This is a genomic window from Novosphingobium aerophilum (assembly GCF_014230305.1).
GTDB classification, from domain to species: domain Bacteria; phylum Pseudomonadota; class Alphaproteobacteria; order Sphingomonadales; family Sphingomonadaceae; genus Novosphingobium; species Novosphingobium aerophilum.
Genome location: NZ_JACLAU010000002.1, coordinates 171,018 through 225,767 on the forward strand (window position 1 = coordinate 171,018; position 54,750 = coordinate 225,767).

Genomic DNA, 54,750 nt, shown 5'->3' on the forward strand with positions numbered 1-54,750 from the left:
TGTCGGTTCGGCCTTCATCGCCACGCACGAGGCCGTGGCCGATGAGGCCTACAAGCAGATGCTGGTCGATTGCTCGGCGGCCGACATCCTCTATTCGAACCTCTTCACCGGGGTTCACGGCAATTACCTGCGCCCCTCGATCGAGCGCGCCGGGCTTGATCCGGCCAACCTGCCGGAATCCGATCCGTCCAAGATGAACTTCGCCGAGTTTTCCGACGGCAAGAAGGCCTGGAAGGACATCTGGGGCTGCGGCCAGGGCATCGGCGCGGTTGAATCCGTGGTGAGCGCGGGCGAGCTCGTTGCCCGTCTCCAGCGCGAATATACCGAGGCGCGCGCCGCGCTTTGCGGCAGCTGAGCCGGGCGCGGCACCCGTGGAGTTCACCATGGCCGAGCTCGCCCCGCGCGAGCGCTACAAGCTGGTGGTGTCAACCGTGGTGCCGCGCCCGATCGCCTGGGTCACCACGGTCGACCGGGCGGGTGTGGTCAATGCCGCGCCCTACAGCTTCTTCAACGCGATGGGGGACGATCCGCCGCTGCTGGTCCTCGGGCTGATGAAGGACGGCGCGACCGGCGGCGACAAGGACACGGCGACCAACATTTTCGCCACCGGCGAATTCGTGGTGAACCTGGTCTGCGAGGCCGATGCCGGGCGCATGGTCGAGACCAGCGCGCCGGTCCCGCGGGGACAGAGCGAGGTGGACTATGCCGGCCTGACCACCGCCCCATCCAGCCGGGTCAAGCCGCCCCGCATCGCCACCGCGCCGGTCAGCTTCGAGTGTGTGCGCCGCGAGATGCTGGAGATCGGCCCCGGTCAGGTGATCGCCGTGGGCGAGATCGTGGTGGCGCACGTGGCCGATGCCTTCGTCACCGATCCGCAGCGGCTGCACCTCGACACCGCCGCCATGGGCCTGATCGCGCGGATGCACGGCGCCGATACCTATCTGCGCAGCACCGACCGGTTCCACCTGGCCCGCCCAGCGTTCGATCCCGCGCGGCTCGGGCCAGGGGATCAGTCGCGATAGCGCGGCGCGCGGCCCTCGGCCGCGGCGCGCAGGGCCTCGCGGTGATTGTCCGAACGCATCAGGGTCTGCTGTTCACGCGCTTCCGCCAGCAGGACGGCGGCATCTGCGGTTTCCCAGGGCAGGTTGCAGAGCCGCTTGGCCGCGCGGACCGCGTCCGGGCTGGAGGCCGCGATCCGCGTCGCCAGTTCCATCGCCTGCCCCAGGGGATCGGCCGACAGATGGGTGGCGAGGCCGATTGCCAGCGCCTCATCGGCTTTCACCCGACGCCCGGTGAAGATCAGTTCGCGCAGGAGATCGTCCCGAACGAGCCCGCGGGCGAGGGCGAACCCGGCCATGTCGGGCACGATGCCCCAGCGGATCTCCATCATCGAAACCTCGGCATCCGGAGCCAGGATACGGATGTCGGCCCCCAGCATGATCTGGCACCCCGCCCCGAAAGCGTAACCGTGCACCACCGCGATCACCGGCATCGGCAGTTGCCGCCAGCCCCAGCAGACATGCTGGAACAGGTTGGCCTCGCCATGGGTCCGCTCGGCCAGGTCGTTCAGCCCGGGCAGTCCGGCCAGGCTCTGCAGGTCAACCCCGCCGCAGAACGCCCTGCCCTCGCCCGAGAGGACCACGCAGCGGACATCGGTGCGCCCGGCCAGATCGTCGATGGTTGCCGCGATCGCATGAAACTGCGCCTCGTCCACGGCGTTGAGCTTGTCCGGGCGGTTGAGTCTGACCTCCGCGATCCCGTCGCGCACGGTCATCACCACCCTGTCGTCGCTCATTCCTGCTCTCCCTGATTGCCGGCCGGTCCAGCCTAAGCGAATGCCCGGCCAATGCAACGCGGGGCTTGCGGGTGGGCCATGCTTGCCGGACAGAGCCCGCCAAACACCGAAGCCTTGCGAGTCCCGCCATGTCCGACCGGCCAACCGCCCCAAGCTCTCCCTCGTCCCTCGCCGCGCCCTTGAGCCTGGCGCGGGGTCCGGCCCTGGCCAACCGGATCGTGCTGGCCCCGCTGACCAACAAGCAGAGCCATGCGGACGGGACGCTGAGCCCGGTGGAGCAGGACTGGCTGGTCCGCCGGGCGCAGGGAGGCTTCGCGCTGACCATGACCTGTGCCACCTATGTCAGCCCGGCCGGCAAGGCCTGGCATGGCCAGATCGGGCTGTGTTCCGATGCGCAGGTCCCGGGCCTTGCCGGACTGGCCCGCAGCATCCGCGCCGCCGGCAGCGTCAGCGCGGTCCAGTTGCACCACGGCGGACGCCGCGCCAGCGAAAGCGGGCGGGAGCCGGTCTGCGCCTGGGACGATGCGGAAACCGGTGCCCGCGCCATGACCACCGCCGAGGTCGAACAGGTGATCGAGGACTTCGCGGTTGCGGCGCTGCGAGCCGAGCGGGCCGGCTTCGACGGGGTCGAGCTGCACGGCGCCCACGGCTATCTGATCGGCCAGTTCCTGGATGCGGATCACAACCACCGCCAGGACGGCTATGGCGGGTCCTTCGCCAACCGCTCGCGCCTGCTGTTCACGATCATCGATCAGGTCCGCCAGCGGTGCCGGGCCGATTTCCAGATCGGCCTACGGCTTTCGCCCGAGCGTTACGGCATCCCCCTGGACGAGGCCCTGGCCACCGCCGAGCGGGCCATGACCGGCGGACAGATCGACTATCTCGACATGTCGCTATGGGACTGCTTCAAGCACCCCGATACGCCCGGATACGGTTCGGCGCGCCTGATCGACCTGTTCGCCCGCCTGCCGCGCGGAGCGTGCCGACTGGGGGTGGCGGGCAAGATCCAGGATGCCGTCACGGCGCAGGCCTGCCTCGATGCCGGGGCCGATTTCGCGATGGTCGGCCGCGGCGCGATCCTCCACCACGATTTCGCGCGCCGGGCGATCGCTGATCCCGGTTTCGCGATGATGGAACGCCCCGTCTCCCGGGCGCACTTGCGGGCGGAAGGTCTGGGCGAGGCCTTCATCGCCTATCTCGCCGGCTGGGGGGATTTCGTGGCGGACTGAGGATCGCCGGAGGGGTCATTTTCCTACCCAGCCCGATCGCGCTAGATGGGCGGGTCTTCCCAGCACAGGAGGACTCCATGGCCATCTTCGACACGCTGCTCAGCCCGATCAGCGCCATTCTCGACAAGGTGATTCCCGATCCCCGGGCGCGCGACGCCGCCAAGCTCGAACTGCTGCGACTGCAGGGCACGCAGGAGCTTGACCTGCTGCGGACCCAGCTTTCGGCGATTGTGGCCGAGGCGGGCGCGGCCGATCCCTGGACCAGCCGGGCGCGCCCCAGCTTTCTTTACGTGATGTACGTGCTGATCCTGCTGTCGGTGCCGATGGGAGTGGTCGCGGCCTTCCGACCGGAGATGGCCGATGCCATCGGCCGGGGCATGACCGCTTATCTCAACGGATTGCCTGAACCGCTCTACGCGCTCTTCGGCACGGGTTATCTGGGCTACACCGCCGCGCGGCAGTGGGGCAAGGTGCGCGGCACCGACCGCTGAGCCCGGCCACCGGCTTGGCTATCAGCCGGGCCGTCAGCCGGGCCGCCGGCCACCCTTGCACTGGCGTCCCGGCCGGCTAAGACGGGGCGCCAGTGCCATTCCGGGGGGAAGCCATGTCCGATCTCGTCTACGTGCTCAACGGGCCCAACCTCAACCTGCTGGGAACCCGCGAGCCGACGATCTACGGATCGACCACGCTCGGCGCGATCAATGGCATGCTGGCCAGCCGTGCGGGCGAACTGGGGCTGCGGGTCCAGTGCCACCAGTCCAACCATGAAGGCGTGCTGGTCGACTGGATCCATGAGGCGCATGGCAAGGCCGCCCGGGCGATCCTGCTCAATGCCGGCGCCTATACCCACACCAGCGTCGCCCTGCTCGATGCGATCAAGGCCGTGACCGTGCCGGTGATCGAGGTCCACCTGTCGAACCCTCACACGCGCGAACCCTTCCGCCACACCAGCTACATCGGACAGGCCGCGCGGGGCACCATCGCCGGCTTCGGGGCCCGCAGCTATCTGCTCGCGCTCGAGGCCGCGGCCGGTCTTTGAGCCCGGAGCGGCGACCCGTTCCTGCCCCCGGCGGAGGATAAACCGTCGCTTTGGCCTTGCCAGCCCCCTTGCGGCGGGCCTACGGGGGCGCCAACAGCAGAAAACGGAAGGTTCGAATGGGCGATACCCCGGGCGCAGGCCGTAACGGCAAGATGAACATCGACAGCACGCTCGTCCGCGAGCTGGCCGAACTTTTGGCCGACACCGGGCTGTCCGAGATCGAGGTGGAGGATGGCGAGCGCAAGATCCGCGTCGCCCGCCAGTTCGTCGCAGCAGCGCCGACCGCCGTCGCCATGCCCGCGGCCCCTGCCGCCGCACCGGCTGCCGCTCCTGCGGCGGCTCCGGCCGCGCCGGCCCCGGCGCCGGTCGATGCGGTGAAGTCCCCGATGGTCGGCACCGCCTACCTCGCTCCCGAACCGGGCGCGGCGAACTTCATCGCGGTCGGCGCCACGGTGAAGGCAGGCCAGACGCTGCTGATCGTCGAGGCGATGAAGGTGATGAACCCGATCACCGCCCCGAAGGCCGGCACGGTCAGCGCGATCCTGATCGAAAACGGGCAGCCGGTCGAATTCGACCAGCCGCTGGTGGTGATCGGCTGACGCCATGGCCATCCGCCGGCTGCTGATCGCCAACCGGGGCGAAATCGCCCTGCGTATCCACCGCGCCGCTCACGAGATGGGCATCGAAACGGTGGCGGTCCATTCCACCGCAGACGCCGATGCCATGCACGTGCGGCTGGCCGACCACGCGGTCTGCATCGGGCCGCCGACGGCCCGCGATTCCTACCTGAACATCGCGGCGATCATTTCCGCAGCGGAAATCACCCACGCCGACGCGATCCACCCGGGCTATGGCTTCCTTTCGGAGAATGCCCAGTTCGCCGAGATCGTCGAAGCGCACGGCATCACCTGGATCGGCCCCAAGCCGGAACACATCCGGACGATGGGCGACAAGATCGAGGCCAAGCGCACGGCCGGTGCCCTGGGCCTGCCGCTGGTTCCCGGTTCGGACGGCGCGGTGTCGGACATCACCGAAGCCCGCGCGATTGCCGAGGCGGCCGGCTATCCGGTGATCATCAAGGCTGCCTCGGGCGGCGGCGGGCGCGGCATGAAGGTGTGCACCGGCCCCGACGAGCTCGAGAGCCTGATCCAGCAGGCCGGTAGCGAGGCCAAGGCCGCGTTCGGCGATGCCACGGTCTATATCGAGAAGTACCTCGGCAATCCCCGCCACATCGAATTCCAGATCTTCGGTGACGGCAAGGGCAATGCGATCCACCTTGGCGAACGCGATTGCTCGCTGCAACGCCGCCACCAGAAGGTGCTTGAGGAAGCGCCGTCTCCGGTGATCTCCGCGACCGAGCGCGAGCGGATGGGTGGAATCGTCGCCAAGGCCATGGCCGACATGGGCTATCGCGGTGCCGGCACGATCGAGTTCCTGTGGGAAAACGGCAAGTTCTACTTCATCGAGATGAACACCCGCCTGCAGGTCGAGCATCCGGTGACCGAGGCGATCACCGGGCTGGACCTGGTGCGTGAGCAGATCCGCATCGCCGATGGCCTGCCGCTGTCGGTCAAGCAGGAGGACATCGAGTTCAAGGGGCACGCCATCGAGTGCCGGATCAATGCCGAGGACCCGTGGACCTTTGCCCCGTCGCCCGGCGAGGTGAAGAGCTACCATGCCGCCGGCGGCATGCATGTCCGGGTCGATTCCGGGCTCTATGCCGGATACCGGATCCCGCCCTACTACGATTCGATGATCGCCAAGGTGATCGTCTACGGGCGCACCCGCGAAGGCTGCATCATGCGCCTGCGCCGCGCGCTGGAGGAAATGGTGATCGACGGTCCCAAGACCTCGATCCCGCTGCACCAAGCCCTGCTCCGCGAACCCGATGTGCTGAGCGGGGACTACACGATCAAGTGGCTGGAAAACTGGCTCGCCAAGCGCGCCGGATAAGCGTTGCCCGGCTAAGCGCCGCCCGGATAAACGCCGCATGGTCCAGGGCCGGGCCCGGGACCATGCCCAGCGCGCCGCAGGGCAGCGGCCTCAAACGTCCATCGGAACGCCCGGCACCTGCTTGGCCGTGCGGATCGTCAGCGAGGTCTTGACGCTGGCCACGTTGGGCGCCGGGGTCAGCTTGCTGGTCAGGAACTCCTGGAAGCTCTGCAGGTCCTTGCTGACGATTTTGAGGATGAAGTCGATCTCGCCGTTGAGCATGTGGCATTCGCGCACTTCGGGCAGGCCCTTCATGTGCTCCTCGAACTGCCGCAGCGATTCCTCGGCCTGGCTCTTGAGTGAAACCAGCGCGAACACGGTGATCGTGTAACCCAGCTTGGCGGCGTCCAGCTCCGCATGATAGCCGCGGATCACCCCGGACTCCTCGAGCGCGCGGACCCGGCGCAGGCAGGGCGGCGCGGTCAATCCGACCCGCTGGGCCAGATCGACATTGGTCATCCTGCCATCGTCCTGCAATTCGGCCAGCAAGCGCCGGTCGATCTGGTCCAGGTTCGCCATTCCCACCCCACGTCTCTGCAATCAAATGTGCCCCAGGCACCCGTGCTGGCAACCTCTTGGCAGCTTGGCGGCAGCATGCAACAATTTTGTTGTGTGGGCGCGCAACGATGGTCCCCCCGGCGGAAACTTTAGCGCGGCGTTTAGTTTTCCACCGAAACCGCGCCGGTTTGGAACAGGTGGTCGCGTCGGGCCTTCCGGTTTGGTTTCAGAATGCTAAGTCCCCCATTGCGGGGAAATGGCGTGAGGGCGCCGCCCTGCCGGTCGGGAGTAACCATGCACATCGATGATCGCCTGGCTACGGTGCTTGCCGTCAGCGCCACGGGCGACAACCAGATTCGTGTGCAGTTCCGGCAACTGGTCGACCTGCTGGGAACCATGCCAACGACCGCGCTGGGCGCCGCCGCCGATCCCGCCGTGGACCGCGCGATGCTGCGTCTGGGCGAACTGTCGCGGCGGATTCCGCCGGCCGAACGGGCCGCCGCGCTCGATCGGTCGGGCGTGCGCCTGCGCAACGCCCGGCTCGTCGCCGAACTCGCCTGCGATCATCCCACGGTCGCCGAAACCGCGATCCGCATGGCCCGGCTGAGCGAAGAGCAATGGCTCGACATTCTCCCCACTCTGCCGCCGCGCGTCCGGGGCCTGCTGCGGCAGCGCCGCGATCTGGGCACGGCGGTGATCCAGCGGCTGGACCAGCTTGGCGCCTCCGGTCCCGGTCTGCCTGCTCCGCCCCTGACCGAGACCGCTGCTGCGCCCCAGAGCGAGGAGCCGCCTGCGGTGCCAGTGACCGTGGACGACCAGGGGGGCAAGGTGCTCCCTCTGCGCGCGCGCACCGAACCGCAGTCCCCAGCGCCCCCTGCCGCGCCCCCGGCCGCCCCTCTGCCCGCCCCCCTGCCCGCTGCCGCGACGCTGGGCTCTGCGGAAGCGGAGACCGCGCGCCCTACGCCATCCGAAGGCGCGGCCCGGGACGGGATCGGCGCCATCGTGCGACGGATCGAGGCCTTCCGGCGCACCCGCGAGGCCACCCGTCCTGCCGCCAACGACGCCCCGTTCCTGCCACTGGTCGAGGAGGGCGATCCGGCCCGGTTGCAGGCCTTTGCCTTCGCCTGCGATTCCTCGGGGCGGATCGTCTGGACGGATGCGTCGCTGGCCGGGATGATCGTGGGCCTGCTGCTCCCCCTGGCGGAACGGTCCTCCAGCCAGCTCGCCAGTGCCTTCCGCCGCCGCCTGCCGGTTCGCGCCACGCCGGTCGAGCTGGACGGTCCTGCCGCGATCGCCGGGCCCTGGCTGCTCGATGCCGCGCCAGAGTTCGATGGCGAGGGACGCTGCACCGGCTACACCGGCAAGTTCCGCCGCCCCTCGCCGGTCGTCGCCGCCCAGCCGGCCAATCCCGAAGCGGTCCGCGTGCGCCAGGTCCTGCATGAACTGCGGACTCCGGTGAATGCGATCCAGGGTTTTGCCGAGCTGATCCATCAGCAACTGGTCGGCCCGGTGCCGCACGGTTACCGCGCGCTGGCGGCCGGGATTGCCGCGGACGCCGCGCAGATGCTCGCCGGCTTCGAGGAGCTGGAGCGGCTGGCGCGGCTGGACAGTGGGGCCATGGCGCCGGAGCCCGGCGAAGCCGATCTGGGCGGGCTGGTCGAGGCCCTGATTGCCCAGCTCGCTCCCTTCACCGGTCCGCGGCAGAGCGGCTTCACGCTGGCCACCACCCCGGCCGATTGCCGCGTCGGCCTCGGCCACGCCGATGCGGAGCGGCTCGGTTGGCGTCTGCTCGCCACCCTGGCCGGAGCGGCCCGTCCGGGAGAGCGGCTGTCGGCGCTGCTGCAGAGCCGGGACGGGACGGTCACCCTCACCCTTGGCCTGCCCGAGGCCCTCGCCGCCCTGCCCGATCCGTTCGAAGGCCATGCGCCCCTGTCCGGGCAGAGCCTGTCCGGCGGCCTGTTCGGTGGAGGCTTCGCCCTGCGCCTCGCCGCCGCCGAGGCGCGGTCCGCCGGCGGCAGCCTGACCCTGCGCGACCGGCACGTGATCCTGGCCCTGCCTGCCCCCCGCGCGGAACGGTTGACCGCGCCTGATCCCCTTCCTAACCCTGTCCAGGGGGTCTCCGGCATCGGCTAGGCTCGTCCAGGGGGGTAACGTTTGTCGACTGGCCGCATCACCGATCCACCCTCGTCCGAGGCCTTCGTGGCTTTCCCGGACGGGTTCGGCTCGCGGTTCATCGTGACGGTCGACACCGAGGAGGAGTTCGACTGGACCGCGCCGTTCTCGGCCGAAGGGTTCACCCTTGATGCCGTGCCAGAACTCGGCACCTTCCAGCGGTTCTGCGAGGAATACGGGGTCTGCCCGCTGTACCTGATCGACTACCCGATCGCCACCTCGCCGGTCGCGGCCGAGGTGCTGGGCGAGGCCGTCCGCGCCGGTCGGGCCGATGTCGGCATCCAGTTGCACCCCTGGGTCAACCCGCCGCACGACGAGGCGATCAGCACGCACAACAGCTTTGCCGGGAACCTGCCCGAACCGCTCGAACGATCCAAGCTGGCGGTCCTGCGCGACGTGATCGAGCGGAACTTCGGCCGGGCGCCGCGCGTGTACCGGGCCGGTCGCTATGGCGTGGGACCTGCCACCGCGCCGATCCTGCTCGACCACGGCATCGCGATCGACACCTCGGTCCGGGCCCGTTTCGATTACAGCTCGGGCGGCGGACAGAACTTCCGCGACCTGCCGGTCCGCCCGTGGTGGGTCGGCGCGCCCGGCCGGCTGATGGAACTGCCCCTGACCACGGTGTTCTGGGGCCTGCTGCGCCGGTATGGGCCGATCCTCTATCCCAAGCTGTGGCGCGCCCCGCGGCTGCGCGGCCTGCTGTCGCGCCTGGGCCTGCTCGAACGCATTCCGCTCACCCCGGAAGGCGCCAGCGCGGTCGAGGCGATCCGCGGCATCGACATGGCCCTGCGCGAAGGGGTGCCGGTGCTGGTCTTTTCCTTCCACAGCCCGTCGCTGCAGGCCGGCCACACGCCCTATGTCCGCAACGCAGCCGATCTGGCTGCCCTCTACGACTGGTGGCGCACGGTCTTCGCCGAGCTGGCGCGGCGCGGGGTCCGCCCGACCTCCGTGGCCGAGATCATGGCCGCGGCCCGGCTTGCCTAACGCGCCCAGTCCGGCTACCGCTCGCCCCGTCGGTCGATGGCTGGATCGGGGGCTCGTAGCTCAGCGGTTAGAGCTAGCCGCTCATAACGGCTTGGTCGCGGGTTCGAATCCTGCCGGGCCTACCACCGTCCGCCTGCCGACGGACACCCCGGTCGGGGAGTAGCGCAGCCTGGTAGCGCATCTGCTTTGGGAGCAGAGGGTCGCAGGTTCGAATCCTGTCTCCCCGACCAATTGTCCGCCCCTTGGACTTCGTCCAGGCGCGGTATCTCCCGGTTCTTGCCTTGGTTATCAGCGGCGGGCGGGGAGCCAGCCGCGGGCCTTGACGCTGGCGAGGTGGCTCTCGCTGACCGGCAGGGTCGTACCGTCCGCCAGGCAGAGCAGCCAACGGCGGCCTTCGCGCCGCGCGCCGATCACCGCGTCCGCTGCGATCCAGGCACTGCGGTGAACCTGGCAGCCGTCATGCTGGGCGAGCTCGGCCAGCGCGTCGCCAAAGCGGAACAGCACCAGCAGTCGCCGGCCATCGCGCAGATGCAGCCGCAGGTAATGGTCCTCGGCGGTAACCGCCTGCAGATCGGCCAGATCGGGAAAACCGGCCTTGCTCGCAAGCAGGCCCGGCCCGGCTGGGGGAGCCTTGGCCACGGGAGCGATCGGCGGGGGTGACAAGGCCGCCACGAGCAGCGCGATCCCGGCGGAAATCGTCAGCGCGGAGAGATAGAGCCCCGCCCAGGGCAAGGCCTTCGCCTGACCGATCGCGCGGTACATCAGGTCGATTTCCAGCGGCAGGGTGGCGTTGAGCAACAGCGCGCCCGACGCCGCGACCAGCAAGGCGCCCCTTCGGCTCTGGACCCGAGACCCGGTCCAGCCATACCACAACCACCACTTCAGGCTGTTCCACCCGACCAGCACCAGCCAGAAGACCAAGCGGCTGGGCAGGGCCAGGTCGAGCGTCCCGAACGGCCCGGTCAACACTGCGGCCAGAATCGCGAAAAGGGTGCAGGCGATCTGCGGCCGCAACGGCGGCGCGGCGGCGGGGTCAAGGCGCAGGGGCGAATTCACGAAGCGTCAATCCGGCAGGAACGGGGTTGGCGAATGGAGTGGAAGCTTAGGCGAAATGGGCCTTGAGGCAAGGCATCACAGCTCGGCACGGAGCGGGTCCCGACAAACGAAAGGACCCAAGATGTTTGCCGACATGCCGCCGCTGCTGCTTGCCCATCTGGCCGCCGCCCTGCTGGCCCTGCCCCTGGGGCTGTACCAGGTCGTTGCCCCGCAAGGCACGCCGGGCCATGCCCTGACCGGGCGGATCTATGTTCCGGCCATGCTGGTGTGCAACCTTTCGGCACTGGCAACGTTCGTGCCTGGCAGTGCCCGCACCATGGCCATGCTTCCCTTCCACATTCTCGCGCTGGTCAGCCTCTATTCGCTGGCCTCCGGAATGCTGGCACTGCGGCGCTGGCTGCGCGACCGGCGGCCGGACGACCTGAAGACCCACAAGATCCAGATGGCTTACAGCTGGCTGGGGCTGCTGATGGCGGGGGTCAGCCAGTTCCTGGTCAACGACCGTTACGGGATCGCGCCCGACTTTGAACCGATCCGTTTCTGGAGCAGCTTCGCCGCGATCAACCTGGCGCTGTATATCACTGGGAGCTGGTGGATCTTCAGCCGGTTGCTCAAGCGTCAGGACCCGGTGCGTTGACTGCTGCCGGGACCGCTGAGGACCCGGCGTTCAGCCGGCACCCGAGGCCAGGTCGCCGCGCCGGAACACCACCGACAGGTTGTTCGCCGGCATCTCGACGATCCGGTCCAGCGTGAAGCCGGCGTGCCCGGCCGCGGCGACCACCTCGTCCAGCTCGCGCAGGCCCCAGCGGGGGTCACGCTCGCGCAGATCGGCGTCGAAGGCGGCGTTGCCGGGCGCCAGGGGCACGCCGGTCTGGCGGTAGGGGCCGTAGAGATAGAGCACGCCCCCCGGCGGCAGGATCCGGGCCGCGCCGCGCAGCAGCCCCAGCGTGGCGGCCCATGGACTGATGTGGACCATGTTGATGCAGACCACGGCCGCAGCCGACACTTCGGGCCAGGTGGCGGCTGCAGCGTCGAGGGCCAGGGGCGCCCACACGTTGCCGAGCCCCTCGGCCCGGCGCCAGGCCTCGATCGAAGCACAGGCCTCGGGCGAAGGGTCGGACGGCTGCCAGGTCAGTGCGGGGAGGTGCCGGGCGAAATGGACCGCGTGCTCGCCGGTCCCGCTGGCCACCTCCAGCACCGTGCCGTGATCGGGCAGGACCTGGCGGAGCACGACCAGGATCGGGTCGCGGTTGCGCGCGACGGCGGGGGCGGAGCGGCGATCGTCGCAAGGGCTGGCCATGGCCTGCCCCTAGCAGCGCCGCCCGGCGCCGGCCACAGCCACCTTGACGCTCTGGCCAATCAGCCATAGGCGCGGGGCTCGGGCCACACCGGTCCGGGCGCTTAGCTCAGTTGGTAGAGCATCTCGTTTACACCGAGAGGGTCGGCGGTTCGAGCCCGTCAGCGCCCACCAGTTCCGGAACAGCCCCGCCCCGCCTCGGCCGTGCCCCCCACCACTCGCCCCTTCGCCGCGCTTGCGGGCGACTGGCCTGCCCTGTAGAGGCACGGCCAACCTTCCTCCCATCTTCCCCAGAGGACCCCCGATGGCCGCCCAGTACGCCTATGTCATGAAGGGCATGACCAAGACCTTCCCCGGTGCGCAGAAGCCGGTGCTGAACAACATCAACCTGCAGTTCTACCAAGGCGCCAAGATCGGCATCGTCGGCCCCAACGGCGCGGGCAAGTCGACGCTGATGAAGATCATGGGCGGGATCGACACCGATTTCACCGGCGAGGCCTGGCCGGGCGAGAACATCACGGTCGGCTACCTCCCGCAGGAACCCGAGCTCGACAAGAGCAAGACCGTGCTGGAGAACGTGAAGGACGGCGCCCGCGCCACGGCCGATCTGGTCGACCGCTTCAACGAGATCTCGAACATCATGGCCGATCCGCCGGAGGACGTCGATTTCGACGCGCTGATGGAAGAGATGGGCGACCTCCAGGGCAAGATCGACGCGGTCGACGGCTGGACGCTCGACAACCAGCTCGAGATCGCGATGGAGGCCCTGCGCTGCCCCCCGGGCGACTGGTCGGTCGAGAACCTGTCCGGCGGTGAGAAGCGCCGCATCGCGCTGACCCGCCTGCTGATCCAGAAGCCCGACATCCTGCTGCTGGACGAACCGACCAACCACCTCGACGCGGAAAGCGTGCTGTGGCTGGAAAACCACCTCAAGGAATATGCCGGCGCGGTGCTGATGATCACCCACGACCGCTACTTCCTGGACAACGTGGTGGGCTGGATCCTCGAGCTCGATCGCGGGAAGTACTTCCCCTACGAGGGCAACTATTCGACTTACCTGGAAAAGAAGGCCAAGCGGCTGGAGCAGGAGGACCGCGAGGAAAGCGGCAAGCAGAAGGCCCTGCAGCGCGAGCTGGAGTGGATCCGCCAGACCCCGGCCGCCCGCCAGACCAAGTCCAAGGCGCGTATCCGCAAGTTCGAGGAGCTGCAGAACGCCCAGGACAGCCGTCCCGTCGGCAAGGCCCAGATCGTCATCCAGGTGCCCGAGCGCCTGGGCGGCAAGGTGATCGAGGTGAAGAACGTCTCGAAGGCCTATGGCGACAAGCTGCTGTTCGAGGACCTGTCGTTCACCCTGCCGCCGGGCGGGATCGTCGGCGTGATCGGGCCCAACGGCGCGGGCAAGTCGACCCTGTTCAAGATCATCACCGGCAAGGAGACCCCGGACACCGGTTCGATCGAGATCGGTTCGACCGTGCACCTGGGTTACGTCGACCAGAGCCGTGACCACCTCGATCCCAAGAAGAACGTCTGGGAAGAGATTTCCGACGGGCTCGACTACATGAAGGTCAACGGGCAGGACATGTCGACCCGGGCCTATGCCGGTGCCTTCAACTTCAAGGGTCCGGACCAGCAGAAGAACGTCGGCAAGCTGTCGGGCGGTGAGCGCAACCGCGTGCACATGGCCAAGATGCTGAAGCTGGGCGGCAACGTCCTGCTGCTCGACGAACCGACCAACGACCTCGACGTCGAGACCCTGGCCGCGCTGGAAGACGCGATCGAGAACTTCGCTGGCTGCGCCGTGGTGATCAGCCACGACCGCTTCTTCCTCGACCGTCTGGCCACGCACATCCTGGCGTTCGAGGGCAACAGCCACGTCGAATGGTTCGAAGGCAACTTCGCCGCCTATGAGGAAGACAAGCGCCGCCGCCTGGGCGATGCCGCCGACCGGCCGACCGCGCTGGCCTACAAGAAGCTGACCCGTTGAGCTGGCGGCGGGGCTGTCCCGGACGGCCCCGCTGACAGCAAGACGCCGGCGAACCTGAACGGCAGGCCATCAGGCCAGTTCAGATTGGCGACAGCGGAGGCCTGCTAGCCCCGGACCGTGGACGCTGTCGCTGGTGTGGCGTCCCGGAATGGAGAACGGCCATGGCCGCAGGTGTCTGGACGAATACCCGCAATCTGTCGGCGCTGCTGGGCGGGGCTGCGGCCCTGATCTCGGGCGCGCCGGCCCTGGCTTTGCAGTCGGTCGATCCCGACATCGCGCAGATCGAAGGTCCGGACCGGGCCGGGCCGCGCCCCGCCATGGAACGCGGCTGGCGCGACCGGGATGGCGATGGGGCACCCATGCGCCGCGCCGCGCCGCCCCCCGCCGCGCCCCGAGCACCGTCGGCCGAGATGCGCCCGCCGGTCATGGCCGTGCCCCCGCCCATGCCGGCCTCCGGGCCCGGCGGTGGGGGCGATCGGCCGAGCTGGCGCGGTCCCTCGCAGAGCTGGGGCCAGACGGCGAGCCCGCCGCCCCCGCCCCCGCCCCCTGCGGCTCCGGGCGGGTTCGACCGCGGACGCAATGGTCCGCGCGGCGATAACCGCGGCTCCTGGTCCACACCCCGGGAGCAGGGTTGGAATGGGCAGGGCTGGAACGGACGGAACGGCCCGGACCGGCGTGACGGCGATGGCCGCCCCGGCGGAAACTGGAACGGCGGCAACCCCGGGCGCCCCGACAGCCCCGCCCCGGGCTGGAACGGCAATGCCGACCGCAACCGCGACAATGACCGGCGCTGGGACAATGACCGTCGCCGTGACAACGACCGCCGTTGGGATGACAACCGGCGCTGGGACAACAGCCCGAACTGGAACCGGGGCCCGAACGGGAACCGCGGGCCGAGCTGGAACGGCAACCGGGCACCCGACTGGAGTTCGCGCCGCGACACCTGGTCAAGCCGTGGCGACCGCGCCTGGGATCGGCGCTGGCGCGAGGATCGCCGCTACGACTGGCGCGGGTGGCGCAGCAGCCACCGCGAGATCTATCGGCTGAACCGCTACTTCCCGCCCTATCGCAATTATGTCTATCGCCGGCTGGGGATCGGGTTCTTCCTCGACAACGGGTTCTTCGGCGCCAGCTACTGGATCGGCGACCCCTGGATGTACCGCCTTCCGCCGGTCTGGGGCCCCTATCGGTGGGTGCGCTACTATGACGATGCGCTGATGGTGAACATCTACACGGGCGAAGTGGTCGACGTGCTCTACGACGTCTTCTGGTGAGCGGGACCGGGGCCGGTGCAGCATCGGCCCCGGTCTTTTTGCATCCCGCCTGCCCGTCCCCCTTGCCCCCTGCGTCGGCTGGGCTAGCGTGGTCCACACGATGAGCTATGCCCCGGGCGTACAAGACGATGGCACCCAGGCCCCCGGCCCCCTCGCGGATCGGGCCGCCCTGGAGCGCTGCGGCGAGGCGGTCCGCGCCCGCCTGACCGCCGATCCCACGGCGTACCGGCTGCCGACCGACCAGGCCGAGATTTTCGCCTTCGGGGAGTTCCTGTCCCCGGCCGAATGCGAGCGGATGATCGGGCTGGTCGATGCCACCGCCCAGCCCTCGATCGTCTATGACGAGCCCCGCCAGTCGGATTTCCGCACCAGCTATTCCGGCGATGTCGATCGTGACGATCCCTTCGTCCGGATGATCGAGCGGCGCATCGATGACCTGCTGGGGCTGGAGGCGAGCTGGGGCGAGGCGATCCAGGGGCAGCGCTATCACCCCGGGCAGCAGTTCATGGCCCATTACGACTGGTTCTGGACCCGCGCCGCCTACTGGCCGGCCGAAGCCGCGCGGGGCGGACAGCGGGCCTGGACCGCCATGGCCTATCTCAACGATGTCGAGGAAGGCGGTCAAACCCAGTTCACCCGGCTGGGCCTGTCGGTCGCGCCGCAGCGCGGGGCGCTGCTGGTGTGGAACAATGCCACGCCGGACGGGGCCCCCAATTTCGCGACCATGCATGCCGCCCTGCCGGTGGTGCGCGGGGTCAAGTACGTCATCACCAAATGGTATCGGACACGCAAATGGGGTTGAAGCGCAGCACGGCGATCACGACGGCGGGCGCAGTCTGGCTGGCGGCCGCGATCTGCGTTCCGCCGGTTCTGGCGGCTCCGGCGCACGAACGCCCGGCAGCAGCGCGACCCCAGGCCAGTGCCGATCAGCGGCTGATGGCGCTGTTCGCCGACGACGCCCGGCGCAGCGAGGCACTGCAGCCGTTCGAGCAGATCATGCGCGGCGAGCCGGTCGATCCGCAACTGCTCGCGCTGGTCTTCACCGACACGCTCAGCCGCCGCCAGCTCGCCTCGGTCCGGCAGAGCCTCGCCGCGCTCGCCCGGATCGACCGGGCCGCGCTCTCGCCCGAGCGGCAGATTTCCTACGATGCCTTCGCGCTGGCCCGACGCACCGATCTGGAATGGCTGCTGCCCGACGTGCGCCCGCTGGTGGCGGTCCGGCCGATGAACCACTTCGACGGGCTCCAGACCGGCTTCCCCGCGCTGATGGCCGCGGGCGCCGCACTGCGCTACCAGACCCGGGCCGATTACCGGTCCAACCTGGCGCTGCAGGGATCGATCGCGCCGGTGTTCGACCAGGCCATCCTGCGCTTCCGCGAGGGCATGGCGACCGGGGTGGTCGAATCCAAGCTGACCGTCCGCAACATGATCGGCCAGATCGATGCGCTGCTCGCCCAGCCGATCGAGCAATCGCCCTTCACCTCGCCGGTCGCCGCCTTCCCCGCGACCGTTCCGGAGGCCGATCGCCCCGCGCTGCGCCAGGCCTATCTGGCGATGGCGCGCGACACGGTCTATCCCGCCTACCGCCGCCTGCGCGCGTTCCTTGCCGACGAATACCTGCCCGTCGCCCGCGACAGCGTCGGGCTCGGCCAGATGAAGGGCGGCGCCGATCTCTATCGGCGGCTCATCAAGGCGCAGACCACTCTGGCGCTCGATCCCGAGGCGGTCCACCAACTGGGCCTCGGCGAGGTGGCGCGCATCCAGCGGGACATGGCCGAGGTGCAGCGGCGCCTGGGCTTCTCCGGACCGCTGCGCGGGTTCTTCGACACGATCCGCACCGATCCGCGCTTCCATCCCAAGACCCGCGAGGAGCTGGCCCAGGGCTTTGCCGAAGTGGCCAGGCAGGTCGACGCCCTGGTGCCCCAGTACTTCAGCCGCGTGCCGAAGACCCGGCTCGAGATCCAGCCTTATCCGGCCTACCGCGAGAAGTACGAGGCCGGGGGCAGCTACAACCAGGGCAGCGCCGATGCCAGCCGGCCGGGCGTGTTCTTCTACAACGCCTATGACCTGCCGAGCCGGTTCCTGACCGGGATCACCACGCTGTACCTGCACGAAGGCGCGCCCGGGCACCATTTCCAGATCAGCCTGGCGCAGGAGGATACGTCCCTGCCCGACTTCCAGCGCTTCGGCGGCAACAATGCCTATGTCGAAGGCTGGGCGCTTTATGCCGAGACGCTGGGCTATCCCATGGGCTTCTACCAGGACCCGATGCAGCATTGGGGCACGCTTGACGACGAGATGCTGCGGGCCATGCGTCTGGTCGTCGATACCGGGCTCCATGCCAAGGGCTGGAGCCGCGAACAGGCGATCGACTACATGCTCAGCAATTCGGGCATGGGGCGGACCGACGCCACCGCCGAGGTCGAGCGCTACATCGCCATCCCCGGGCAGGCGCTGAGCTACAAGATCGGCGCCCTCACCATCCTGCGCCTGCGCGACAAGGCCCGGACGGCCCTGGGAGAGCGCTTCGACATCCGCGCCTTCCACGAACAGGTGCTGGGATCGGGAGCCTTGCCGCTGCCGGTGCTGGAAGCCAAGATCGATCGCTGGATCGCGGCGCAGGGTCCGGCGAGGTAAGCCCACGGCGATGGTATCGCATCATCGGGTCGGGTAGGACAGCCCGGCCGAGCAGTTCCTCCGCGAGGGCTGCGGGCGAGGTGTCAAGCTGCACCCCCGGTCAACGCCCGGAAGCGCCAGTGCTTCCTCAGCCGGTGTTTCCTCAGCCGGTGGGCCGGCGCGGTGGTTCGGGCAGCCTGCGCACCGGCAACCCGCCCGGCGGTGGCGGCAGCCCCAGCGCCGAGGCCGCGGCCTGCTGCAGCCGCACGACCACGGCCGGGTTCATCCCCAGTTCCTCGGCGGCCCGCTCGCCTGCACCCAGGGTGCGCGGATCGATCCCGGTCAGGGTTCCGAACAGGACCAGCGCCTCCAGGTAGCAGCCTTCGGTGCTGGCGTGATAGCTGTCCCAGGTCCACAGATTGACCTGGCCATAGGCGACCCCGTCGTAGGGGTTGGGATCGGCCAGTCCCTGCTCGATCGCCTGCAGCCAGGCGCGGCCGACCGGCACCGGCGGACCCATCCCCACCCGTCCCGCCACGATCTGACGGTTGGCGGCATCGACCACCTCGGGCAGGGCGGCCAGCGGCTTGCCCGACCAAGGGCTGCCCGGCTGCCAGGCGAGATCGGCGCGCGGCCAGGTGGTGACGAGGAGCACGCGAACCTTGGGGTTGGCCCGGGTGACCAGATCGGCCAGCCCCCGCGCCGCCGCGATGTGCCGCGCCGGATCGCCGGGCCGCGCCGGATCGAGCACCGAATGCCCTTGCAGCACGACCACGTCCCACGGCCGGTCGATCAGGCTGGCGCGCTTTTCCAGATGGAACGCCAGATCCTGCCCGCCCGCGGTCTCGAGGCTGACCTCCCAGCCGCCACCCGCCTGATCGGCAAAGGTGCGGAACAGCGCCGGAACCCCGCCCACCCCTTCGCGGTTCAGATCGGTCACCCGTTCGGGGTGGAACCGCCGGATCGGCGAGCCGAACCCGTAGGTGAAGCTGTTGCCGACAAACAGGACGCTGCGCGCCTCCGCCGCGGTCCCGCCCGCCAGCATGGCGCATGCGACCAGGGCGGCGAGCGCGCGCCTCATCCCTGAGACCCGGCGAGGGCCTCGGCGATCAGCTTGCGGGTGTTGGCCACCCCGTACAGCGCGATGAAGCTGCCCATGCGCGGGCCCTGGCTGGAACCCAGCAGCGTTTCGTACAGGGCCTTGAACCAGTCGCGTAGCTGCTCGAAGCCGAAATGCGGGTCCTTGCCGATCTCGTAGACCAGGTTCTGCAGCTCTTCGGCGCTGGCGCCTTCGTCCATCGCCGCCAGTTCCTCGTCGAGCGCGGCCAGCGCCGCTGCCTCGCCGGCATCGGGCTTGCGCCGCTGCAGGGTGGGGGCGATGAAATCGCGGTTGTAGGCGAGCGCCTTACCGACCAGCGCGTCCAGCGCCGGATGGGCCGCCGGATCGGCGTTCTCGACATAGTTACCCAGGTAGGACCAGACCTGCTCGCGCGTCGCCCCGGCGCCGAGCACGCCCACCAGATTGAGCAGCAGGCCATAAGTGACCGGCAAGGCCTCGCCCTCGCCGGACGCGGGGCCGTTGGCCCGCAGCAGATGCCATACGGGATTGCCGAGCTGCTGCTCGATCGGCTGGGCCGGGATCTTCTCGCGGAACTGCCAGTATTCATCCACCGCGCGGGGAATGATCCCGACGTGGAGCTGCTTGGCGCTCTTGGGTTCGCGGAACAGGTAGAAGCCCAGGCTTTCCTCGCTGCCATAGGTCAGCCACTGTTCGATGGTCAGGCCGTTGCCCTTGGACTTGGAGATCTTTTCGCCCTTGTCGTCCAGGAACAGCTCGTAGATCAGCCCTTCGGGTCGCTGCCCGCCCAGCACCCGGGCGATCTTGCCCGACTGGGTGACGCTGTCGGTCAGGTCCTTGCCGCACATCTCGTAATCGACGCCCAGCGCGACCCAGCGCATCGCCCAGTCGACCTTCCACTGCAGCTTGGCCCGGCCGCCCAGGATCGACTGTTCGACATCCTCGCCGCAATCGTGGAACCGCACGACGCCGGCCTCGGCATCGACCACGGTGACCGGCACCTGCAGCACCTGCCCCGTCTTGGCCGAGATCGGCAGGACCGGCGAATAGGTCTGCCGCCGCTCCTCGCGCAGGGTGGGCAGCATGATGTCCATGATCGCCTGCCAGTTGCGCAGGACCCCGCGCAACGCCTCGTCGAACCCGCCCGAGTTGTACCCGTCCGAGGCCGAGACGAATTCGTAATCGAAGCCGAACCGGTCGAGGAATTCGCGCAGCATCGCGTTGTTGTGGTGCGCGAAGCTTTCGTACTTGCCGAAAGGATCGGGAATGCGGCTGAGCGGATGGCCCAGGTGCGCGGCCAGCAGGCCGGGATTGGGCACGTTGTCGGGCACCTTGCGCAGCCCGTCCATGTCGTCCGAGAAGGCGACGAGGCGCGTCGGGGCGCCACCGGTGAGGACTTCGTAAGCGCGGCGGACCAGGGTGGTGCGCAGCACCTCCTGGAAGGTGCCGATATGCGGCAGGCCGGACGGGCCATAGCCGGTTTCGAACAGCACCGGGCTTTCCGCCTTGCCCTGCGGATAGCGCTTGAGCAGCTTGCGCGCCTCTTCGAACGGCCAGGCCTTGGACACCTGGGCGGCGGCCAGCAGATCGGTGGGCAGATCGGGCGAGTTCAGCACGGCGTCAGTCATGCCCGCGCCTTTCGCGGATGCAGCGCGCGGGTGCAAGCGGGGAGTTGGCTCCGTTCAGGAAACCGGGGCGAAAGCTTTCCAGGTTGACACGGTTGACAGGGTCCGGGGCTGATTGTCACCCCCCGGGCTGAAACAACGCGGCGCCGGCCGGGGGACATGTCGGAAAGGGCCGTCAAACAGGTCATCGGGCGAACATAGCGGGGAGGCACGGAGTAGGACATCGGGGCGGCCGAGTCCGAGGCCATGACCGCATGGCGGCGTGCGGTGATGATCGGAACGACCGACGGGTTGACGAGCGGACGTGGGTCGCTTGCGCGGATGCCGCCCCGGGTCCGTTCCCTGATCACCGGCTGACCGGTCGCTGTCCCCGGCTTGCCTGCCCTGACGGAGATCAGGGACCCGGGACGGGGCTGTTCTTCCCCGGCCGGTGCCACGCCAGCCCTGCCCCGGCTCGAGGCCGGGGCGACGATGAACGGGGGATGGCGGGATGTCCGGGCAGGGTGGGAAGCGGACGTTCTTCGATCCTCCCCCAGCGGGGGAGGGGGACCATCCGCAGGATGGTGGAGGGGCACCCCGCCTTGACCAGCTGCCGTGCCCCAAGGAGAGTGCCCCTCCACCACCTTCGGTGGTCCCCCTCCCCTTACCGGGGAGGAAACAAAGGTCCGACTTCGGGCGAAACCGGATGCCGGGCCTTCTCCACCCGGCCTAGGCACTTTCCCTTTCCGGCATCGCCCTTAGCATCGCGTTAACCTTCTTTCGCTACCCCGGCAGCGTGCACCGCAGCAGGGCCCTTCAGCCTGGCTCCGGTGAGGACAACGACAACGGAACGGAATCCATGCGCAACTCTCTCTGGTTCGGCATCGCTCTGGCAGCCCTGACGGCGAGCCCGGCCCTTGCCGCGGGCGGGAACACCGCGACGGCGACGGGTACTGCCACGGCCACTGTGGTGGCACCGCTGCAGATCACCCACACCTCGGGCGCGGCGCTCAGCTTCGGGATGTTCACCGCGGGCAGCGGCGGCACGGTCTCGGTCAGCCAGGCCGGCGCGGCCTCGGTCACGGGGGATATCGGGCTGGTCACCGGCGGCACGGTCTCGGCCGACAGCTTCACCATTTCGGGCGGCCCGTCGCGGACCTTCACGATCTCGACCTCGACCGGCAACACCGTGGCGATGGGCGGCGCCTCGCGCGCCAACATGCCGCTCGCCGTCTCGGCCCCGACCAGCGGCACGCTGAGCAGCGCGGGGACCTTCGCGCTCAACGTCGGCGGCACCCTGACCGTCGCCGCCAGCCAGCCCGCCGGATCCTACACCGGGACCTACACGGTCACCGTCACCTACCAGTAAGGGCCTTCACCCGCCCAGCACGACATCGGGATCCGGCTTGTGGAGCCGGATCTCGTCCTCGCTGAGCCCGCACAGCTCGTGCGGGAAGACCAGCCAATCGTCGGTCTCGTGCACGAAGTAATCGGGCTTCAGCGCGGTGCGGTTGCGCGCCGGCTTCCAGTAGACCGTGGCCGTGCGGATATCGCGCGGCAGGTTGCAGCGGCACCGCGCCGCCAGCTCGCGCAGCACGGCCGCGATCGATCGGCCCGAATCGAACACGTCGTCCACGATCAGCAGGCGATCGTCCGGCCCCAGCGTGTCGACCAGATAGCCCAGCGAATAGACCCGCACCTCGGCATCCTGCCGGTCGATCCCCGAATAGGACGCGGTGCGGATCGCGATGTGATCGCAGGCCACCCCGCGATACTCGAGCAGCTCCTGCACCGCGATCCCGACCGGCGCCCCGCCCCGCCAGATCCCGACGATGTGCGTCGGCGCAAAGCCCGAGGCGAGCACCTGCCGGGCCAGGCGGAACGAATCGACGAGAAGCTGGTCGGCGGTGAGCCAGACCTTGGGGATGTCGGTCATGGGTGGCAGGCTATTGCGGGAACGCTGTCGTCGCAACCGGGGGCATGGCGTTCTATTCGCCCAATGCCCGGTGGTCTTGGGGACGGCGATAAAGCCATGCGCAAAAGCCTGAAACACCTCCGGTCATAAGCAGGATCGAACCCAGCGAGAACAAAGGTCCAAACCGGCCTCCCCCGCTTTCCATCGCAAAGCCCAGCTCCGCCGTTGGCCAGGCGAACAGGACACCGGCTGCGATCCAGACCAGCACATGGTCAAAGGGCCGCCAACGCCGGACCAAGGCAGCGAGGACCAGAACCATAATCGCTGCACTCGGCATGGCAAACAACAGGCCGATCAACAGAAAAGCGGGGAGGAAGACCGCTATGGTGGCAAGCCCTTCAACCCCCACCATTGGCCGGAGGGGCGTTTGTGCATTCGTGGCGGCAAGATAGAGACAGAGGCCCAAGGTGCCAAACCCCACACCGGCCAGCCCGCCGGCAACCGCTGCGCTGTATCGACTGATCCGCTTTCCGCCGGGCATCCTGACAGCTCCTGCTGCTGGCGGGACCTAGCCTAGACCCTTGTCACCACCATGGCCATGCCTGACCATGCCTCACTGTTTACTTTTCGTTCCCCTCTCGCCATGTCCCGATCATGGCCGCGCTTGACCTCCCTGCCCTGCACGCCAGCCACGGCGGCTGCTGGCTGCGCGATGGGGGGAGGACCAGGGGCGTCGGCAAGGGTGAGGCGATCACCGCCGCCGCCGATACGCTGCTGCTGCTGCTCAACGCGCCGCTGGTGGCGAGCCGGCTGGGCTATCCCGACCTGTCCGGGCTCGACCTGCTCGAGCTGTTTGCCTTCGTCCATCCGGCGCGGTTCGTCGTGCCGACGCCCAAAGGCCTGGCCCATGCCCTGGGGCTGGACGAGCCGGCCGGCGACGATGCCGTGCCGGCTCTGCTGCAGCAGGCGGCGGGTGCGCTGCTGGAGAGGTGCGAACGCGACGACTGGGCCGAGCGCGAGGGCGCCTGGACCCAGCTCCAGTCGCTGCAGAAGATGCGCTGGCCCTGGGCCGGACTACTGCTGCAGCGGGTGCGCAAGCCGCAGCGCGCCGAACGCTGGCTGTTCGCCCGCCTGCCCGAATGGGACGAGGCGCCCGAGCGGCCGCAGCCGATGCAGGTGACGCTCGATCCCGCCGAGGTCACGGCCCGGCTCGCCGCGCTGACCGGCGCCGCGGCCGAGGCGCGCCCGGCCCAGCGCGCCTATGCGGTGGAAGCCGCCCAGGCCTTCGCCCCGCGCCAGCGCGAGGGGCTGCCCCACCTGCTGCTGGCCCAGGCGGGCACGGGCACCGGCAAGACCCTGGGCTATCTCGCCCCGGCCTCGCTCTGGGCCGAGCGCAGCGGCGGGACGGTCTGGGTCTCGACCTATACCAAGGCCTTGCAGCGCCAGTTGCGCCGCGAGAGCCGCCGCGCCTGGCCCGGCGCGCGTCCCGATGGCAGCCAGCCGGTGGTGGTGCGCAAGGGGCGCGAGAATTACCTGTGCCTGCTCAACCTGGAGGACGCGCTGCAAGGCGGCTTCGGCGGGCGCGCGGCGATCCTGGCGCAATTGGTGGCGCGCTGGGCGGCCTATTCGCAGGACGGCGACATGATCGGCGGCGACCTGCCCGGCTGGCTGGGCACGCTGTTCCGCCAGCGCGCGATCACCTCGCTGACCGACCGGCGCGGCGAATGCGTCTATGCCGGCTGCCCGCATTACCGGAAGTGCTTCATCGAGCGCGCCGCGCGGGCCAGCGCCCAGGCCGATCTGGTCATCGCCAACCATGCCCTGGTGATGGTCAACGCGGCGCGCGGGCGCGACCATGCCCAGCGCCCGACGCGGATCGTGTTCGACGAAGGCCACCACGTGTTCGAGGCCGCCGATTCGACCTTCGCCGCGGCCCTGACCGGGACCGAGGCGATCGAGCTGCGGCGCTGGGTGATCGGGCCCGAACGGGGCGCCAAGGGTCGCCGCCGCGGCCTCTCCGCGCGGCTGGCCGATGTCGCCTCCTATGACGAGGCGGGCGCGCTGGCGGTCCAGGCGGCGCGCGAGGCGGCCGAGGCGCTGCCCGGCGATGGCTGGCTGCAGCGGCTGGCCGAGGGCGAACCCTCCGGTCCGATCGAGGCCCTGCTCGCCGGGGTCCGCGCGGTGGTCCACGCCCGCGACGAAAGCGGCGGGCAGGACGCCGGCTATGGCCTGGAGACCGAGGCGGCGCAGCTTCCCGGCGAACTGATCGAGCTGGCGGCCGAGGCCCAGGCGGCGCTGGCCGCGCTGCGCACTCCGCTGATCCGGCTGGGGGTCCGGCTGGAGGCCCTGCTGACCGAACCGCCCGACTGGCTCGACGGCCCGGGCCGCGCGCGGATCGAAGGGGCGCGGCATTCGCTGGCCTGGCGGGTCGATCTGCTCGGAGCGTGGGAGGCCATGCTCGAACGGCTGGGCGGGCCGACCGATCCGGAATTCGTCGACTGGCTGGCGGTCGAGCGGGCCGGGGCGCGCGAGTTCGATGTGGGCCTGCACCGCCGCTATCTCGATCCGATGAAGCCCTTCGCCCGGCTGGTGCTGGAACCCGCGCACGGCGTGATGCTGACCAGCGCGACCTTGCAGGACGGCGGCGACTGGGCTGGGGCGATCGCCCGCTCGGGCGCGGCGCACCTCGATTCGGCGCCGCACCTGTCGACCGCCGAAAGCCCGTTCGACTATGCCGCCCAGGCCGAGGTGCTGATCGTCACCGATGTCGCCAAGGGCGATCTGTCCGCCCTCGCCGGGGCCTATGGGCGGCTGATCGAGGCGTCTGGCGGCGGGGCGCTGGGCCTGTTCACCGCGATCAAGCGCCTGCGCGCGGTCTATGGCCGCATCGCCGACCGGCTCGCCCGGGGCGGACTGCCGCTCTATGCCCAGCACGTCGATCCGATCGACACCGGGACCCTGGTGGACATCTTCCGCGACGATCCCCGGGCCAGCCTGCTCGGCACCGATGCGCTGCGCGACGGGGTGGACGTGCCGGGCCATTCGCTGCGGCTGGTGGTGATGGAGCAGGTGCCCTGGCCCAAGCCCTCGATCCTCCACCGCGCCCGCCGCGCGGCCGGAGGCGGATCGGCCCACGATGACCGGATCATCCGCGCCCGGCTGGCCCAGGCCTTCGGCCGGCTGATCCGCAGCCGCGAGGATCATGGCCACTTCGTCGTGCTCTCCGCCGCCTTCCCCAGCCGGCTGCTCAGCGCCTTTCCCGCCGGGACCCCGATCCGGCGGGTCACGCTGGCCGAGGCTTTACAACGCGTCGCCGGGCGTGTTCCTGCGGCCGGGGCCGAATCCCCGGCCCTTCCCGACGGGACCCAACGCGCGCGATGAAACTCCTCGGCCTGTTCCGCCACGCCAAGTCCGACTGGCACGATGCCCGCGCCCGCGATTTCGACCGGCCGCTGAACGAACGGGGCCGCAAGGGCGCCGCGGTGATGGGGCGGCATATCGCGGCGCATGGCATCCGCTGGCAGCGGGTGTTCTCATCGCCCGCGGTGCGCGCCGCCGAAACGATCGAGCTGGCTGCCGAGGCTGCCGGACAAAGCGTGCCGGTGGAATGGGACCGGCGGCTCTACCTGGCCAGTTCGCACAACCTGGGCGACGTGCTGCGCGAACTCCCCGACGCCACCGCCAGCGTGCTGATGGTCGGGCACAATCCCGGGCTGGAGGACCTGATCTTCGACCTGGTGCCCGATGACGGCACCTGTCCGCTGCGGGCCCTGGTCGAGGAGAAGTTCCCGACCGCGACCTACGCCGTGCTCGAACTGGCCATCGATCGCTGGAGCGATCTGGACGACGGCTGCGGCAAGCTCGTCCACCTGGTCCGCCCGCGCGACCTGGACCCGACGCTGGGGCCGCAGCACGACGAGGACTAGGCTCGCGCCTCTGGCGATATCAGGATAACCAGAACAGGCGGCTGGCTGGCCCTGCTGGCGTGGCGTTCGTCGACTGGCGGGATCGTCACTGCCCTGATCGAGCCGCGCGATCCGCGCGAATTCGTTTCAGCAAGGCCATGAAGTTCGGCTTTGCCTGTTCGTCCCATTGCCGGAAGGCAGCGTCCGCCTGGGCCGGAGGGACATCGCGGCGAACAATGGCCCTCAATTCCGTTTCGATCGGTTTGCAGCCTTCGACGGCCGACGCATATATGGATTCGTCGGCCGCGTCCGTTCTGGTCAGACGGACGGCATAGGTAGCCATGCAGCGATCGAGCGCTTGCGCCAGCGTGGGCGCATCGGCTTGTGGCGATTGCGCGCTCGCCATCCCTGCAACCAGGCCTAAGATGGCAACAGCCACCGGTCTCAGTCCACCCATCTCAAGTTCCCCTCAACCAACCTTGGCTCGCATCTGAACGGCAGATGGGCGTAACCTGACGGACCATGCCAATGGCCACAACCAGGCAATGCCATGGCTGGAACGGCCCGTGCCCCCGGGCCGGCCTACCGAGTCTCAGCCCTCCAGCGCATCGATCAGCCGGGCGCGCATGCGGAGCAGGCGCAGCGCGCGTTCGCTGGCCGGGGGGCGCTCGGTTGCGATCGCGGCCGGTGTGGGCGCCGGGTCGGGTGCCGGGAGGATCGCCGGCTGCGCCGCCTTGCCATTCCTGCCTTCACTTTCCAGCACCGAGCGCGCCCCGCGCAGGGTGTAGCCCTCGCGATGGACCAACTGGTCGATCCGGCGGACCAGGGCGATATCCTCGGGCCGGTAATAGCGTCGTCCGCCGCTGCGCTTGAGCGGCTTGAGCATGGGAAACTGGTCTTCCCAGTACCTCAGGACGTGCTGGCGAAGGCCCAGCGCCTCGCCCACCTCACCGATCGTGCGCAAGGCATCGGCGGCCTTGCCGTCCGGCCAGACCGGGATCGGTTCGGAAGGGGGTGGCGCGGCCGCGGTCACCAGTGCGCCCTGTCACCGGGCCTCAGGCCGCGGCGATCTGGTCCTTGAGCATCTGGCTGGCGCGGAAGGTCACGACCCTACGGGGAGTGATCGGCACCTCGATCCCGGTCTTGGGGTTGCGGCCGACCCGCTCGGCCTTGTCGCGCAGCAGGAACGTCCCGAAGCCGGAAATCTTCACGTTCTCCCCTTCGGCGAGAGCGTCACACATCTGGCGCAGGATGGCCTCGACCAGATCCAGCGATTCGGCGCGCGAGAAACCGAGCCGGCGATTGATCGCCTCGGCCAGATCAGCGCGGGTAAGCGTACTCACGGAGCGCATGTGTCCCCCACTCCCGGATACAAGCAACGACCCTGATTCCCGCGCAAAGTCTTACAAGCTGCGCAGGTAAACGCAATCAGCCGAAGGATGAGGCTTAAAATCGTATCCAAATCGGACAAGGCGCCCCGGCTGGCACGACAGAATCGGTCGATCGCCGCGGTCCCCGGCGCGGGACGAGCGAACCCCGCTCAGATCCGGATCAGGCTGGCGCCCCAGGTGAAGCCGCCGCCCATGGCTTCCAGCATGACCAGTTGGCCGGGCTTGATGCGCCCGTCGCGCACCGCCGTATCCAGCGCCAGCGGCACCGAGGCGGCCGAGGTGTTGGCGTGGCGATCGACCGTGACCACCACCTTATCGGCGGGGAGGCCCAGCTTCCTGGCCGTGCCGTCGAGGATGCGCTGATTGGCCTGGTGCGGCACGACCCAGTCGAGCTGGTCGGCGGTCACCCCGGTATCGGCCAGGACCTCACGCAAGACCTCCGACAGGTTGGTCACCGCGTGCTTGAACACTTCCTTGCCCCTCATCCGCAGCTTGCCGACCGTGCCGGTGCTGGAAGGACCGCCATCGACATAGAGGAGCTGGTTGTGGGCGCCATCGGCGTGGAGCCGGGTGGCGAGGATGCCGGGCCCGGTCGCCTCGTCGCTCTCACGCGCTTCCAGCACGATCGCCCCCGCCCCGTCGCCGAACAGGACGCAGGTGGTGCGGTCTTCCCAGTCCAGGATGCGCGAGAAGGTTTCGGCGCCGATCACCAGGGCGCGGCTGGCCATGCCGGTGCGCAGCATCGCATCGGCCGTGCCGAGCGCATAGAGGAAGCCCGAACAGACCGCCGCGACATCGAAGGCGATGCCACCGTTGGCGCCGATCGCGTCCTGCACGATCGTGGCCGTGGCGGGGAAGGTCTGGTCCGGCGTGGCCGTGGCCAGCACGATCAGGTCGATGCTGCTGCCTTCGACCGCGGCAGTCGCAAGGGCGGCGCGCGCGGCGGCGATGGCCAGGCTGGAGGTCGTCTCGTCCTCGGCCGCGACATAGCGCTGGCGGATGCCGGTCCGCTCGACGATCCATTCGTCGCTGGTGTCGACCCGGGCGGCCAGCTCGGCATTGGTGACCACCCGCGCCGGCAGGGCCGAGCCCGTGCCGATCAACACCGCGCGACGGGCCATCATTCGCTTCCTTCGGACTTGGCAGCGGCCGCGCGGCCGCCGGGGCGCAGGTTGTCGGCGCCGACCCGGGCGAGGTCGGTCCCGATGCGCTGGGTGAGGTTTTCTTCGAGCAGGCGCGCGGCAACCGCCACGGCATTGGCCACGCCCAGCGCGTTGGCGCTGCCGTGGCTTTTCACCACCACGCCGTTCAGGCCCAGGAAGACCGCGCCGTTGTGGTTGTTGGGATCGAGATGGTGCTTGAGCAGCTCGGTCGCCGGGCGCGAGATCAGGAAGCCGATCTTCGAGCGCAGCGAGCTGGCGAAGGAGCGGCGCAGCAGGTCGGCGACGAACCGGGCCGTGCCTTCCACCGCCTTCAGCGCGATGTTGCCCGAGAAGCCGTCGGTCACCACCACGTCGACTTCGCCGCGGTTGATCTTGTCGGCCTCGATGAAGTTCTCGAACGACATGGCGAGCTCGGCCGAAGCGGCCTTCAGCTCGTTCGCGGCGATGCGCAGGGTGTCGGTACCCTTGATTTCCTCGGTGCCGATGTTGAGCAGCCGCACCCGCGGCGCTTCCAGCCCGGTGACGATCCGCGAATAGGCGGCGCCCATGATCGCGAACTGCACCAGGTTGCGGGCATCGCATTCGGTGTTGGCGCCCAGATCGAGCATGACCAGATCGTTGTCGCCCAGGGTGGGCAGCAGCGCCGCCAGCGCGGGGCGATCGATCCCCGGCAGGGTGCGGAGCGAAAGCTTGGCGATGGCCATCAGCGCGCCGGTGTTGCCCGCGCTGACCGCGGCCCCGGCGGCGCCCTGCTTCACGGCGTCGACCGCCATGCCCATCGACGTGGTCTTGGCCCGGCGCAGCGCCTGGCTGGGCTTGTCCTCGCCGCTGATCACGTCGGGGGCATGCACCACCTCGGAGGCGGCGCGGAGGTTGGGATGCAGTTCGAGCGCGGCGTTGATCCGCTCCTCGTCCCCGACCAGCAGGAACTGGAAGCGCTCGTGACGGCGACGCGCCAGCGCGGCGCCCTCGATCATCACGCGCACGCCCACGTCACCGCCCATCGCATCGATCGCGATACGCGGCAGACTCATCCCCCCAACCTCTTTCTATCGGCGATCAGGCGCCGACGGCGACGATCTCGCGACCGTTGTAGTGACCGCAGGCGGTGCACAGGTTGTGCGGACGCTTCAGTTCACCACAGTTCGAGCATTCGTGGAACGCTTCGGCCTTCAGCGCGTCGTGGCTGCGGCGCATGCCCCGGCGGGACGGGGTCGTTTTTCTCTTGGGGACAGCCATTTCGGCACCTGTTCCTGAAATCGATGAGTCTGGCGGAGTCCACGTGACCCGGCGGGTCAGCGGAGCGAAGGCGCGCCTATAGCGATTTTGTCGTGCGTTGCAAGCATCGGCAGGCTAGCAGACGGCAAATCCAACGGAGGGGAGCCATCGATGATCCTGCAGACCACCTTGTGCCTGGCCGCTGCGGCCGCCGTGATCAACTTCTGGCTGGGCATGCGGATCGGGCAGTTGCGGCACGCGCTGAAGGTCTCGGTGGGCGATGGCGGCGACGAACGGATCATCCGCCGCATGCGGGCCCAGGCCAATTTCATCGAGAACACCCCGCTGCTGCTGATCCTGTTCGGCCTGATCGAAATGACCGGCAAGGGCGGCGTCTGGCTCGCCCCGCTTGGCGCGCTGTTCATGCTCGGCCGCGTGCTGCACGGCATCGGAATGGACGGGAAGCTGACCTGGGGCCGGATGGTCGGCACGCTGACCGCCTACCTCACCGCGCTGGGGCTGGCCGTGGTGGCCGTGCTGATCGCGCTGCAGGTGATGTGACCGGACGCGCCTTCGCCAGAGCCTGGCCGGGTCAGTCGCCCGGCGGGACCTGCCATCGCGTGGACCGCGCCCAGGCCTCGGCCCCGGCCATGATCGCATCGCAGACCGGGTCCTTGACCGCATAATAGGCCGCGGGATCGCCCCCCGTGTGATCCACCAGCGCGGCCTTGACCGCTTGGTAAGCCGCCGCCGCGGCCGGGTCGGCCCGCAGGAAATCGCGGAACAGCAGGGCATAGCGCTGATTGAACCGCCCCCGCTCGCGGATGTGCAGGTGAGCCGCGGGCGCCGCCAGCGTAAAGTAGCGCTTCGTGCATTCGGCCGGGTCCAGCCTTTGCCCGGCGGGCTGGTGATCGACGCGGCCCGGCCTGTCGATCCAGCCCAGCCCGGCCAGCCGGTCGCCAGCGACATCCTCCAGCCGGTCGACCGTCGCCTGCAGATCGATCACGTCCTTGGCGGTCATGCCGGGGATTGCGGTCGAGCCGATGTGATGCAGGCACGCCCCGGGCGGAAGAGCCTCCGCCAGCCCGGCCGCGAGTCTGCGGTAGGTGTCCGGCCAGTCCGCCTGATAGGGCACAAGGCGGATGACCTTGCTCATGGCTGCGACCCGGTCAGTCCCGGCCCCCTCATCCGAACCGCTGGTCGGCGACGAAGGGATTGGTCTGCCGCTCGCGCCCGAAGGTGCTGGTCGGGCCGTGGCCGGGGATGAACAGGGTCTCGTCGCCCAGCGGCCACAGCTTCTGCGTGATCGAGGCGATCAGATCATCATGGTTGCCGCGCGGGAAATCGGTGCGGCCGATCGAACCGGCGAACAGCACGTCGCCGACCACGGCCAGGTTCGAGGGCGCGTGGTGGAACACCACATGGCCCGGGGTGTGGCCGGGGCAGTGGATCACGTCGAGCGTGATCTCGCCGAAGCTCACCGTATCGCCATCGGCCAGCCAGCGATCGGGCACGAAGGGGTGCCCCTCGACCCCGAAGCGGGCGCCGGCCGTGTCGAGCTGCTCCAGCCAGAAGCTGTCGTCCAGATGCGGGCCTTCGATCGACACGCCCAGTTCCCGCGCGAAGACCCCGGTCATCCCGCAGTGGTCCATGTGGCCATGGGTCACCAGCAGCTTGACCACGGTGATCCCGGCCTTTTCGATCGCCTGCTTCAGCCGCGGCAGATCGCCCCCGGGATCGACCAGCACCCCCTCCATCGTGCGGGTGCACCACAGCAGTGAGCAGTTCTGCTCGAAAGCGGTGACGGGAACGATCGCGGCGCGCAGGGGGAGGCTGTCGGTCATGGCATGCTGATGGGGGGTGACGGCGCGGGAATCAATGGGGCGTTGCGCGCAACAGGGCTTTGCCGTGGCGAGCCCTACCGTTCCTGCACCGTCATCCCGAACCTGTTTCAGGATCCATGCCGCCTTGGGCACGGTGCCCGCCCCGGGCCGAACCGGGCAGCCCCCGCCTCCCCGATCGCGGGGCTTCGCCGGGCCGCAGGATGGATCCTGAAACAAGTTCAGGATGACGGGGTTGACGCAGTGCCGGCGAGCGCGGGGATCGGACCGCCTCTGCTCCCATCGGGCGCCGCGCTACAACCGCCCGCTCTTCCACACCACGCGGCCGATCACCTCCACCTCGTGCGGCTTGAGCACGATCGGGCGATAGGCGGGGTTCTGGCTTTCGAGCACGATCTGCCCGGGCACTCCAGTCTGCACCCGCTTGACCAGCAGGCTGTCCTCGATGCGCACCACGTGGATGCCGTCGCGCAAGGGACGCGGGGTGCGGTCGACCAGGATCTCGTCGCCGTCGCGCAGCAGGGGTTCCATCGAATCGCCGGCGACACGGATGGCGCTGAGCATGGCCGGATCGAAGCCCTGTTCGCGCAGCCAGCGCGCGGAGAAGCGGAAAGTCCCGATCGCCGCGTCATCCTGCCCATAGGCGCCCGGCCCGGCCGAGGCGGCCACGTCGAGCCGGGGAATGTCCAGCCACCCGCCGGGGGCACGGCCCGGACCGGGCGCATTGGAAAAATACGCAGGTCCGCCCAGCTCCGCCTCGCTCGCGCCCAGAAACTCGGCGAGCTTGCGGCGATCCTGTTCCTCCAGCTTGCGCGGGCTGCCCTTGCGCACGAATTGCTGGAGATAGGTGGGATTGCGACCAATCAGTCCGGACAGCGCGGCCAGGCTGACCCCGCGCCGGGCGGCCAGATCGAGCAGGCGGGAACGGGGATCGCGATCAGCCATGGCTTATCCTACGCGATGTATTTTTCCTAGACAAGTAGGATTTCGCGCGGGATGGATAAGGCCGGTCGCTCCCCTCGTGAGTCGCAGATCCGGAACACACCCCATGCTGATTGCCCGCATCGAACACTTCCTTCGCGAAACCGGGATGCCCTGGACCCGGTTCGGCCGCCTGGCCACCCATGACCCGCGCTTCGTCCAGGACCTGCGCAATGGCCGCAGCCCGCGCCCGGCAACGGAACGACGCGTGGAACATTTCATGAACATGTATCGGAGCACGCGCCATGCGGGTTGATCTCGACACGTCACCCCCGCCCCTGTCCGGTCGCGACGGACCGCGCCGGATTCCCGGCGGCGTGATCCGTCCTGGAACCTGGCTTCACCTGCTGCGCGCCCTGAACGACCTGGCCGGAGGCGCGGGCGAGCTGCGCGACCACGCCGAGCGGGCCTGGGCCAGCGCAACCTTCACCGGATCGCGCCACGCCTTCACCATCGACTTCACCGGCCTCGCCGCGATCGACGGGGCGGAGGACCTGATCGCCCGGCTGCCCGATCATGAATTCGCGATCCCGGGCCAGATCGTCGCCGACGCGACGATCCTAGCGGTGGAACACCGCGCGCTGCCCATGCCGGGGCTGACGCTGACCTGCGAACTGCTGCTGGTGGCCGAGGCCTAGGCCCAGGCGTTCAGCCCAGCCGCCAGTCCCACCCCAGGGGATCGCCGTCCATCACCTCCACGTCCTGGGCTGCCAGCTCGTCGCGCAGGGCGTCGGAGGCGGCGAAGTCCTTGGCGGCGCGGGCCTCCTTGCGGCGCGCCAGCACGTCCTCGATCGCGGCCTCCGAAATCGCTGCCGCGGCAGGACGCAGGCGCAGTGCGGTGCGGTCGAGCGCGAGCAGGTCAAGCCCGAGCACGGCATCCATCGCGGCGATCGCGGCCAGCTTCTCGGCCGGGTCGACCTTCTTGAGCGCGGCGACCTCCTCCAGCACGGTCAGCGCGACCGGGGTGTTGAGATCGTCGGACACCGCCGCGCCGAACCGATCGAGATAGGGGGCGAAGCGCGGCCCCCAGCCCTGGGCAGGCGCCGTCTGCGCCTTCAGCGCCGACACCGCCATGACCAGCCGCTTCAGCCGGGTCAGCGCGGCGGCGAGCCCGTCCCACGAGAATTCCAGCTCGCTGCGATAGTGCGCCTGCAGGCACATCATGCGGTAGGCGAGCGGGTGGTAGCCCTTGTCGATCAGCAGTTGCAGGCGGAGGAACTCGCCCGAGCTCTTGCTCATCTTGCCGCTGCGCTCGACCAGGAAGTTGTTGTGCATCCACAGCCGTGCGCCGGAATTGGCCGGATCGGAGAGGTCGCCCGAGCAGCAGTGGGCCTGGTTCTGCGCGATCTCGTTGGGGTGATGGATCTCGCGGTGGTCGATCCCGCCGGTGTGGATGTCGAAGGGAAAGCCCAGCACCGCGCCCGACATGACCGAGCATTCGAGATGCCAGCCGGGCGCCCCCCGGCCCCAGGGGGAATCCCATTCCATCTGGCGGGTCTCGCCCGGCGGGGTCTTGCGCCAGATCGCGAAGTCGGCGGCGTGGCGCTTGCCCTCGACCGCCTCGATCCGGCCTTCTCCCTCATCATCGGTCGCGGCGCGGGCCAGCCGGCCATAGTCGGCCACGGTCGAGACATCGAAGTAAAGCCCGCTCGGCAGTTCGTAGCAGTGCTTGTCGGCAATGCCCCGGGCGAAGTCGATCATCTGCGGGACATAGTCGGTCGCCACGGTCCACTGCGCCGGCTGGCGGATGTTGAGCGCACGCACGTCGGCCCAGTAGGCCTGCTTGTAGTGTTCGGCGATGTCCCAGATCGACTGCTGCTGCGCCGCGGCCATCCGCTCCATCTTGTCCTCGCCGGCGTCGGCATCGTCGGTCAGATGGCCCACATCGGTGATGTTGATCACATGGGTCAGGCGATAGCCGCGGAAGGACAGGGTGCGGCCCAGCACGTCAGCGAAGACATAGGCCCGCATGTTGCCGATGTGTGGATAATTGTAGACCGTCGGCCCGCACGAATAGACCCGCGCCTCGCCCGGATGGACCGGAACGAAGGGTTCAACCCGACGGGTCAGGCTGTTGAACAGGACAAGCGGGGGCTGGCTGGCGGCATCGGTCATGGCCGCGGGCCATGCTTCGGAATGGCGGGGCGGTCAACCGGCAGCCGCCCCGGGCACACGGTCAGAACCCCTGGAACGTCACATGATCGTCCAGCGCCACGCGCGGCCGTTCGAAGCCGTTGATCGGGGCGCTGTCATCGCGCTCGCCGATCGACAGGCCGGCGAACAGCAGCGTGTCCTCGCCCATGCCGAGATGAGCCTTGATCGTCCGGCCAAAGATCCCGAACCATTCCTGCGGGCAGGAATCGAGCCCCTCGTCGCGCAGCAGCAGCATGATGGTCTGCAGCCACATCCCCACGTCCGACCACTGCGGTTCGCCCATGAACTTGGGGAAGTGGCACAGCAGCAGCACCGGCGCGCCGAACGACAGCAGGTTGTTGCGGGCGAACTCGTCGCGGGCGGCTTTGTCAGCGCGGCCGATCCCCTGCGATCCGTACATCACGGCCCCCAGCTCGAACAGGCGCGCCTGGTGCTTCTCGGACACGGCCGGGCGGTCGTAACGGTACTCCAGCGGGTCGTCCGGCTGGGCGGCGAGCAGCACCTCCTGCAGCGCCTTGAGCGGCGCGCCGGTCAGGACCACGGCTTCCCACGGCTGGTAATTGCAGCCCGAGGGGGCATACCGCGCATGCTCCAGCACGCGGCGGAGCGTCTCGAGCGGGACAGGCGTGTCCTTGAAGGCGCGGATCGAACGGCGCGACAGGACGGCTTCGGTAACGTTCATGGCTGGCATTCCCCTCAGATCCAGCGTCGGACGCTGGCGGCATAGTCGTCATAGGCCGGCCCGTGGACCGACCGCAGATAGTGTTCCTCCAGCCTGATCTGGACCGAGATCAGGACAAACGCGCCCACCAGCACCGTGGCGGTCATGGCGTCGGGCAGCAGCACGATCAGCCCGACGAGCTGGACCATCATGCCGAAGAAGATCGGGTTGCGGCTGAACCGGAACAGCCCGGCGCGGACCAGGGGGGCCGGTCGGGCGCGATCGATCCCGACCCGCCAGGACGATCCCATCTGCCACTGGGCCAGGATCACCCAGGCCAGGCTGGCCCCGATCAGGGCCCAGCCGGCGGCGGCCCGTTCGGCCCGGGCGGGCGAGGCAATGGGCCCCACCTGCGCCCACCAGCCCGCCGCCAGCCCGGCGAGGTACAGCCCCAGTCCGCCCACGGCGAGCTTGAAGGCCAGGCCGACGAAACCCTCGACGCTGTCGTCGCGGGGCAGGACCAGCGGGTTGTGCCCGGTGCGGCGCCAGACCCTGACCGAAGGCCAGACCAGGGCCGCGGCGAAGAAGGCCAGATAGGTGGCCAGAATGGCCGGAGCCAAGGTCATTCCTCCTCGAACAGGTCGGCGAGCTGTTCGATGATCGTCCCGCCGAGCTGCTCGACGTCCATGATGGTGACGGCGCGGCGGTAATAGCGGGTGACGTCGTGGCCGATGCCGATGGCGACGAGCTGGACCGGGGACTGCTTCTCGATCCAGTCGATCACCTTGCGCAGGTGCTGTTCCAGATAGCCGGCCGAATTGACGCTGAGGGTCGAATCGTCGACCGGGGCGCCGTCCGAGATGACCATCAGGATGCGGCGGTCCTCCTGCCGGGCGAGCATCCGGTTGTGCGCCCAGAGCAGCGCCTCGCCGTCGATGTTCTCCTTGAGCAGCCCCTCGCGCATCATCAGGCCCAGGTTCTTGCGGGCGCGGCGCCAGGGCTCGTCGGCCTTCTTGTAGACCACGTGGCGCAGATCGTTGAGGCGGCCCGGGTGCGCCGGCTTGCCCCCCGCCAGCCAGGCCTCGCGGCTCTGCCCGCCCTTCCAGGCGCGGGTGGTGAAGCCCAGGATCTCGGTCTTGACCCCGCAGCGCTCCAGCGTGCGCGCCAGCACGTCGGCGCTGATCGCCGCGATCGAGATCGGCCGCCCGCGCATCGATCCGGAATTGTCGATCAGCAGGGTGACGACCGTGTCCTTGAACTCGGTGTCGCGCTCGATCTTGTAGGACAGCGACTGCCCGGGCGAGACCACGACGCGGGCAAGCCGCGCGGCATCGAGCAGGCCCTCTTCCTGATCAAAGTCCCACGAGCGGTTCTGCTGCGCCATCAGGCGCCGCTGCAAGCGGTTGGCCAGCCGCGTCACCACGCCCTGCAAGCCCTTGAGCTGGGCATCGAGATAGGCGCGCAGCCGGGTCAGTTCGTCATCGTCGCACAGCTCGGTGGCGGCGATCACCTCGTCGAACTGGCTGGTGTAGACCTTGTAGTCGAAATCGGACGGCAGATCGGTCCAGGGCCGGTTCGGGCGGACCGGGAGCATGCCCTCGTCGCCCTCGTCCTCGCCCTCGGCATCGTCGGGCGAATCCTCGGTCTCGCGCTGCCCTTCGTCCTCGCCCTCGTCGCTGCCGTCGGCCGGCTGCATCGCCATTTCGGTCGGCTGGTCCTGCGAATCGGGATCGTTGCCCTCCTCGTCCTCGGTGTCCTCCTCCTCGGAGTCCTCCTCGTCCGGTTCGTTGGGTTCGGGCTGGTCGGGCGCCATGCGGGTCAGCTCGAGATGCTGCAGCATGTCGAGCGTCAGCGCCTGGAACGCCTTCTGGTTGTCGAGCGATCCGGCCAGGGCATCGAAATCGGCCTTGGCGCGGGCGTCGATCCACGGCCGGACCAGCTCCACCCCGGCCCGCGCCGCCTCGGGCACGGGCTGCCCGGTCAGCCGTTCGCGCAGCAGCAGCGCCACGGCCGAGGCCATCGGCACCTCATCGGTGCGGGTCGCCCGGGCGATCGGGTCGCTGGCAATCCGGACGTTCAGCGCCGCATCGAGATTGCCGCGCATCCCTTCGAACCCGGCCGAGCCGAGGGCCTCGTAACGAACCGTCTCCACCGCATCGTAGCAGGCGCGCGCGATGGCCTCGGCCGGGGCGTTGCGGGCGTGCAGCGCCTCGTTGTGGTGGCGCAGCCGCAGGGCAAAGCCATCGGCATGACCCCGCGCCTGGGCCGCCTGTTCCGCCGCCAGCGAGCGCCCGGGCATGGGCACGCGCAGGGTGTGGCCGGTCAGGACCGGGGCGTCGGCGGTCCAGACCAGGTCCAGCTCCTCCTCGCCCGAGATCGCTCGGCTGGCACCGGTCAGCGCGGTCTTGAAGCGGTCGAGGGGGGATTCCTGGGACATGGTTCCTGCGGCTTGCGGAGCGCGCGGGCTTCGACAGGCTCAGCCCGAGCGGGGATGGTGGTCATGGCCATTTCGACAAGCCCGCTCAGCCTGAGCTTGTCGAAGGCCACGCGCGGCATTCGCCCCGTGTGTGGCGGCAGTCCGTGCCGGGCGCAAGCGCCCGATCGGGTGGCGCGCGCCTAGAGCGTCTGCCCGGTCTTGGCCCAGTCGGCGAGGAAACCCTCGATGCCCTTGTCGGTCAGGACGTGCTTGAACAGGCCCTTGATGACGGCCGGCGGCGCGGTCATCACGTCGGCGCCGATCTTGGCGCTTTCCAGCACGTGAATGCCATGGCGCACCGAGGCCACGAGGATTTCGGTCTCGAACGAGTAGTTGTCGTAGATCAGGCGGATGTCGCTGATCAGGCCCATGCCGTCGAAGCCGTTGTCGTCATGCCGTCCGACGAAGGGCGAGATGAAGGTGGCCCCGGCCTTGGCGGCGAGCAGCGCCTGGTTGGCCGAGAAGCACAGCGTGACGTTGACCATGGTGCCGTCGCCCGACAGCTTCTTGCAGGTCTTCAGCCCGTCGATCGTCAGCGGCACCTTGATGCAGACGTTGTCCGCGATCTTCCGCAGCTTTTCCGCCTCGCGCATCATGCCCTCGTGATCCAGCGAGATCACCTCGGCGCTGACCGGACCGTGGACCAGCCCGCAGATTTCCCTGGTCACCTCCATGAAATCCCGCCCGGACTTGGCGATCAGCGAGGGATTGGTGGTCACGCCATCCAGCAGCCCGGTGGCGGCCAGGTCGGCGATTTCTGCGGTGTCGGCGGTGTCGACGAAGAACTTCACGGGGCATGCTCCGGGCTGGGACGTTTGGCCCGCCTATAGGCAGTGGGGACGGATGGGGCCAGTCCTCGCTGTGCAAACGCAGGGGATTCGCCACACAAAGAGTTCGCGCAGAGGCGCAGAGGCGCAGAGATGTCATGACCGCGACGCAGTCGCGTCGTTCCAAACGGCTGCCAGTTCAATGGGCGCCATCGTGTTTGGTCGCTTCGCGAGGACCAAGAGCCCATTCTCTGCGCCTCTGCGCCTCTGCGCGAACCAAAATGCCATCGCGCTATGGCCCAAGCGCCACCCTCCCCATATAGCCGGGCGATGGACCGCGTCCGCCTGATTATCTTCAACGCCGCGCTGGGGCCGCTCGATTACCGGGTGCCGCCGGGAATGGCGGTCGAGCCGGGCTCGGTGGTGATCGCCCCGCTCGGGCCGCGCCAGGTGCTGGGCATCGTGTGGGAGCCGGAGCGGCTCGACGGCGGCGCCGAGGTGCCCGCCAGAAAGCTGCGGCCGCTGCTGGAGGCCCTGCCCGTCCCACCGTTGTCCGCCCCGCTGCGGCGCCTGATCGAATGGACCGCGGACTACTATTGCGCCGCGCTCGCCGCCGTGGCGCGGATGGCGATCGGATCGATGGCGGCGCTGAAGGGCGGCGGGACCACCACCGAGTATCGCCTGAGCGGGGCCGAGCCCGCGCGCCTCACCCCGCAGCGCGCCGCGGCGATGGATGCCCTGCATGACGAGCAGGCGACCATCCGCGAACTGGCCGAGCGCGCCGGGGTCTCCGAAGGGGTGCTGCGCGGGATGGTCGGGGCGGGGCTGCTCGAACCGGTGACGGTCGATCTCGACCGGCCCTACCCCCGTGCCCGAACCGACCATGCCGCGCCCGACCTCTCGCCCGACCAGCAGGCCGCCGCTGACCGGTTCAGCGCGGCGGTGCGCGACGGCGGGTTCCAGCCGTTCCTGCTGGATGGCGTGACCGGATCGGGCAAGACCGAATGCTATTTCGAGGCGGTCGCCACCGCGCTCGCGCTCGGTCGGCAGGTGCTGGTCCTGCTGCCCGAGATCGCCCTGACCGAGAATTTCCTGCGCCGGTTCGAGGCGCGCTTCGGGGTATCGCCGGTGCTGTGGCATTCCTCGCTGAAGTCGAGCGAGCGGCGCCGCGCCTGGCGGGCGATCGTTTCCGGAGACGCGCAGGTGGTGGTCGGCGCGCGGTCGGCGCTGTTCATGCCCTATGCGCGATTGGGCCTGATCGTGGTGGACGAGGCGCACGAGATCTCGTTCAAGCAGGACGACGGGGTGCGCTACAACGCCCGCGACGTTGCCGTGGTGCGCGCCAAGTTCGAACGCATTCCGGTCATCCTGGCCAGCGCCACGCCCGCGCTCGAATCGATGCAACTGGCCGAGGTCGGGGTTTACACCAAGGTCGGGCTGGCCGCGCGCTACGGCGGGGCCGAGCTGCCCGCGATCCGCGTGGTCGACCTGCGGAAGGACCAGCCCGAGCGCCAGCACTGGATCGCCCCCCCGCTGGTCAAGGAACTGCGCGACCGGCTCGATCGCGGCGAGCAGTCACTGCTGTTCCTCAACCGCCGCGGCTATGCCCCGCTGACGCTGTGCCGCCATTGCGGCTATCGCTTCCAGTGCCCCAACTGCACCGCCTGGCTGGTCGAACACCGGCTCTCGCGCCGGTTGGCCTGCCACCACTGCGGACACGAGGTGCCCACGCCCGAGGCCTGTCCCGAATGCGCCACGCCCGACTGCATGGTCGCCTGCGGCCCCGGGGTGGAGCGCATCGCCGACGAAGTGACCGAGCGCTTTCCCGCGGCACGGGTGGCGGTGGTCACCTCGGACACACTGGGCTCCCCCGGCAAGGTGCGCGAATTCGTCGAGGCGGTCGAAGGCGGGCTGGTTGACGTGATCGTCGGCACCCAGTTGGTGACCAAGGGCTATCACTTTCCCGAGCTGACCCTGGTGGGGGTGATCGATGCCGACCTGGGGCTGGAAGGCGGCGATCTGCGCGCCGGGGAGCGGACCTATCAGCAGATCGCCCAGGTGGCGGGCCGCGCCGGACGCGGCGAGAAGCCGGGCGAGGTGCTGATCCAGACGCGCCATCCCGAGGCGCCAGTGATCGCCGCCCTGGCTGCGGGGGACCGGGATTCGTTCTATGCCGCCGAGGCCGAGGCGCGGCGCGAGGCCGGGGCGCCGCCGTTCGGACGCTGGGCGGCGATCATCGTTTCCAGCGAGGACGAGGCCGAAGCGCGCGAGGCGGCCCGGGCGATCGGCGGGACGCGGCCGGACCTGCCCGACGTGCTGGTGCTGGGCCCGGCCCCGGCGCCGATGGCGCTGCTGCGCGGCCGCCACCGCTATCGCCTGCTGATCAACGCGCGCCGCTCGGCCGAGGTCCAGCGCGTGATCCGCGACTGGCTGGGCCAGCTGCGCTTCCCGCCCGGCGTGCGCGTGGCGGTGGACATCGATCCCTACAGCTTCGTTTAGGTGACGGCGCGGCGGCGTGCCAACCAGGGCACCGGTTGGTAGCGTCCCTGCCGGATCGCCAGCGCCAGCAAGGCCAGTCCCACGGCCGTGACCAGCCCCATCGCCACGGCCGACGCCTCCAGCCCGAAGGCCCCGCCGGTCAGCCATTCGGGCCCGGCGCGATGCGTGATCAGCAGACCGTCCGGCGCCTTCCCGCCCGACACCGGCGCCGAGAAGATCCAGCCTTGGGCAAAGTTCCAGCCCGCGTGCAGCCCGATCGCCAGCCACAGCCGGCGGGTCAGCATATAGGCCGCGCCGAGCAGGATGCCGGCCTCCGAAGCGATCGCCAGCGCGGCGAACCAGGTTGCGCCCGGATTGCCGAGATGGACCGCGCCGAAGAACAGCGAAGTCACCGCCAGCGCCGCCCAGCTTCCGGCCAGGCTTTCGACGTGGCGGAAGACAATCCCGCGGAAGATCACCTCCTCGAACACGCCGGACAGGACCGCCATGGCCAGCATGGCCCACAGGCGGCCGATGCCGCGCAGCCCGTCGATGCCGAACCCACCCAGCGCCGCGACCACCGCCACCACCCCGGCAAACAGCGCGACCCCGCCGAGCAGGCCGACAGACAGTTCGCGACCGGCGCCGGCCAGCGCCAGTTCGTCGTGCTCGCTGCGTTCGAACCGGCGGCGCATCACCTTGTAGAGCCACAGGCCCAGCCCGGCGGCGATCAGCGCGACAATCGGCTGAAGGGGCGTGTTGCGGATGGGCTTGATCGACGCGGCAGCGATTTGACCCACTGCGTAAAGCACCACGAATGCGATGAATCCGCCGATCAGCAAGACCAGCGGATGCCGCAGGATGCGTGACCATCGGCCGTCCTGCGGTGCGGTGTCGATCATGGCTCCTCTCCCCGGCGTTGGTGTATTGCCATACCAATACACCAACGCCGGGCGCCGTCAATCGGCGAGTCCGTCCCGTCTGGCCACCTTGCCTCGCGCCGCCCGGGTGCCACAGCGGCGGCATGACATCCGGACCCGTTCTCGTTCCCATTCTGGGCGACCAGCTCAGCCATGCCCTGTCGAGCCTGGCCGACCGCGACCCGGCCGATACGGTCGTGCTGATGATGGAGGTCTCCGAAGAGACCACCTACGTCCGCCACCACAAGGCCAAGATCGTGCTGATCCTGTCGGCCATGCGCCATTTTGCTGCCGAACTGCGGGCGCGGGGCTGGACGGTGGACTACGTGGCGCTGGACGATCCGGCCAGCACCGGCAGCTTTACCGGCGAGCTGGCCCGGGCGGTCGACCGCCATGGCGCGCGCGGCGTGCAGGTGACCGAACCGGGCGAATGGCGGGTGCGGCAGGCCATGGACGGCTGGCGCGACACACTGGGGGTCCGCGTGCGGATCCTGCCCGACACGCGCTTCCTTTGCCCCCTGCCCGACTTCTTCGCATGGGCGGGCGCGCGGCGCGAACTGCGGATGGAGTACTTCTACCGCGACATGCGCCGCCGCACCGGCCTGCTGATGGAGGGGGACAAGCCCGCCGGGGGACGGTGGAACTTCGATGCCGAGAATCGCGGCGCGGCGGAACCGGGACTGGTGCCGCCCCTTGTGCCTGGCTTTGAGCCCGACGCCATCACGCAGGAGGTGATCACCCTGGTCGAGCAGCGCTGTGCCGGGCACTTCGGCTCGCTCGACCGCTTCGCCTGGCCGGTCACCGCGGCTCAGGCCGAGACCGCGCTGGAGGCCTTCCTGACCGAGCGTCTGCCACTGTTCGGGCGCTACCAGGACGCCATGCTCACCGGTCAGGACACGCTATATCATAGCCTGATATCACCCGCCCTGAACCTTGGTCTGCTCGATCCGCTCGCGATCTGTCGCCGGGCCGAGGCGGAATGGCTGGCGGGCCGGGTCCCGATCGAGGCGGCCGAGGGCTTCATCCGCCAGATCATCGGCTGGCGCGAATACATTCGCGGGATGTACTGGCTGGAGATGCCCGGTCTCGCCGAAGCCAACCATCTCGAAGCGACCCGCCCCCTCCCCGAGTTCTGGTGGACCGGCGAGACGCCGATGCGCTGCCTGGCCGAGGCGGTGCGCACGACGCGCGACAACGCCTATGCGCACCACATCCAGCGGCTGATGGTGCTGGGCAATTTCGCGCTGCTGGCGGGGATCCGGCCGCAGGAGGTCAGCGACTGGTTCCTGGCGGTCTACGCCGATGCCTGCGAATGGGTCGAGCTGCCCAACGTGGCGGGAATGGCGCTTCATGCCGATGGCGGACGGCTCGCCTCCAAGCCCTATGCGGCGAGCGGCGCCTACATCGACCGGATGAGCGATTACTGCGGATCGTGCCGCTACAAGGTCAAGCAGAAGACCGGACCGGACGCCTGTCCGTTCAACGCGCTATACTGGCACTTCCTGGCCCGCAACGAGGCCAGGCTGGCGGGCAATGCGCGGCTGTTCCAGCCCTATGCCACCTGGCGGAAGATGAGCGCGGACAAGCAGGCGGAATACCTGGCCAGCGCCGAAGCCTTTCTCACGACCCTGGAGCCCGCCCGTCCCGGCTGGGCGCGTTAGATATCAGCGGCCAGCAGAACGTCCGGTCTGGGTGGGGAGCGGGCGTTCATCGATCCTCCCCCAGCGGGGGAGGGGGACCACCGAAGGTGGTGGAGGGGCACCCCACCTTGACCAACTGCCGCGCCCCAAGGAGAGTGCCCCACCACCATCCTGCGGATGGTCCCCCTCCCCGTGCCGGGGAGGAAGAAAAGTTACTCAACCAGGCGCAATCGGCCGTTGAAATCTGTCCACGCAGCACACTCCTCGTCGTCCGGGGCCTGACCCGGGACAGGGCTGTTCTTCCCCAACCGTTGCCAAGCAAGCCCTGCCCCGGCTCAAGGCCGGGGCGACGATTAGGGGGCGGTCGTGTGCTCTGTGATGAGAGGATCTGAACGTCCAATCTCGGGCGCAATCGGTCGCCCCATCCGGCCCGGAACCCCGCGCTCGACTCAGCTCCAGCCAGTCGGCGTGGTGCCGCACTGCGCGGGGGGAGCCGGCGGCTCGCCGTCGCCGAAGGCCACGGGCATCGGGAACCAGCGGTCGCGCGGCGCCGCGGCGCTTTCGGGATCGCTCCAGTCCATCTCGCGGACCCATTCGACCAGGGCCGTGTCGACCGCCGACTTGCCGGTGGAAACCACCACGAAGGCATCGGCCACCCGGTTGCCGGTGAGCCGCACGCAGACCACGCCGGACTGGCCCAGCAACACCCGGGGAACTGAGGGCAAGCCCTGCGCCAGGGCCGTGCACGAAGGCACCAGCGCGAGGAGGATGGCGGCGGCCGGAATCAAGATGCGGGCTAGCATGGCGGCGATTTAGCGCCGGGCCTCCCTCCCCCTCCAGTCGCTTAACCATCCCGAACGGACATTTCTTGCGGCTGTCCACAGGTGGGACAGGACCGGCGCCACGGCTTAACCGCCGCCCGGCGCCTCGCGGCGGAGCAGTTCCTGCTTGATCGCCAGCCCATAGGCATAGCCGCCGAGCGACCCGTCCGAGCGGATCACGCGATGGCAGGGGATCAGCACCGCCACATTGTTCGCCCCGTTGGCCGATCCGGCGGCCCGCACCGCTGCGGGCTTGCCGGCGGCAGCGGCGATCTCGGCATAGCTGCGCGTCTCGCCGGGCGGGATGTCGCGCAAGGCCGCCCAGACCCGCTCCTGGAAAGCGGTGCCGCGCACGTCGAGCGGGATGTGCGCACTGGGCCGCCCGGGTTCCTCGACGGCGGCGACCACCTCGGCCAGCAGCGCGGCGAAGGCGGGGTCCGCCTCGGCCAGGTCGGCGTGGGGAAAGCGGGTGCGCAGGTCCTCGCCGGTCTCGGCAAAGGACAGGCGGCAGACCCCCCGGTCGGTCGCGGCGACCAGCATCGGGCCAAGCGTGGTGGGGACCACCGCCCAGCGGATCGTCACGCCGCGGCCGCCGTCGCGCCAGGCCGAGGGAGTCATGCCCAGCCGGCCGTCCTGGGCGGCATAGAAGCGTGAGGGACCAGAGTATCCTCCATCATAGATCGCATCGCTGACCCGCTCCGCCCCGCCCAGCGCCGCCAGCGCCCGCTCGCGGCGCAGGCTGCGGGCATAGGCGGCGGGAGACAGTCCGGCGAGGCGGGTGAACAGACGCTGGAAATGGGCCGGGCTGTAGCCGGCCGAGGCCGCGAGCGCGCCCAGCGCCGGCGGCTCATCGGCCGCACGGATCGTGGCGATCGCCGCGGCGACCGCGGCCTCGTCGCGGGCGACATCGTCAGGCAGGCAGCGTTTGCAGGGCCTGAGCCCGGCGGCCCGCGCGGCGGCCCCATCCGCGAAGAACCCGACATTGGCCCGCGCCGGATGCCGCGCCGCGCAGGACGGCCGGCAATAGATTCCGGTCGAGAACACCCCGGTCACGAAACGCCCGTCGTAGGCCCGGTCGCGGGCCAGCACGGCCCGCCAGGCCTCTTCGGGTCCGGGCAGGCCTGCCACCGGCCCGGGTGCAGCCCGCGCGGAATCGGTGGGAAGAACGGGTGGGCGGTCGATCACGGCAGCAGTCATGGCATGTTTCCCTTCGCGGGCAAGAGGCGCGCCGGGCATGCCACCTTCGTCGCAGACCGCCATCCCGGGGATTGCGCTCAAACCCTGCACCGGGCTACCCACCCGGCGATGATCCGGCTGCTCGCCCTGTTGGTTTCGCTTTGCGCGGCCTTGACCCTGGCTTTCGCCCCGCAGCGGCTCGCCGCGGACCCGACCGACATCGCCGCCGCCTCGCGATCAGTGGTCCGCGTGGTGCTGATCTCACGCAGCGGCGGCGAGGTGCAGTTGATCGGGCACGGCTCGGGCTTCGCGGTGGCGCCCGATCTGGTGGTGACCAATGCCCATGTCATCGCGCCGATGGCGGATAATCCGGACATGCGCGTCGGGGTGGTCCCCTCGCAGGGCAAGAGCGGCTACTTCGCCAAGGTCGTGGCCTATTCCCCGCGCAACGATCTGGCGCTGCTGCGCTTGTCGGAAAAGGGTAACCTGACGCCGGCCACCCTGTTCACCGGCGCCGTGACCGATGGCGAGGACGTCTACGCCGTGGGCTATCCCGGCAACGTCGACCAGGCCCAGGGGCTCGACCCGTCCGACCTGATGAGCCCGACCGTGCCGGTCAAGAGCCGCGGCGCGGTCTCGGCCGGGCGCAGCAGCAAGGGCTTCGAGACGATCCTCCACACCGCGCAGCTCAGCACGGGCAATTCGGGCGGCCCGCTGCTCGATTCCTGCGGGCGGGTGATCGGCGCCAATTCGTTCGGGACCGCATCGAACAGCGCGGCGGATTCGGAATTCTACTTCGCCGTCTCGATGCGCGAGATCGCCCGCTTCCTGATCGGCGCCAAGGTCACCCCGCGCACCACGGGAGAACCGTGCCGATCGATCGCCGAGCTCGATGCGCTGGAGCGGGAACGCCAGGCCGGGGCGCGGGCCCAGTCCGAGGAGCTGCAGCGCGCCGCGGCGGCCCGCCAGGACGCCGCGCTGCAGGAGGCGAACCGCCAGGCCGTGCTGGAAGTGATTGCCGGGCGCGAAAACCACATGGCCTTTGCCGGGCTGGCTCTGCTGCTCGCCGCGCTGGCCGGCGGAGCGAGCCTGTGGCTGGGCCAGCAGCGGCGGCGCAAGGAGCGCAAGCTGGCGCTGGTCGCCGCCGGGCTCTGCCTGGTGCTGGCCCCGATCGCCTGGTTCACCCGCCCCTCGATCAGCGAGATCGATTCGCGCGCGCAGGCCCTGGTCGCGGCGGCCGATGCGACGCCGAGCGCGGCGGCCAGCGAGCCCGCGCCTGCCTCCACTCCGCCGCTGATCTGCGTGTTCAATCCCCAGCGCAGCCGGGTGACCGTGTCCGAAACGGCCGATGTCCCGCTCAGCTTCGCGCCCGATGGCTGCGTCAACGGCAAGACCCAGTACGGCCTGGGCGCCGACGGCTGGGCCCGTGTGCTGGCCCCCAATGGCGAAGATGCGGTCACCGTCGCCACCTTCGATCCGGAATCGCGGACGTACCGCCAGGACCGCTACCTGCTCGATCTGGACACGATGGGCCGGGTGCGGGCCGAGCGCGCGCGCTATCCCGCCCCGGCCTGCGGTGCGGGCGAGGCCGAGGCGCGGCGGCTGGCCGATTCCCAGGCCGCGATCCGGGCCCTGCTGCCCGACACGCCGAACGAGCGGCTGGTCTACGATTGCCATCCGGCCCAGTAGGGTCCATGGCCATGGCTCCCGGGATTCGAAGGGCCATGCCGCACTGCAACGACGGGATTCCGTCGCTTTCCGGCCCGCTTCCGCCGCCGTGTTAATCGCTCGATGAAACGGGGGAATTCCGGGCGGCATAAGACTTAAGTCCACCGCCTTGCATCCCCGGCCGTTCGTTGCTAGGCGCGCCCCCGACGAACAGGGGCGTCAGCACGGGCAAGGTCGAACAACGGCTCCGCTGCCCAGCCGTGCTACCCGGTCCATCCGGCACCCGTTGAGAAGGAAACGACGCGCGTGGAGAATTCCGCCGGCATCACCGCCAGCCTGCAGGGGCGCTACGCCTCGGCGCTTTTCGATCTCGCGCGCGAGCAGAACAGCGTCGCCGCGGTCGAAGCCGACCTCGACCAGTTGGGTGAGGCGATCAAGGGCACGGATGATCTGGCCGCCCTGCTGCGCAACCCCAAGGTGACCCGCGAAGCCGCCGGCAAGGCGATCGACGGCGTCGCGGCGCTGCTCGGCCTGTCGCCGCTGACCCGCAACTTCCTGGGGGTGCTCGCCGGCAACCGCCGCCTGTCGGCCCTGCCCGAGATCATCCGCGCCTTTGCCGCCATCGCCGCCGCCGATCGTGGCGAGGTCACCGCCGAAGTCACCAGCGCCCATCCGCTCTCGGACGACCAGCTCGGCGCGCTCGGCGCCAAGCTGCAGGCGCGCGAAGGCCGCAAGATCAAGCTCAAGGCGAGCGTCGATCCCGAACTGCTGGGCGGGCTGGTTGTCCGCATCGGCAGCACCCAGATCGACAGCTCGATCCGCACCCGTCTCAATACGCTCGCCCAGGCCATGAAGGGCTAAGAAAGGCAGAACATGGAAATCCGCGCCGCTGAAATCTCGAAGGTCATCAAGGACCAGATCGCCAGCTTCGGCACCGAGGCCCAGGTCTCGGAAGTCGGCACCGTGCTCTCGGTGGGTGACGGCATCGCCCGCATCCACGGACTGGACAAGGTCCAGGCCGGCGAAATGGTCGAATTCGCCAATGGGGTGAAGGGCATGGCCCTCAACCTCGAAGCCGATAACGTCGGCGTCGTGATCTTCGGCTCGGACGCCGAGATCAAGGAAGGCGACACCGTCAAGCGCACCGCGACGATCGTGGACGTGCCGGTCGGCAAGGGCCTGCTCGGCCGCGTGGTCGACGCGCTGGGCAACCCGATCGACGGCAAGGGTCCGATCGAGGCCACCTCGCGCCAGCGCGTCGAGGTCAAGGCCCCGGGCATCATCCCCCGCAAGTCGGTGCACGAGCCCGTCCAGACCGGCCTCAAGGCGATCGACGCCCTGGTCCCCGTCGGCCGCGGCCAGCGCGAGCTGATCATCGGTGACCGCCAGACCGGCAAGACCGCCATCGCGATCGACACCTTCATCAACCAGAAGGAAGCCAACAAGGGCACCGACGAGAGCAAGAAGCTCTACTGCATCTACGTCGCCGTCGGCCAGAAGCGCTCGACCGTGGCGCAGATCGTCCGCCAGCTCGAAGAGAACGGCGCGATGGAGTACACCATCGTCGTCGCCGCGACCGCTTCGGAACCCGCTCCGCTCCAGTACCTCGCCCCCTACACCGGTGCGACCATGGGCGAGTACTTCCGCGACAACGGCATGCACGCCGTGATCGTCTATGACGACCTGTCGAAGCAGGCCGTCGCCTATCGCCAGATGTCGCTGCTGCTGCGCCGCCCGCCGGGCCGCGAAGCCTATCCGGGCGACGTGTTCTATCTCCACAGCCGCCTGCTCGAGCGCGCCGCGAAGATGAACGACGAGAACGGCGCCGGTTCGCTGACCGCCCTCCCCGTGATCGAAACCCAGGCGGGTGACGTGTCGGCCTACATCCCGACCAACGTGATCTCGATCACCGACGGCCAGATCTTCCTGGAAACGGGCCTGTTCTACCAGGGCATCCGCCCGGCCATCAACGTCGGCCTCTCGGTTTCGCGCGTCGGCGGTGCGGCCCAGACCAAGGCGATGAAGAAGGTCGCCGGCTCGATCAAGCTGGAGCTGGCGCAGTACCGCGAAATGGCGGCCTTCGCGCAGTTCGGTTCGGACCTCGACGCCTCGACCCAGAAGCTGCTGAACCGCGGCGCGCGCCTGACCGAGCTGCTCAAGCAGAAGCAGTTCAGCCCGCTGTCGTTCGAGGAGCAGACCGTTTCGATCTTCGCCGGCACCAACGGCTACCTGGACTCGATCCCGGTCAGCAAGGTGACCGAGTACGAGGCCGAGATGCTCAGCTTCATGCGCGACAAGCATGCCGACGCGCTGGAAGAGATCCGCACCACCAAGGACTTCGGCGATAGCGCCAAGGCCAAGGTCAAGGCGGCGCTCGACGCCTTCGCCAAGCAGTTCGCGTAAGGTACGCAGACCGGACACGTCGCCCCACACGTCATCCTGAACTTGTTTCAGGATCCATCTCCCGGGATGGCACGGTGCGTGGGGCGGCATGGATGCTGAAACAAGTTCAGCATGACGACAAGAGGATGGGTCTAGGCTTATGGCCAGCCTTAAGGAACTCAAGCTGCGGATCAACTCGGTCAAGTCGACCCAGAAGATCACCAAGGCCAAGCAGATGGTCGCAGCGGCCAAGCTGCGCAAGGCGCAGGCCGCTGCCGAGGCCGCGCGTCCCTATGCCGCGCGCCTGGCCACCGTGATGGGCAGCCTGGCCGGCAAGGTTACGGTTTCGGGGTCGAGCCCGAAGCTGCTGGCCGGCACCGGCAAGGACCAGGTCCACCTGCTGGTGGTGGCCAACAGCGACCGTGGCCTGTGCGGCGCGTTCAACTCGAACATCGTCAAGGCCGCCAAGCAGAAGGCCAATGAGCTGGAAGCCCAGGGCAAGACTGTCCTGTTCTACCTGATCGGCCGCAAGGGCCGCGCCGCGATCCGGCGTGACTGGCCCAACGCGATCGTCGCGAACTTCGACACCACCGGCGTGCGCGAGGCGGGCTTCACCGAGGCCGAGGCGGTCGCGGCCGAGCTGCTGGCCCTGTACGAATCCGGCAAGTTCGACATCGCTCACCTGTTCTTCTCGAAGTTCCGCAGCGCGCTGGTGCAGGTGCCGACCGTGCAGCAGATCATCCCGGTCCCCACCCCGGCCGCCGCCGCGACCGATGACGGCGCCGTGGTGGAATACGAGCCGGACGAGGAAACCATCCTGGTCGAGCTGCTGCCGCGCTACCTGCGCACCCAGCTGTTCGGCGCGCTGCTGGAAAACGCGGCCTCCGAACAGGGTGCCTCGATGACCGCGATGGACAACGCCACGCGCAACGCCGGCGAGCTGATCAACAAGCTGACCATCCAGTACAACCGCAGCCGCCAGGCCGCGATCACGACCGAACTGATTGAAATCATTGCCGGCGCGGAAGCGCTCTAAGGCAACGAGAGAGAAGGCAAGGAAACAACCATGGCCACCGTGCTCACTTCCACCGGCAAGATCAGCCAGGTCATCGGCGCCGTCGTCGACGTGACCTTCGACGGCGAACTGCCGGCGATCCTCACCGCGCTCGAGACCGACAACAACGGCAATCGCCTGGTCCTCGAGGTTGCCCAGCACCTGGGCGAGAACACCGTCCGCACCATCGCGATGGACGCGACCGACGGCCTGACCCGTGGCCAGGCGGTGACCAACACCGGCGCGCAGATCTCGGTGCCGGTCGGCCCCAAGACGCTGGGCCGCATCATGAACGTGGTCGGCGAGCCGATCGACGAGCGTGGCCCGGTCGGCGCCGACCAGCACGCCCCGATCCACGCCAAGGCCCCGGAATTCGTCGACCAGTCGACCGAAGCCGCGATCCTCGTCACCGGCATCAAGGTGATCGACCTGCTCGCGCCCTATGCCAAGGGCGGCAAGATCGGCCTGTTCGGCGGTGCCGGCGTGGGCAAGACCGTGCTGATCCAGGAACTGATCAACAACATCGCCAAGGGCCACGGCGGCGTGTCGGTCTTCGCCGGCGTGGGTGAGCGCACCCGCGAGGGCAACGACCTCTACCACGAATTCCTCGACGCCGGCGTCATCGCCAAGGACGCCGACGGCAACCCGACCCCCGACGGGTCGAAGGTCGCCCTGGTGTTCGGCCAGATGAACGAGCCCCCGGGCGCCCGTGCCCGCGTCGCGCTGTCCGGCCTGACCATGGCCGAGTACTTCCGCGACCAGGAAGGCCAGGACGTGCTGTTCTTCGTCGACAACATCTTCCGCTTCACCCAGGCGGGTTCGGAAGTGTCGGCGCTGCTCGGCCGCATTCCTTCGGCGGTGGGTTACCAGCCGACCCTGTCGACCGACATGGGCGCGCTGCAGGAGCGCATCACCTCGACCACCAAGGGTTCGATCACCTCGGTCCAGGCGATCTACGTCCCCGCGGACGACCTCACCGACCCGGCCCCGGCCACCTCGTTCGCGCACCTTGACGCGACCACCACGCTGAACCGCGCGATCTCGGAGCTGGGCATCTACCCGGCGGTCGACCCGCTCGACTCGACCTCGCGCGTGCTTGAGCCGCGCGTCGTCGGCGCCGAGCACTACGAGACCGCCCGCCGCGTCCAGGAAACCCTGCAGAAGTACAAGTCGCTGCAGGACATCATCGCCATTCTCGGCATGGATGAGCTGAGCGAAGAGGACAAGACGATCGTCGCCCGCGCGCGCAAGATCCAGAAGTTCCTGTCGCAGCCGTTCCACGTCGCCGAGGTGTTCACCGGCATCCCCGGCAAGTTCGTCCAGTTGGAAGACACCGTCCGTTCGTTCAAGGCGGTGGTCGACGGCGAATACGATCACTTGCCCGAAGCCGCGTTCTACATGGTCGGCGGCATCGACGAGGTGGTCGAGAAGGCCAAGAAGCTGGCCGAGGACGCCTGATAACAGTGCCCCGCCCGCAAGGGCCGGGGCGCCGCAACCGCCCCTCCCATTCGTGGGAGGGGCCGAGGAAGGGCCTGTTGGGCGACCTTTCCTTGGACCAACGAGCCCTCCCCCAGCCCCTCCCGCCAGCGGGAGGGGAGTTTAGAGGCCCTCCGGCAAGCGGAGGGGAGTTTGATCATGCTCCACTTCGAACTCGTCACCCCTGCCAAGCTCGTGCGGAGCGAGAACGTCCACATGGTGGTCGTCCCCGGCAGCGAGGGTGAATTCGGCGTACTGGAAGGCCACGCGCCCTTCATGTCGACGGTCAAGGACGGCGTGATCCGGATCTACAAGACCGAAAACGGCACGCCCGAGGAGATCGCGGTCTCCGGCGGCTTTGCCGAGGTCGGCGCCAACGGGCTGACCGTGCTGGCGGAACACGTCGAGGGCTGAGCCAGCCTCATCCTTCCCATGACGATCAGGGCGGCTTCGGCCGCCTTTTTCGTGCGCTGTTGTCCCCGCCTCAATGATCGGGGGCGGTCTCGACCGGGCGATAATTGGTCCGCACCGCATCGCTGCCGTCCATCCGGGACTGCTCGATGGTCAGCAACTGGCCCGCCCGGGCATAGCGGATGCGCTGCGGGAAATCGTGGCCCGGATTGGCGAACTCGATCGCATCTCCGCTGACGAAGGCCTGGGGAAACTCGACCGGGCTGGCCCCCTTGGCCTGGGCCACCAGCACCAGCCCCCCATCCCGCCGGACGATCCGGAGCGAATCCCAGCCCTGCACGTCGGGACCGAAGCCGTGGCGGGCCATGCCCTGCATCGTGTCGCCGCGCGGCTTCAGCCAGACCTCGTCCGCCCACTCCGCGCCCCGCTCCATCGCCCAGGTCCCGGCGAGCCAGGCCGGCAACGGGCCGGCGGCCGAGAGCGGGGAAGCGGCCAGCAAGGCCAGGGCGGCAAGGATCACGCGGGTCATGACGTGCTGATGCCACGGACCGGCCGGTCGACCAAGCCGGCTCTAACGTCCCCGCCCCAGCCCTTTCGTCCGGCGTGGCATCGTGATGGCGTGAAAATCGGCCGGCTTGGTGGCAATCCACGCCAGGAACCGGGCAAGGTCCGGATGGGAGCGCAGCCCGGTCACCTCGGCCCCCAGGCGCTGCAACTCGGCATGGCCCAGCGTGGCGTGGATGGTGCGGTGGCAGATCGGGTGAACCGGCACGGTCTCGCGTCCGCCCCGGCTCTTCGGCACGGGGTGATGGCGCTCGATCCGCCGCCCGAGCGGACGCTCGCACAGCCAGCACCGTTCGGGGTCTGATCCGGAAATTTCGGCCGGCCCGTCCATTGCCCTGCCAGGTCCTTTAGAAAGTTTTCAAAGTTTCAACCATATAAATGGCCCCGAACGCAATGGCACGGCCGGCCCAGGCCCTGTGTCGCGAGACGATCTGGACCGAGAAAGTTTTTAAAATGAACGCATTCGGGCGGAAGAACGGGATCGGCGGCATGGCCCCGGGTGCACGCCCGTCGTTCGGCGTTGCCCGACCGATGTCCGGCGGCAGCAGCGGTGCCGCGCCGAACCGATCGGCCGTTCCCGGCGAATATGCACCGCCGCCGGGCGCAGAAAGCGCTCCGCCCGCCGCACTCGATCCGAACAAGGGCGACGCGATGTCGCGGCTCAACGACCGGTCGACCCAGGTCGTCGAGAACCAGTACCAGGCCGAGGGCTTCGAAGCCTCGGTCCACAAGATCAAGGAGCAGGTCCTTCCCCGCCTGCTCGAACGCGTCGATCCCGAGGCCGCGGCGACCCTGTCCAAGGACGAGCTGTCCGAGGAATTCCGCCCGATCATCCTCGAGGTGCTGGCCGAGCTGAAGATCACCCTCAACCGGCGCGAACAGTTCGCGCTGGAAAAGGTGCTCATCGACGAACTGCTCGGCTTCGGCCCGCTGGAAGAGCTGCTGAACGATCCCGACGTGTCGGACATCATGGTCAACGGTCCGGACCAGACCTACATCGAAAAGAAGGGCAAGCTGCAGCTCGCCCCGATCCGCTTCCGCGACGAGCAGCACCTGTTCCAGATCGC

56 protein-coding genes and 3 tRNA genes (2 of these 59 running past the window's edge) are annotated in these 54,750 nt (G+C 69.1%); 32 read left to right on the top strand and 27 right to left on the bottom strand.

Annotated features, from left to right (window positions below; genetic code table 11):
- Nucleotides 1–355, top strand: the 3' portion of a protein-coding gene (locus H7F49_RS02970; RefSeq protein WP_185682074.1) for an NAD(P)H-dependent flavin oxidoreductase. 584 nt of this gene lie to the left of the window's left edge; 355 of the gene's 939 nt are visible here — the last part of the coding sequence; its start codon lies off the left edge, out of view; it ends in the stop codon at nt 353–355.
- Between the two features lie 28 nt (nt 356–383).
- Nucleotides 384–1,022 carry a flavin reductase family protein gene (locus tag H7F49_RS02975; RefSeq protein WP_185682075.1) on the top strand — a complete coding sequence of 213 codons (639 nt, stop codon included), beginning with the start codon at nt 384–386 and terminating at the stop codon, nt 1,020–1,022.
- Here the strand turns inward: H7F49_RS02975 and H7F49_RS02980 are convergent.
- Nucleotides 1,010–1,795, bottom strand: coding sequence for a crotonase/enoyl-CoA hydratase family protein (locus H7F49_RS02980; protein WP_185682076.1), 786 nt, complete (start codon nt 1,793–1,795; stop codon nt 1,010–1,012). The two genes, H7F49_RS02975 and H7F49_RS02980, sit on opposite strands and share 13 nt — an antisense overlap.
- Before the next feature lie 128 nt (nt 1,796–1,923).
- On the opposite strand from H7F49_RS02980, the gene H7F49_RS02985 reads away from it, so the two are divergent.
- The 5 genes from H7F49_RS02985 to accC all read left to right on the top strand — a co-directional run bounded on the left by H7F49_RS02985 (nt 1,924) and on the right by accC (nt 6,016).
- Nucleotides 1,924–3,024 carry an NADH:flavin oxidoreductase gene (locus H7F49_RS02985; protein ID WP_185682077.1) on the top strand — a complete coding sequence of 367 codons (1,101 nt, stop codon included), beginning with the start codon at nt 1,924–1,926 and terminating at the stop codon, nt 3,022–3,024.
- Between the two features lie 77 nt (nt 3,025–3,101).
- The gene (locus H7F49_RS02990; RefSeq protein ID WP_185682078.1) at nt 3,102–3,515 is read left to right on the top strand and encodes a holin family protein; all 414 of its coding nucleotides are present in this window, start codon (nt 3,102–3,104) and stop codon (nt 3,513–3,515) included.
- Nucleotides 3,516–3,628: 113 nt separating this feature from the next.
- Nucleotides 3,629–4,063, top strand: a complete 435-nt coding sequence (gene aroQ, locus H7F49_RS02995) for a type II 3-dehydroquinate dehydratase (protein ID WP_185682079.1) — start codon at nt 3,629–3,631, stop codon at nt 4,061–4,063.
- Between the two features lie 116 nt (nt 4,064–4,179).
- Entirely contained in the window at nt 4,180–4,662 is a 483-nt protein-coding gene (accB, locus tag H7F49_RS03000; RefSeq protein WP_235981680.1) for an acetyl-CoA carboxylase biotin carboxyl carrier protein, read from the top strand.
- Nucleotides 4,663–4,666: 4 nt separating this feature from the next.
- The gene (gene accC, locus H7F49_RS03005) at nt 4,667–6,016 is read left to right on the top strand and encodes an acetyl-CoA carboxylase biotin carboxylase subunit (RefSeq protein ID WP_185682080.1); all 1,350 of its coding nucleotides are present in this window, start codon (nt 4,667–4,669) and stop codon (nt 6,014–6,016) included.
- Nucleotides 6,017–6,106: 90 nt separating this feature from the next.
- Here the strand turns inward: accC and H7F49_RS03010 are convergent, their stop codons facing one another.
- Nucleotides 6,107–6,574, bottom strand: a complete 468-nt coding sequence (locus H7F49_RS03010; RefSeq protein WP_185682081.1) for an Lrp/AsnC family transcriptional regulator — start codon at nt 6,572–6,574, stop codon at nt 6,107–6,109.
- 273 nt (nt 6,575–6,847) lie between these two features.
- On the opposite strand from H7F49_RS03010, the gene H7F49_RS03015 reads away from it, so the two are divergent.
- The 4 genes from H7F49_RS03015 (at nt 6,848) to H7F49_RS03030 (ending at nt 9,942) form a co-directional block, all read left to right on the top strand.
- Nucleotides 6,848–8,686, top strand: a complete 1,839-nt coding sequence (locus tag H7F49_RS03015; protein WP_185682082.1) for a sensor histidine kinase — start codon at nt 6,848–6,850, stop codon at nt 8,684–8,686.
- Between the two features lie 21 nt (nt 8,687–8,707).
- Nucleotides 8,708–9,712, top strand: a complete 1,005-nt coding sequence (locus H7F49_RS03020; RefSeq protein ID WP_214647615.1) for a polysaccharide deacetylase family protein — start codon at nt 8,708–8,710, stop codon at nt 9,710–9,712.
- A gap of 49 nt (nt 9,713–9,761) precedes the next feature.
- Nucleotides 9,762–9,837 (top strand) — tRNA-Ile (locus H7F49_RS03025).
- Nucleotides 9,838–9,865: 28 nt separating this feature from the next.
- Nucleotides 9,866–9,942, top strand: a tRNA-Pro gene (locus H7F49_RS03030).
- A 58-nt stretch (nt 9,943–10,000) separates the two neighbouring features.
- On the opposite strand, the gene H7F49_RS19855 is transcribed toward H7F49_RS03030, so the two are convergent.
- Nucleotides 10,001–10,768 carry a LytTR family DNA-binding domain-containing protein gene (locus tag H7F49_RS19855; RefSeq protein WP_185682083.1) on the bottom strand — a complete coding sequence of 256 codons (768 nt, stop codon included), beginning with the start codon at nt 10,766–10,768 and terminating at the stop codon, nt 10,001–10,003.
- Between the two features lie 121 nt (nt 10,769–10,889).
- Between H7F49_RS19855 and H7F49_RS03040 the strand changes: the two genes are divergently transcribed.
- Entirely contained in the window at nt 10,890–11,405 is a 516-nt protein-coding gene (locus H7F49_RS03040; protein WP_185682084.1) for a DUF2306 domain-containing protein, read from the top strand.
- A gap of 30 nt (nt 11,406–11,435) precedes the next feature.
- On the opposite strand, the gene H7F49_RS03045 is transcribed toward H7F49_RS03040, so the two are convergent.
- A complete protein-coding gene (locus tag H7F49_RS03045; protein WP_185682085.1) occupies nt 11,436–12,068 on the bottom strand; it encodes a DUF938 domain-containing protein in 633 nt (210 codons plus the stop codon).
- A 95-nt stretch (nt 12,069–12,163) separates the two neighbouring features.
- On the opposite strand from H7F49_RS03045, the gene H7F49_RS03050 reads away from it, so the two are divergent.
- The 5 genes from H7F49_RS03050 to H7F49_RS03070 all read left to right on the top strand — a co-directional run bounded on the left by H7F49_RS03050 (nt 12,164) and on the right by H7F49_RS03070 (nt 17,960).
- Nucleotides 12,164–12,239 (top strand) — tRNA-Val (locus H7F49_RS03050).
- A gap of 130 nt (nt 12,240–12,369) precedes the next feature.
- Nucleotides 12,370–14,049, top strand: coding sequence for an energy-dependent translational throttle protein EttA (gene ettA, locus H7F49_RS03055; protein WP_185682086.1), 1,680 nt, complete (start codon nt 12,370–12,372; stop codon nt 14,047–14,049).
- A 161-nt stretch (nt 14,050–14,210) separates the two neighbouring features.
- The gene (locus tag H7F49_RS03060; RefSeq protein ID WP_185682087.1) at nt 14,211–15,323 is read left to right on the top strand and encodes an RcnB family protein; all 1,113 of its coding nucleotides are present in this window, start codon (nt 14,211–14,213) and stop codon (nt 15,321–15,323) included.
- Between the two features lie 100 nt (nt 15,324–15,423).
- Nucleotides 15,424–16,125 (top strand): prolyl hydroxylase family protein, encoded by a 702-nt coding sequence (locus H7F49_RS03065; RefSeq protein ID WP_185682088.1) that lies wholly within the window; start codon nt 15,424–15,426, stop codon nt 16,123–16,125.
- The gene (locus H7F49_RS03070; RefSeq protein ID WP_185682089.1) at nt 16,116–17,960 is read left to right on the top strand and encodes a DUF885 domain-containing protein; all 1,845 of its coding nucleotides are present in this window, start codon (nt 16,116–16,118) and stop codon (nt 17,958–17,960) included. The genes H7F49_RS03065 and H7F49_RS03070 overlap by 10 nt, the downstream gene beginning before the upstream one ends.
- 142 nt (nt 17,961–18,102) lie before the next feature.
- Here H7F49_RS03070 and H7F49_RS03075 read toward each other — a convergent pair whose 3' ends face one another.
- Together H7F49_RS03075 and H7F49_RS03080 are read right to left on the bottom strand one after the other, a co-directional pair.
- Nucleotides 18,103–19,020, bottom strand: coding sequence for an SGNH/GDSL hydrolase family protein (locus H7F49_RS03075; protein ID WP_185682090.1), 918 nt, complete (start codon nt 19,018–19,020; stop codon nt 18,103–18,105).
- Nucleotides 19,017–20,645, bottom strand: coding sequence for a lysine--tRNA ligase (locus H7F49_RS03080; protein WP_185682091.1), 1,629 nt, complete (start codon nt 20,643–20,645; stop codon nt 19,017–19,019). The genes H7F49_RS03075 and H7F49_RS03080 overlap by 4 nt, the downstream gene beginning before the upstream one ends.
- Before the next feature lie 835 nt (nt 20,646–21,480).
- Here H7F49_RS03080 and H7F49_RS03085 point away from each other — a divergent pair.
- Entirely contained in the window at nt 21,481–21,990 is a 510-nt protein-coding gene (locus H7F49_RS03085) for a DUF4402 domain-containing protein (RefSeq protein ID WP_185682092.1), read from the top strand.
- Between the two features lie 6 nt (nt 21,991–21,996).
- Here the strand turns inward: H7F49_RS03085 and H7F49_RS03090 are convergent, their stop codons facing one another.
- The gene (locus H7F49_RS03090) at nt 21,997–22,557 is read right to left on the bottom strand and encodes a phosphoribosyltransferase (protein ID WP_185682093.1); all 561 of its coding nucleotides are present in this window, start codon (nt 22,555–22,557) and stop codon (nt 21,997–21,999) included.
- A gap of 52 nt (nt 22,558–22,609) precedes the next feature.
- Nucleotides 22,610–23,077 (bottom strand): hypothetical protein, encoded by a 468-nt coding sequence (locus H7F49_RS03095; RefSeq protein ID WP_185682094.1) that lies wholly within the window; start codon nt 23,075–23,077, stop codon nt 22,610–22,612.
- A 113-nt stretch (nt 23,078–23,190) separates the two neighbouring features.
- Here H7F49_RS03095 and H7F49_RS03100 point away from each other — a divergent pair, with 113 nt between their 5' ends.
- Complete coding sequence (locus tag H7F49_RS03100) at nt 23,191–25,917, top strand: ATP-dependent DNA helicase (protein ID WP_185682095.1); 2,727 nt, start codon at nt 23,191–23,193, stop codon at nt 25,915–25,917.
- Complete coding sequence (locus H7F49_RS03105) at nt 25,914–26,462, top strand: SixA phosphatase family protein (protein ID WP_185682096.1); 549 nt, start codon at nt 25,914–25,916, stop codon at nt 26,460–26,462. The genes H7F49_RS03100 and H7F49_RS03105 overlap by 4 nt, the downstream gene beginning before the upstream one ends.
- A gap of 85 nt (nt 26,463–26,547) precedes the next feature.
- On the opposite strand, the gene H7F49_RS03110 is transcribed toward H7F49_RS03105, so the two are convergent.
- From H7F49_RS03110 to rpmF, 6 genes are all read right to left on the bottom strand, one after another.
- Nucleotides 26,548–26,880, bottom strand: a complete 333-nt coding sequence (locus H7F49_RS03110) for a hypothetical protein (RefSeq protein ID WP_185682097.1) — start codon at nt 26,878–26,880, stop codon at nt 26,548–26,550.
- A 153-nt stretch (nt 26,881–27,033) separates the two neighbouring features.
- Nucleotides 27,034–27,474: a MerR family transcriptional regulator gene (locus tag H7F49_RS03115; protein WP_407940284.1), complete on the bottom strand. Its 441-nt coding sequence runs from the start codon at nt 27,472–27,474 to the stop codon at nt 27,034–27,036.
- Nucleotides 27,475–27,496: 22 nt separating this feature from the next.
- Nucleotides 27,497–27,793: an integration host factor subunit alpha gene (locus H7F49_RS03120; RefSeq protein WP_185682098.1), complete on the bottom strand. Its 297-nt coding sequence runs from the start codon at nt 27,791–27,793 to the stop codon at nt 27,497–27,499.
- Nucleotides 27,794–27,981: 188 nt separating this feature from the next.
- Nucleotides 27,982–28,953, bottom strand: a complete 972-nt coding sequence (locus tag H7F49_RS03125) for a beta-ketoacyl-ACP synthase III (RefSeq protein WP_185682099.1) — start codon at nt 28,951–28,953, stop codon at nt 27,982–27,984.
- Nucleotides 28,953–30,029 carry a phosphate acyltransferase PlsX gene (gene plsX, locus H7F49_RS03130; protein ID WP_185682100.1) on the bottom strand — a complete coding sequence of 359 codons (1,077 nt, stop codon included), beginning with the start codon at nt 30,027–30,029 and terminating at the stop codon, nt 28,953–28,955. Before plsX ends, H7F49_RS03125 begins: the two co-directional genes overlap by 1 nt.
- Nucleotides 30,030–30,054: 25 nt before the next feature.
- Nucleotides 30,055–30,234 carry a 50S ribosomal protein L32 gene (rpmF, locus tag H7F49_RS03135; protein WP_185682101.1) on the bottom strand — a complete coding sequence of 60 codons (180 nt, stop codon included), beginning with the start codon at nt 30,232–30,234 and terminating at the stop codon, nt 30,055–30,057.
- 150 nt (nt 30,235–30,384) lie between these two features.
- Between rpmF and H7F49_RS03140 the strand changes: the two genes are divergently transcribed.
- Nucleotides 30,385–30,774, top strand: coding sequence for an MAPEG family protein (locus H7F49_RS03140; protein WP_185682102.1), 390 nt, complete (start codon nt 30,385–30,387; stop codon nt 30,772–30,774).
- Nucleotides 30,775–30,805: 31 nt separating this feature from the next.
- Here the strand turns inward: H7F49_RS03140 and H7F49_RS03145 are convergent, their stop codons facing one another.
- From H7F49_RS03145 to H7F49_RS03155, 3 genes are all read right to left on the bottom strand, one after another.
- Nucleotides 30,806–31,369 (bottom strand): GrpB family protein, encoded by a 564-nt coding sequence (locus tag H7F49_RS03145; RefSeq protein ID WP_185682103.1) that lies wholly within the window; start codon nt 31,367–31,369, stop codon nt 30,806–30,808.
- A 28-nt stretch (nt 31,370–31,397) separates the two neighbouring features.
- Nucleotides 31,398–32,057: an MBL fold metallo-hydrolase gene (locus H7F49_RS03150; RefSeq protein WP_328806485.1), complete on the bottom strand. Its 660-nt coding sequence runs from the start codon at nt 32,055–32,057 to the stop codon at nt 31,398–31,400.
- Between the two features lie 291 nt (nt 32,058–32,348).
- On the bottom strand, nt 32,349–32,999 hold the full coding sequence (locus H7F49_RS03155; RefSeq protein WP_185682104.1) for a S24 family peptidase: 651 nt from the start codon (nt 32,997–32,999) through the stop codon (nt 32,349–32,351).
- Between the two features lie 103 nt (nt 33,000–33,102).
- On the opposite strand from H7F49_RS03155, the gene H7F49_RS03160 reads away from it, so the two are divergent.
- Both H7F49_RS03160 and H7F49_RS03165 read left to right on the top strand, forming a co-directional pair.
- Complete coding sequence (locus tag H7F49_RS03160) at nt 33,103–33,291, top strand: hypothetical protein (protein WP_185682105.1); 189 nt, start codon at nt 33,103–33,105, stop codon at nt 33,289–33,291.
- Nucleotides 33,281–33,673, top strand: a complete 393-nt coding sequence (locus H7F49_RS03165; protein WP_235981685.1) for a hypothetical protein — start codon at nt 33,281–33,283, stop codon at nt 33,671–33,673. Before H7F49_RS03160 ends, H7F49_RS03165 begins: the two co-directional genes overlap by 11 nt.
- A gap of 10 nt (nt 33,674–33,683) precedes the next feature.
- On the opposite strand, the gene cysS is transcribed toward H7F49_RS03165, so the two are convergent.
- The 5 genes from cysS to fsa form a co-directional block, all read right to left on the bottom strand.
- Nucleotides 33,684–35,150, bottom strand: coding sequence for a cysteine--tRNA ligase (gene cysS / locus H7F49_RS03170; RefSeq protein WP_185682106.1), 1,467 nt, complete (start codon nt 35,148–35,150; stop codon nt 33,684–33,686).
- A 61-nt stretch (nt 35,151–35,211) separates the two neighbouring features.
- Nucleotides 35,212–35,871: a nitroreductase gene (locus H7F49_RS03175; protein ID WP_185682107.1), complete on the bottom strand. Its 660-nt coding sequence runs from the start codon at nt 35,869–35,871 to the stop codon at nt 35,212–35,214.
- A gap of 14 nt (nt 35,872–35,885) precedes the next feature.
- Nucleotides 35,886–36,476 carry a methyltransferase family protein gene (locus H7F49_RS03180; RefSeq protein ID WP_185682108.1) on the bottom strand — a complete coding sequence of 197 codons (591 nt, stop codon included), beginning with the start codon at nt 36,474–36,476 and terminating at the stop codon, nt 35,886–35,888.
- The gene (cobT, locus tag H7F49_RS03185; RefSeq protein WP_185682109.1) at nt 36,473–38,287 is read right to left on the bottom strand and encodes a cobaltochelatase subunit CobT; all 1,815 of its coding nucleotides are present in this window, start codon (nt 38,285–38,287) and stop codon (nt 36,473–36,475) included. Before cobT ends, H7F49_RS03180 begins: the two co-directional genes overlap by 4 nt.
- 179 nt (nt 38,288–38,466) lie before the next feature.
- On the bottom strand, nt 38,467–39,117 hold the full coding sequence (gene fsa / locus H7F49_RS03190; protein ID WP_185682110.1) for a fructose-6-phosphate aldolase: 651 nt from the start codon (nt 39,115–39,117) through the stop codon (nt 38,467–38,469).
- A 306-nt stretch (nt 39,118–39,423) separates the two neighbouring features.
- On the opposite strand from fsa, the gene H7F49_RS03195 reads away from it, so the two are divergent.
- A complete protein-coding gene (locus H7F49_RS03195) occupies nt 39,424–41,592 on the top strand; it encodes a primosomal protein N' (RefSeq protein ID WP_185682111.1) in 2,169 nt (722 codons plus the stop codon).
- On the opposite strand, the gene H7F49_RS03200 is transcribed toward H7F49_RS03195, so the two are convergent.
- A complete protein-coding gene (locus tag H7F49_RS03200) occupies nt 41,589–42,473 on the bottom strand; it encodes a CPBP family intramembrane glutamic endopeptidase (RefSeq protein WP_185682112.1) in 885 nt (294 codons plus the stop codon). The genes H7F49_RS03195 and H7F49_RS03200 overlap by 4 nt on opposite strands.
- Before the next feature lie 122 nt (nt 42,474–42,595).
- Here H7F49_RS03200 and H7F49_RS03205 point away from each other — a divergent pair, with 122 nt between their 5' ends.
- Nucleotides 42,596–44,152, top strand: coding sequence for a cryptochrome/photolyase family protein (locus tag H7F49_RS03205; RefSeq protein ID WP_185682113.1), 1,557 nt, complete (start codon nt 42,596–42,598; stop codon nt 44,150–44,152).
- A gap of 428 nt (nt 44,153–44,580) precedes the next feature.
- Here the strand turns inward: H7F49_RS03205 and H7F49_RS03210 are convergent, their stop codons facing one another.
- Nucleotides 44,581–44,934, bottom strand: a complete 354-nt coding sequence (locus tag H7F49_RS03210) for an energy transducer TonB family protein (protein ID WP_185682114.1) — start codon at nt 44,932–44,934, stop codon at nt 44,581–44,583.
- 105 nt (nt 44,935–45,039) lie between these two features.
- Nucleotides 45,040–46,149, bottom strand: coding sequence for a bifunctional transcriptional activator/DNA repair enzyme AdaA (locus H7F49_RS03215; RefSeq protein ID WP_185682115.1), 1,110 nt, complete (start codon nt 46,147–46,149; stop codon nt 45,040–45,042).
- A gap of 108 nt (nt 46,150–46,257) precedes the next feature.
- Between H7F49_RS03215 and H7F49_RS03220 the strand changes: the two genes are divergently transcribed.
- The 6 genes from H7F49_RS03220 to H7F49_RS03245 all read left to right on the top strand — a co-directional run bounded on the left by H7F49_RS03220 (nt 46,258) and on the right by H7F49_RS03245 (nt 53,122).
- Complete coding sequence (locus tag H7F49_RS03220) at nt 46,258–47,817, top strand: S1 family peptidase (protein WP_185682116.1); 1,560 nt, start codon at nt 46,258–46,260, stop codon at nt 47,815–47,817.
- Between the two features lie 285 nt (nt 47,818–48,102).
- Nucleotides 48,103–48,657, top strand: a complete 555-nt coding sequence (locus tag H7F49_RS03225; RefSeq protein ID WP_185682117.1) for a F0F1 ATP synthase subunit delta — start codon at nt 48,103–48,105, stop codon at nt 48,655–48,657.
- Nucleotides 48,658–48,669: 12 nt separating this feature from the next.
- Nucleotides 48,670–50,199 (top strand): F0F1 ATP synthase subunit alpha, encoded by a 1,530-nt coding sequence (atpA, locus tag H7F49_RS03230; protein ID WP_185682118.1) that lies wholly within the window; start codon nt 48,670–48,672, stop codon nt 50,197–50,199.
- A 139-nt stretch (nt 50,200–50,338) separates the two neighbouring features.
- The gene (locus H7F49_RS03235) at nt 50,339–51,214 is read left to right on the top strand and encodes a F0F1 ATP synthase subunit gamma (protein ID WP_185682119.1); all 876 of its coding nucleotides are present in this window, start codon (nt 50,339–50,341) and stop codon (nt 51,212–51,214) included.
- Between the two features lie 30 nt (nt 51,215–51,244).
- A complete protein-coding gene (gene atpD, locus H7F49_RS03240) occupies nt 51,245–52,690 on the top strand; it encodes a F0F1 ATP synthase subunit beta (RefSeq protein WP_185682120.1) in 1,446 nt (481 codons plus the stop codon).
- Between the two features lie 174 nt (nt 52,691–52,864).
- Entirely contained in the window at nt 52,865–53,122 is a 258-nt protein-coding gene (locus H7F49_RS03245; RefSeq protein WP_185682177.1) for an ATP synthase F1 subunit epsilon, read from the top strand.
- Nucleotides 53,123–53,192: 70 nt separating this feature from the next.
- On the opposite strand, the gene H7F49_RS03250 is transcribed toward H7F49_RS03245, so the two are convergent.
- A complete protein-coding gene (locus H7F49_RS03250) occupies nt 53,193–53,648 on the bottom strand; it encodes a DUF6265 family protein (protein ID WP_185682121.1) in 456 nt (151 codons plus the stop codon).
- Nucleotides 53,649–53,690: 42 nt separating this feature from the next.
- A complete protein-coding gene (locus H7F49_RS03255) occupies nt 53,691–54,014 on the bottom strand; it encodes an HNH endonuclease (protein ID WP_185682122.1) in 324 nt (107 codons plus the stop codon).
- Nucleotides 54,015–54,136: 122 nt separating this feature from the next.
- Between H7F49_RS03255 and H7F49_RS03260 the strand changes: the two genes are divergently transcribed.
- Nucleotides 54,137–54,750, top strand: the 5' end (the start) of a protein-coding gene (locus H7F49_RS03260; protein ID WP_185682123.1) for a CpaF family protein. 907 nt of this gene lie beyond the right edge of the window; the window shows 614 of its 1,521 coding nt (coding positions 1–614); it begins with the start codon at nt 54,137–54,139; its stop codon lies beyond the right edge, outside the window.

Bases quoted from the DNA above. Each gene is read 5' to 3' on its own strand.
- H7F49_RS03010 (WP_185682081.1), bottom strand. From the start codon at position 6,574: ATGGCGAACCTGGACCAGATCGACCGGCGCTTGCTGGCCGAATTGCAG.
- H7F49_RS03165 (WP_235981685.1), top strand. From the start codon at position 33,281: ATGCGGGTTGATCTCGACACGTCACCCCCGCCCCTGTCCGGTCGCGAC.
- H7F49_RS03205 (WP_185682113.1), top strand. From the start codon at position 42,596: ATGACATCCGGACCCGTTCTCGTTCCCATTCTGGGCGACCAGCTCAGC.
- cobT (WP_185682109.1), bottom strand. From the start codon at position 38,287: ATGTCCCAGGAATCCCCCCTCGACCGCTTCAAGACCGCGCTGACCGGT.
- ettA (WP_185682086.1), top strand. From the start codon at position 12,370: ATGGCCGCCCAGTACGCCTATGTCATGAAGGGCATGACCAAGACCTTC.
- plsX (WP_185682100.1), bottom strand. From the start codon at position 30,029: ATGAGTCTGCCGCGTATCGCGATCGATGCGATGGGCGGTGACGTGGGC.
- H7F49_RS03150 (WP_328806485.1), bottom strand. From the start codon at position 32,057: ATGACCGACAGCCTCCCCCTGCGCGCCGCGATCGTTCCCGTCACCGCT.
- cysS (WP_185682106.1), bottom strand. From the start codon at position 35,150: ATGACCGATGCCGCCAGCCAGCCCCCGCTTGTCCTGTTCAACAGCCTG.
- H7F49_RS02990 (WP_185682078.1), top strand. From the start codon at position 3,102: ATGGCCATCTTCGACACGCTGCTCAGCCCGATCAGCGCCATTCTCGAC.
- H7F49_RS03060 (WP_185682087.1), top strand. From the start codon at position 14,211: ATGGCCGCAGGTGTCTGGACGAATACCCGCAATCTGTCGGCGCTGCTG.
- H7F49_RS03075 (WP_185682090.1), bottom strand. From the start codon at position 19,020: ATGAGGCGCGCGCTCGCCGCCCTGGTCGCATGCGCCATGCTGGCGGGC.
- accC (WP_185682080.1), top strand. From the start codon at position 4,667: ATGGCCATCCGCCGGCTGCTGATCGCCAACCGGGGCGAAATCGCCCTG.
- H7F49_RS03155 (WP_185682104.1), bottom strand. From the start codon at position 32,999: ATGGCTGATCGCGATCCCCGTTCCCGCCTGCTCGATCTGGCCGCCCGG.
- H7F49_RS03070 (WP_185682089.1), top strand. From the start codon at position 16,116: ATGGGGTTGAAGCGCAGCACGGCGATCACGACGGCGGGCGCAGTCTGG.
- H7F49_RS03065 (WP_185682088.1), top strand. From the start codon at position 15,424: ATGAGCTATGCCCCGGGCGTACAAGACGATGGCACCCAGGCCCCCGGC.
- H7F49_RS03175 (WP_185682107.1), bottom strand. From the start codon at position 35,871: ATGAACGTTACCGAAGCCGTCCTGTCGCGCCGTTCGATCCGCGCCTTC.
- H7F49_RS03250 (WP_185682121.1), bottom strand. From the start codon at position 53,648: ATGACCCGCGTGATCCTTGCCGCCCTGGCCTTGCTGGCCGCTTCCCCG.
- H7F49_RS03235 (WP_185682119.1), top strand. From the start codon at position 50,339: ATGGCCAGCCTTAAGGAACTCAAGCTGCGGATCAACTCGGTCAAGTCG.
- H7F49_RS03015 (WP_185682082.1), top strand. From the start codon at position 6,848: ATGCACATCGATGATCGCCTGGCTACGGTGCTTGCCGTCAGCGCCACG.
- H7F49_RS03210 (WP_185682114.1), bottom strand. From the start codon at position 44,934: ATGCTAGCCCGCATCTTGATTCCGGCCGCCGCCATCCTCCTCGCGCTG.
- H7F49_RS03200 (WP_185682112.1), bottom strand. From the start codon at position 42,473: ATGATCGACACCGCACCGCAGGACGGCCGATGGTCACGCATCCTGCGG.
- H7F49_RS02980 (WP_185682076.1), bottom strand. From the start codon at position 1,795: ATGAGCGACGACAGGGTGGTGATGACCGTGCGCGACGGGATCGCGGAG.
- H7F49_RS03180 (WP_185682108.1), bottom strand. From the start codon at position 36,476: ATGACCTTGGCTCCGGCCATTCTGGCCACCTATCTGGCCTTCTTCGCC.
- H7F49_RS03100 (WP_185682095.1), top strand. From the start codon at position 23,191: ATGGCCGCGCTTGACCTCCCTGCCCTGCACGCCAGCCACGGCGGCTGC.
- H7F49_RS03040 (WP_185682084.1), top strand. From the start codon at position 10,890: ATGTTTGCCGACATGCCGCCGCTGCTGCTTGCCCATCTGGCCGCCGCC.
- H7F49_RS03215 (WP_185682115.1), bottom strand. From the start codon at position 46,149: ATGACTGCTGCCGTGATCGACCGCCCACCCGTTCTTCCCACCGATTCC.
- aroQ (WP_185682079.1), top strand. From the start codon at position 3,629: ATGTCCGATCTCGTCTACGTGCTCAACGGGCCCAACCTCAACCTGCTG.
- atpD (WP_185682120.1), top strand. From the start codon at position 51,245: ATGGCCACCGTGCTCACTTCCACCGGCAAGATCAGCCAGGTCATCGGC.
- H7F49_RS03145 (WP_185682103.1), bottom strand. From the start codon at position 31,369: ATGAGCAAGGTCATCCGCCTTGTGCCCTATCAGGCGGACTGGCCGGAC.
- H7F49_RS03105 (WP_185682096.1), top strand. From the start codon at position 25,914: ATGAAACTCCTCGGCCTGTTCCGCCACGCCAAGTCCGACTGGCACGAT.
- H7F49_RS03085 (WP_185682092.1), top strand. From the start codon at position 21,481: ATGCGCAACTCTCTCTGGTTCGGCATCGCTCTGGCAGCCCTGACGGCG.
- H7F49_RS03080 (WP_185682091.1), bottom strand. From the start codon at position 20,645: ATGACTGACGCCGTGCTGAACTCGCCCGATCTGCCCACCGATCTGCTG.
- H7F49_RS03090 (WP_185682093.1), bottom strand. From the start codon at position 22,557: ATGACCGACATCCCCAAGGTCTGGCTCACCGCCGACCAGCTTCTCGTC.
- H7F49_RS03140 (WP_185682102.1), top strand. From the start codon at position 30,385: ATGATCCTGCAGACCACCTTGTGCCTGGCCGCTGCGGCCGCCGTGATC.
- H7F49_RS03095 (WP_185682094.1), bottom strand. From the start codon at position 23,077: ATGCCCGGCGGAAAGCGGATCAGTCGATACAGCGCAGCGGTTGCCGGC.
- H7F49_RS03160 (WP_185682105.1), top strand. From the start codon at position 33,103: ATGCTGATTGCCCGCATCGAACACTTCCTTCGCGAAACCGGGATGCCC.
- H7F49_RS02985 (WP_185682077.1), top strand. From the start codon at position 1,924: ATGTCCGACCGGCCAACCGCCCCAAGCTCTCCCTCGTCCCTCGCCGCG.
- H7F49_RS03125 (WP_185682099.1), bottom strand. From the start codon at position 28,953: ATGGCCCGTCGCGCGGTGTTGATCGGCACGGGCTCGGCCCTGCCGGCG.
- H7F49_RS02975 (WP_185682075.1), top strand. From the start codon at position 384: ATGGCCGAGCTCGCCCCGCGCGAGCGCTACAAGCTGGTGGTGTCAACC.
- rpmF (WP_185682101.1), bottom strand. From the start codon at position 30,234: ATGGCTGTCCCCAAGAGAAAAACGACCCCGTCCCGCCGGGGCATGCGC.
- H7F49_RS03045 (WP_185682085.1), bottom strand. From the start codon at position 12,068: ATGGCCAGCCCTTGCGACGATCGCCGCTCCGCCCCCGCCGTCGCGCGC.
- H7F49_RS03195 (WP_185682111.1), top strand. From the start codon at position 39,424: ATGGACCGCGTCCGCCTGATTATCTTCAACGCCGCGCTGGGGCCGCTC.
- accB (WP_235981680.1), top strand. From the start codon at position 4,180: ATGGGCGATACCCCGGGCGCAGGCCGTAACGGCAAGATGAACATCGAC.
- atpA (WP_185682118.1), top strand. From the start codon at position 48,670: ATGGAAATCCGCGCCGCTGAAATCTCGAAGGTCATCAAGGACCAGATC.
- H7F49_RS03120 (WP_185682098.1), bottom strand. From the start codon at position 27,793: ATGCGCTCCGTGAGTACGCTTACCCGCGCTGATCTGGCCGAGGCGATC.
- H7F49_RS03220 (WP_185682116.1), top strand. From the start codon at position 46,258: ATGATCCGGCTGCTCGCCCTGTTGGTTTCGCTTTGCGCGGCCTTGACC.
- H7F49_RS03255 (WP_185682122.1), bottom strand. From the start codon at position 54,014: ATGGACGGGCCGGCCGAAATTTCCGGATCAGACCCCGAACGGTGCTGG.